The 57,671-nt window shown below is 34.8% G+C and carries 61 protein-coding genes, 2 pseudogenes and 1 riboswitch (2 of these 64 cut by a window edge); of the genes and pseudogenes, 27 read left to right on the top strand and 36 right to left on the bottom strand.

The window, feature by feature from the left end:
- From NiCM35_RS11905 to NiCM35_RS11870, 8 genes are all read left to right on the top strand, one after another.
- On the top strand, positions 1–1,001 hold the 3' portion of the coding sequence (locus NiCM35_RS11905; protein ID WP_163187612.1) for a YheC/YheD family endospore coat-associated protein. The gene continues 388 nt to the left of window position 1, outside the view; only the last 1,001 of its 1,389 coding nucleotides appear in the window; the start codon falls outside the window, past its left edge; its stop codon occupies positions 999–1,001.
- Positions 994–2,094: a YheC/YheD family endospore coat-associated protein gene (locus tag NiCM35_RS11900; RefSeq protein WP_095330120.1), complete on the top strand. Its 1,101-nt coding sequence runs from the start codon at positions 994–996 to the stop codon at positions 2,092–2,094. Before NiCM35_RS11905 ends, NiCM35_RS11900 begins: the two co-directional genes overlap by 8 nt.
- Positions 2,060–3,424: a YheC/YheD family endospore coat-associated protein gene (locus NiCM35_RS11895; protein ID WP_095330121.1), complete on the top strand. Its 1,365-nt coding sequence runs from the start codon at positions 2,060–2,062 to the stop codon at positions 3,422–3,424. The genes NiCM35_RS11900 and NiCM35_RS11895 overlap by 35 nt, the downstream gene beginning before the upstream one ends.
- A 74-nt stretch (positions 3,425–3,498) precedes the next feature.
- Positions 3,499–4,635 carry a YheC/YheD family endospore coat-associated protein gene (locus tag NiCM35_RS11890; protein WP_164463784.1) on the top strand — a complete coding sequence of 379 codons (1,137 nt, stop codon included), beginning with the start codon at positions 3,499–3,501 and terminating at the stop codon, positions 4,633–4,635.
- An 11-nt stretch (positions 4,636–4,646) separates the two neighbouring features.
- Positions 4,647–4,823, top strand: coding sequence for a hypothetical protein (locus NiCM35_RS11885; protein WP_164463914.1), 177 nt, complete (start codon positions 4,647–4,649; stop codon positions 4,821–4,823).
- Between the two features lie 90 nt (positions 4,824–4,913).
- Positions 4,914–5,432, top strand: a complete 519-nt coding sequence (locus NiCM35_RS11880; RefSeq protein ID WP_433779614.1) for a hypothetical protein — start codon at positions 4,914–4,916, stop codon at positions 5,430–5,432.
- 47 nt (positions 5,433–5,479) lie between these two features.
- The gene (locus NiCM35_RS11875; RefSeq protein WP_095330125.1) at positions 5,480–6,382 is read left to right on the top strand and encodes a PucR family transcriptional regulator; all 903 of its coding nucleotides are present in this window, start codon (positions 5,480–5,482) and stop codon (positions 6,380–6,382) included.
- A gap of 174 nt (positions 6,383–6,556) precedes the next feature.
- Positions 6,557–7,654, top strand: coding sequence for an ABC transporter ATP-binding protein (locus NiCM35_RS11870; RefSeq protein ID WP_095330126.1), 1,098 nt, complete (start codon positions 6,557–6,559; stop codon positions 7,652–7,654).
- A gap of 64 nt (positions 7,655–7,718) precedes the next feature.
- Here the strand turns inward: NiCM35_RS11870 and NiCM35_RS11865 are convergent, their stop codons facing one another.
- Complete coding sequence (locus NiCM35_RS11865) at positions 7,719–7,961, bottom strand: hypothetical protein (protein WP_095330127.1); 243 nt, start codon at positions 7,959–7,961, stop codon at positions 7,719–7,721.
- Positions 7,962–8,283: 322 nt separating this feature from the next.
- Between NiCM35_RS11865 and NiCM35_RS11860 the strand changes: the two genes are divergently transcribed.
- The gene (locus NiCM35_RS11860; RefSeq protein ID WP_031535675.1) at positions 8,284–8,487 is read left to right on the top strand and encodes an alpha/beta-type small acid-soluble spore protein; all 204 of its coding nucleotides are present in this window, start codon (positions 8,284–8,286) and stop codon (positions 8,485–8,487) included.
- Between the two features lie 51 nt (positions 8,488–8,538).
- Here the strand turns inward: NiCM35_RS11860 and NiCM35_RS11855 are convergent, their stop codons facing one another.
- The 5 genes from NiCM35_RS11855 to NiCM35_RS11835 form a co-directional block, all read right to left on the bottom strand.
- Positions 8,539–9,300: an alpha/beta hydrolase gene (locus NiCM35_RS11855; protein WP_171509413.1), complete on the bottom strand. Its 762-nt coding sequence runs from the start codon at positions 9,298–9,300 to the stop codon at positions 8,539–8,541.
- 10 nt (positions 9,301–9,310) lie between these two features.
- Complete coding sequence (locus tag NiCM35_RS11850; protein ID WP_123260907.1) at positions 9,311–10,303, bottom strand: FecCD family ABC transporter permease; 993 nt, start codon at positions 10,301–10,303, stop codon at positions 9,311–9,313.
- Between the two features lie 25 nt (positions 10,304–10,328).
- Positions 10,329–11,351, bottom strand: coding sequence for a FecCD family ABC transporter permease (locus NiCM35_RS11845; RefSeq protein ID WP_095330131.1), 1,023 nt, complete (start codon positions 11,349–11,351; stop codon positions 10,329–10,331).
- A 90-nt stretch (positions 11,352–11,441) separates the two neighbouring features.
- Positions 11,442–12,398: an iron-hydroxamate ABC transporter substrate-binding protein gene (locus NiCM35_RS11840; RefSeq protein ID WP_123259078.1), complete on the bottom strand. Its 957-nt coding sequence runs from the start codon at positions 12,396–12,398 to the stop codon at positions 11,442–11,444.
- A gap of 103 nt (positions 12,399–12,501) precedes the next feature.
- Positions 12,502–14,121, bottom strand: coding sequence for an ABC transporter substrate-binding protein (locus NiCM35_RS11835; RefSeq protein ID WP_433779611.1), 1,620 nt, complete (start codon positions 14,119–14,121; stop codon positions 12,502–12,504).
- Between the two features lie 127 nt (positions 14,122–14,248).
- Here NiCM35_RS11835 and NiCM35_RS11830 point away from each other — a divergent pair, with 127 nt between their 5' ends.
- Together NiCM35_RS11830 and NiCM35_RS11825 are read left to right on the top strand one after the other, a co-directional pair.
- Positions 14,249–15,058 carry an alpha/beta hydrolase gene (locus NiCM35_RS11830; RefSeq protein ID WP_433779624.1) on the top strand — a complete coding sequence of 270 codons (810 nt, stop codon included), beginning with the start codon at positions 14,249–14,251 and terminating at the stop codon, positions 15,056–15,058.
- A gap of 82 nt (positions 15,059–15,140) precedes the next feature.
- Complete coding sequence (locus NiCM35_RS11825; protein WP_249879021.1) at positions 15,141–15,332, top strand: hypothetical protein; 192 nt, start codon at positions 15,141–15,143, stop codon at positions 15,330–15,332.
- A 183-nt stretch (positions 15,333–15,515) separates the two neighbouring features.
- Here the strand turns inward: NiCM35_RS11825 and NiCM35_RS11820 are convergent, their stop codons facing one another.
- From NiCM35_RS11820 to NiCM35_RS11795, 6 genes are all read right to left on the bottom strand, one after another.
- The gene (locus NiCM35_RS11820; protein ID WP_163188169.1) at positions 15,516–17,528 is read right to left on the bottom strand and encodes an ABC transporter ATP-binding protein; all 2,013 of its coding nucleotides are present in this window, start codon (positions 17,526–17,528) and stop codon (positions 15,516–15,518) included.
- The gene (locus tag NiCM35_RS11815) at positions 17,525–19,285 is read right to left on the bottom strand and encodes an ABC transporter ATP-binding protein (protein ID WP_095330137.1); all 1,761 of its coding nucleotides are present in this window, start codon (positions 19,283–19,285) and stop codon (positions 17,525–17,527) included. Before NiCM35_RS11815 ends, NiCM35_RS11820 begins: the two co-directional genes overlap by 4 nt.
- 420 nt (positions 19,286–19,705) lie before the next feature.
- Complete coding sequence (locus tag NiCM35_RS11810; protein WP_095330138.1) at positions 19,706–20,995, bottom strand: MFS transporter; 1,290 nt, start codon at positions 20,993–20,995, stop codon at positions 19,706–19,708.
- A gap of 110 nt (positions 20,996–21,105) precedes the next feature.
- Positions 21,106–21,309 carry a hypothetical protein gene (locus tag NiCM35_RS11805; protein ID WP_433779608.1) on the bottom strand — a complete coding sequence of 68 codons (204 nt, stop codon included), beginning with the start codon at positions 21,307–21,309 and terminating at the stop codon, positions 21,106–21,108.
- 109 nt (positions 21,310–21,418) lie between these two features.
- Positions 21,419–21,871, bottom strand: a complete 453-nt coding sequence (locus NiCM35_RS11800; protein WP_095330140.1) for a helix-turn-helix transcriptional regulator — start codon at positions 21,869–21,871, stop codon at positions 21,419–21,421.
- 238 nt (positions 21,872–22,109) lie between these two features.
- Complete coding sequence (locus tag NiCM35_RS11795; RefSeq protein WP_164463781.1) at positions 22,110–23,408, bottom strand: methyl-accepting chemotaxis protein; 1,299 nt, start codon at positions 23,406–23,408, stop codon at positions 22,110–22,112.
- A gap of 311 nt (positions 23,409–23,719) precedes the next feature.
- On the opposite strand from NiCM35_RS11795, the gene NiCM35_RS11790 reads away from it, so the two are divergent.
- The 3 genes from NiCM35_RS11790 (at position 23,720) to NiCM35_RS11780 (ending at position 27,790) form a co-directional block, all read left to right on the top strand.
- Complete coding sequence (locus NiCM35_RS11790) at positions 23,720–24,268, top strand: GNAT family N-acetyltransferase (protein ID WP_249879025.1); 549 nt, start codon at positions 23,720–23,722, stop codon at positions 24,266–24,268.
- A gap of 307 nt (positions 24,269–24,575) precedes the next feature.
- Entirely contained in the window at positions 24,576–25,907 is a 1,332-nt protein-coding gene (locus tag NiCM35_RS11785; RefSeq protein WP_433779606.1) for a hemolysin family protein, read from the top strand.
- A gap of 506 nt (positions 25,908–26,413) precedes the next feature.
- Positions 26,414–27,790 (top strand): hemolysin family protein, encoded by a 1,377-nt coding sequence (locus NiCM35_RS11780; RefSeq protein ID WP_123259072.1) that lies wholly within the window; start codon positions 26,414–26,416, stop codon positions 27,788–27,790.
- A gap of 196 nt (positions 27,791–27,986) precedes the next feature.
- Here NiCM35_RS11780 and NiCM35_RS11775 read toward each other — a convergent pair whose 3' ends face one another.
- On the bottom strand, positions 27,987–28,685 hold the full coding sequence (locus NiCM35_RS11775; protein ID WP_047945011.1) for a response regulator transcription factor: 699 nt from the start codon (positions 28,683–28,685) through the stop codon (positions 27,987–27,989).
- A 219-nt stretch (positions 28,686–28,904) separates the two neighbouring features.
- On the opposite strand from NiCM35_RS11775, the gene corA reads away from it, so the two are divergent.
- From corA to NiCM35_RS11750, 5 genes are all read left to right on the top strand, one after another.
- A complete protein-coding gene (gene corA / locus NiCM35_RS11770; RefSeq protein ID WP_163188163.1) occupies positions 28,905–29,852 on the top strand; it encodes a magnesium/cobalt transporter CorA in 948 nt (315 codons plus the stop codon).
- Between the two features lie 175 nt (positions 29,853–30,027).
- Positions 30,028–30,873 carry a YitT family protein gene (locus NiCM35_RS11765; RefSeq protein WP_371000152.1) on the top strand — a complete coding sequence of 282 codons (846 nt, stop codon included), beginning with the start codon at positions 30,028–30,030 and terminating at the stop codon, positions 30,871–30,873.
- Positions 30,874–31,067: 194 nt separating this feature from the next.
- Positions 31,068–31,862, top strand: a complete 795-nt coding sequence (locus NiCM35_RS11760; protein WP_433779604.1) for a GDSL-type esterase/lipase family protein — start codon at positions 31,068–31,070, stop codon at positions 31,860–31,862.
- Entirely contained in the window at positions 31,855–32,769 is a 915-nt protein-coding gene (locus tag NiCM35_RS11755) for an ABC transporter ATP-binding protein (protein ID WP_433779602.1), read from the top strand. Before NiCM35_RS11760 ends, NiCM35_RS11755 begins: the two co-directional genes overlap by 8 nt.
- Positions 32,762–33,742, top strand: a complete 981-nt coding sequence (locus NiCM35_RS11750; RefSeq protein WP_433779597.1) for an ABC transporter permease — start codon at positions 32,762–32,764, stop codon at positions 33,740–33,742. Before NiCM35_RS11755 ends, NiCM35_RS11750 begins: the two co-directional genes overlap by 8 nt.
- Positions 33,743–33,921: 179 nt before the next feature.
- On the opposite strand, the pseudogene NiCM35_RS11745 reads toward NiCM35_RS11750, so the two are convergent.
- The 3 genes and pseudogenes from NiCM35_RS11745 to NiCM35_RS11735 form a co-directional block, all read right to left on the bottom strand.
- Positions 33,922–34,544: pseudogene (locus NiCM35_RS11745) on the bottom strand (FMN-binding negative transcriptional regulator).
- 22 nt (positions 34,545–34,566) lie between these two features.
- Positions 34,567–35,085, bottom strand: a complete 519-nt coding sequence (gene paiA, locus NiCM35_RS11740) for a spermidine/spermine N(1)-acetyltransferase (RefSeq protein ID WP_371001079.1) — start codon at positions 35,083–35,085, stop codon at positions 34,567–34,569.
- Between the two features lie 25 nt (positions 35,086–35,110).
- On the bottom strand, positions 35,111–35,563 hold the full coding sequence (locus tag NiCM35_RS11735; protein WP_371001080.1) for a MarR family winged helix-turn-helix transcriptional regulator: 453 nt from the start codon (positions 35,561–35,563) through the stop codon (positions 35,111–35,113).
- 111 nt (positions 35,564–35,674) lie between these two features.
- Between NiCM35_RS11735 and NiCM35_RS11730 the strand changes: the two genes are divergently transcribed.
- Positions 35,675–36,319: a YczE/YyaS/YitT family protein gene (locus NiCM35_RS11730; protein ID WP_433779595.1), complete on the top strand. Its 645-nt coding sequence runs from the start codon at positions 35,675–35,677 to the stop codon at positions 36,317–36,319.
- A gap of 218 nt (positions 36,320–36,537) precedes the next feature.
- On the opposite strand, the gene NiCM35_RS11725 is transcribed toward NiCM35_RS11730, so the two are convergent.
- Both NiCM35_RS11725 and NiCM35_RS11720 read right to left on the bottom strand, forming a co-directional pair.
- A complete protein-coding gene (locus NiCM35_RS11725) occupies positions 36,538–36,915 on the bottom strand; it encodes a hypothetical protein (RefSeq protein ID WP_095331226.1) in 378 nt (125 codons plus the stop codon).
- A gap of 742 nt (positions 36,916–37,657) precedes the next feature.
- A complete protein-coding gene (locus NiCM35_RS11720) occupies positions 37,658–37,978 on the bottom strand; it encodes a putative quinol monooxygenase (RefSeq protein ID WP_095258713.1) in 321 nt (106 codons plus the stop codon).
- Between the two features lie 343 nt (positions 37,979–38,321).
- Between NiCM35_RS11720 and NiCM35_RS11715 the strand changes: the two genes are divergently transcribed.
- Both NiCM35_RS11715 and emrC read left to right on the top strand, forming a co-directional pair.
- A complete protein-coding gene (locus NiCM35_RS11715; protein WP_433779592.1) occupies positions 38,322–38,876 on the top strand; it encodes a TetR/AcrR family transcriptional regulator in 555 nt (184 codons plus the stop codon).
- Complete coding sequence (emrC, locus tag NiCM35_RS11710) at positions 38,877–39,260, top strand: multidrug efflux transporter outer membrane subunit EmrC (protein WP_095331230.1); 384 nt, start codon at positions 38,877–38,879, stop codon at positions 39,258–39,260. It abuts the gene before it with no gap.
- 177 nt (positions 39,261–39,437) lie between these two features.
- On the opposite strand, the gene NiCM35_RS11705 is transcribed toward emrC, so the two are convergent.
- The 10 genes and pseudogenes from NiCM35_RS11705 to NiCM35_RS11660 all read right to left on the bottom strand — a co-directional run bounded on the left by NiCM35_RS11705 (position 39,438) and on the right by NiCM35_RS11660 (position 46,804).
- Positions 39,438–39,581, bottom strand: a complete 144-nt coding sequence (locus NiCM35_RS11705; RefSeq protein WP_433779591.1) for an EVE domain-containing protein — start codon at positions 39,579–39,581, stop codon at positions 39,438–39,440.
- A gap of 11 nt (positions 39,582–39,592) precedes the next feature.
- A complete protein-coding gene (locus tag NiCM35_RS11700) occupies positions 39,593–40,132 on the bottom strand; it encodes a DinB family protein (RefSeq protein WP_433779590.1) in 540 nt (179 codons plus the stop codon).
- Between the two features lie 67 nt (positions 40,133–40,199).
- Entirely contained in the window at positions 40,200–41,147 is a 948-nt protein-coding gene (locus NiCM35_RS11695; RefSeq protein WP_249879528.1) for a helix-turn-helix transcriptional regulator, read from the bottom strand.
- 47 nt (positions 41,148–41,194) lie between these two features.
- Entirely contained in the window at positions 41,195–41,320 is a 126-nt protein-coding gene (locus NiCM35_RS11690; protein ID WP_433779588.1) for a hypothetical protein, read from the bottom strand.
- Between the two features lie 216 nt (positions 41,321–41,536).
- Positions 41,537–42,541 carry a DUF3231 family protein gene (locus tag NiCM35_RS11685; RefSeq protein WP_433779586.1) on the bottom strand — a complete coding sequence of 335 codons (1,005 nt, stop codon included), beginning with the start codon at positions 42,539–42,541 and terminating at the stop codon, positions 41,537–41,539.
- A gap of 1,244 nt (positions 42,542–43,785) precedes the next feature.
- A pseudogene (locus NiCM35_RS11680) lies at positions 43,786–43,974 on the bottom strand (IS1595 family transposase); the annotation flags it as partial.
- 11 nt (positions 43,975–43,985) lie between these two features.
- Positions 43,986–44,411 (bottom strand): YvaD family protein, encoded by a 426-nt coding sequence (locus NiCM35_RS11675; RefSeq protein WP_433779620.1) that lies wholly within the window; start codon positions 44,409–44,411, stop codon positions 43,986–43,988.
- A 132-nt stretch (positions 44,412–44,543) separates the two neighbouring features.
- Positions 44,544–44,900, bottom strand: coding sequence for a DMT family transporter (locus NiCM35_RS11670; protein WP_047942879.1), 357 nt, complete (start codon positions 44,898–44,900; stop codon positions 44,544–44,546).
- A 1-nt stretch (position 44,901) separates the two neighbouring features.
- Positions 44,902–45,456: a TetR/AcrR family transcriptional regulator gene (locus NiCM35_RS11665; protein WP_095330163.1), complete on the bottom strand. Its 555-nt coding sequence runs from the start codon at positions 45,454–45,456 to the stop codon at positions 44,902–44,904.
- A gap of 466 nt (positions 45,457–45,922) precedes the next feature.
- Positions 45,923–46,804 (bottom strand): LysR family transcriptional regulator, encoded by an 882-nt coding sequence (locus NiCM35_RS11660; protein WP_433779585.1) that lies wholly within the window; start codon positions 46,802–46,804, stop codon positions 45,923–45,925.
- Between the two features lie 110 nt (positions 46,805–46,914).
- Between NiCM35_RS11660 and NiCM35_RS11655 the strand changes: the two genes are divergently transcribed.
- Positions 46,915–47,664, top strand: a complete 750-nt coding sequence (locus NiCM35_RS11655) for a tautomerase family protein (protein ID WP_338134263.1) — start codon at positions 46,915–46,917, stop codon at positions 47,662–47,664.
- Between the two features lie 294 nt (positions 47,665–47,958).
- On the opposite strand, the gene NiCM35_RS11650 is transcribed toward NiCM35_RS11655, so the two are convergent.
- From NiCM35_RS11650 to NiCM35_RS11635, 4 genes are all read right to left on the bottom strand, one after another.
- Positions 47,959–48,756, bottom strand: coding sequence for an aminoglycoside adenylyltransferase domain-containing protein (locus NiCM35_RS11650; RefSeq protein WP_123259064.1), 798 nt, complete (start codon positions 48,754–48,756; stop codon positions 47,959–47,961).
- 245 nt (positions 48,757–49,001) lie between these two features.
- Positions 49,002–50,297 (bottom strand): NCS2 family permease, encoded by a 1,296-nt coding sequence (locus tag NiCM35_RS11645; RefSeq protein WP_095330166.1) that lies wholly within the window; start codon positions 50,295–50,297, stop codon positions 49,002–49,004.
- A gap of 152 nt (positions 50,298–50,449) precedes the next feature.
- A riboswitch (purine riboswitch) is annotated at positions 50,450–50,551 on the bottom strand.
- A 146-nt stretch (positions 50,552–50,697) separates the two neighbouring features.
- On the bottom strand, positions 50,698–51,030 hold the full coding sequence (locus NiCM35_RS11640) for a DUF3889 domain-containing protein (RefSeq protein ID WP_095330167.1): 333 nt from the start codon (positions 51,028–51,030) through the stop codon (positions 50,698–50,700).
- Positions 51,031–51,054: 24 nt separating this feature from the next.
- Positions 51,055–52,059 (bottom strand): M14 family zinc carboxypeptidase, encoded by a 1,005-nt coding sequence (locus NiCM35_RS11635; protein WP_144546724.1) that lies wholly within the window; start codon positions 52,057–52,059, stop codon positions 51,055–51,057.
- A gap of 205 nt (positions 52,060–52,264) precedes the next feature.
- On the opposite strand from NiCM35_RS11635, the gene NiCM35_RS11630 reads away from it, so the two are divergent.
- Positions 52,265–52,510, top strand: a complete 246-nt coding sequence (locus tag NiCM35_RS11630) for a YhdB family protein (RefSeq protein WP_061797721.1) — start codon at positions 52,265–52,267, stop codon at positions 52,508–52,510.
- Positions 52,511–52,793: 283 nt separating this feature from the next.
- Here the strand turns inward: NiCM35_RS11630 and NiCM35_RS11625 are convergent, their stop codons facing one another.
- The gene (locus NiCM35_RS11625; protein ID WP_095330169.1) at positions 52,794–54,332 is read right to left on the bottom strand and encodes a bifunctional GNAT family N-acetyltransferase/carbon-nitrogen hydrolase family protein; all 1,539 of its coding nucleotides are present in this window, start codon (positions 54,330–54,332) and stop codon (positions 52,794–52,796) included.
- Between the two features lie 210 nt (positions 54,333–54,542).
- Here NiCM35_RS11625 and NiCM35_RS11620 point away from each other — a divergent pair, with 210 nt between their 5' ends.
- Together NiCM35_RS11620 and NiCM35_RS11615 are read left to right on the top strand one after the other, a co-directional pair.
- Complete coding sequence (locus NiCM35_RS11620; protein ID WP_095330170.1) at positions 54,543–54,989, top strand: disulfide oxidoreductase; 447 nt, start codon at positions 54,543–54,545, stop codon at positions 54,987–54,989.
- Positions 54,986–55,459, top strand: coding sequence for a thioredoxin family protein (locus NiCM35_RS11615; RefSeq protein ID WP_095330171.1), 474 nt, complete (start codon positions 54,986–54,988; stop codon positions 55,457–55,459). The genes NiCM35_RS11620 and NiCM35_RS11615 overlap by 4 nt, the downstream gene beginning before the upstream one ends.
- 101 nt (positions 55,460–55,560) lie before the next feature.
- Here NiCM35_RS11615 and NiCM35_RS11610 read toward each other — a convergent pair whose 3' ends face one another.
- Entirely contained in the window at positions 55,561–55,968 is a 408-nt protein-coding gene (locus NiCM35_RS11610; protein ID WP_095330172.1) for a DUF5365 family protein, read from the bottom strand.
- A 174-nt stretch (positions 55,969–56,142) separates the two neighbouring features.
- Here NiCM35_RS11610 and NiCM35_RS11605 point away from each other — a divergent pair, with 174 nt between their 5' ends.
- The gene (locus NiCM35_RS11605; RefSeq protein WP_095330173.1) at positions 56,143–57,066 is read left to right on the top strand and encodes an RluA family pseudouridine synthase; all 924 of its coding nucleotides are present in this window, start codon (positions 56,143–56,145) and stop codon (positions 57,064–57,066) included.
- Positions 57,067–57,133: 67 nt separating this feature from the next.
- Here NiCM35_RS11605 and NiCM35_RS11600 read toward each other — a convergent pair whose 3' ends face one another.
- Both NiCM35_RS11600 and NiCM35_RS11595 read right to left on the bottom strand, forming a co-directional pair.
- Positions 57,134–57,388, bottom strand: a complete 255-nt coding sequence (locus NiCM35_RS11600; protein ID WP_061797736.1) for a GlsB/YeaQ/YmgE family stress response membrane protein — start codon at positions 57,386–57,388, stop codon at positions 57,134–57,136.
- Between the two features lie 259 nt (positions 57,389–57,647).
- Positions 57,648–57,671, bottom strand: the 3' end of a protein-coding gene (locus NiCM35_RS11595; protein ID WP_095330174.1) for an aldo/keto reductase. 807 nt of this gene lie beyond the right edge of the window; 24 of the gene's 831 nt are visible here — the last part of the coding sequence; the start codon falls outside the window, past its right edge; the stop codon is at positions 57,648–57,650.

Genomic DNA, 57,671 nt, shown 5'->3' with positions numbered 1-57,671 from the left:
CGCAAATAGGCGGATTCTTTTATCTGTTCGGATTACAGCATGTTCAAGATGATTTCGTTCACGGTTATTTTTTTGCTAATAACACCTGGTCTAAACAACCATTACCTTATCCTAATGTCGTTTATAATCGACTTCATTCGCGAAAGGCAGAGGCAAGTACTTCTTTTTTGCAGCTCAAAAAAATATTAGAAGACAAAGAAATTCCTATTTTTAATAGTAAATTTTTTTCAAAGGATGAAACATATCAACTTCTCGTAAAAAATGCGGAAGTTACTCTCCATTTACCGGTAACGGAGCCTTTAACTGTGGAAAACTTACACTTTATGCTTAAGAATTTTCCAGTTCTCTATGTGAAACCTGTTCATGGAAGCCAAGGCAGAAATATCATTCATATTGAGTCCTTTAACAATCATTATATTGCTACAATTTCTTCTGGAAAAAGGAAAGGGAAAAGCCAGCTTTTCACGGAAGAAAAAAAACTTTGGAAATGGCTAGAACACTACAGTAAGGGAAGATCTTATATTTGCCAGCAAGGAATAGATTTTCAAAAATGGCAAGGGCGCTCCCTTGACTTTCGTATTCTTTGCCACAAAAACTATCAAGGGAACTGGACAATAACATCTACCGTTGCCAGAATTGCCCAAAAGAATGCAATTGTTGCCAATCTTGCCCAAGGCGCAGAGATGAAGCCTGCAAAAGCGGTGTTAAATGAATTGCTGCATACAGAAAATGCAGAACAAAAATTGGAGGAATTAAAAAGATTAGCAATCGAAATTGCCATTCTCCTCCATAAAAATACAGATGGATACTTAGGTGAACTTGGAATCGACATAGGCATGGATAAACAAGGACACTTATGGATCATAGAGGTAAACTCTAAACCTTCTAAGAAATTAGAGGAACATATTGAAAAAACAAGGCCATCCACAAAAGCTTTACTTGAATATTTTATTGCACTTTCCTTTTCCCCTTGTTTAAAGGAGCTATCAGACGATGAATAATTTCGGGATCATGTCATTATCCCTCGACCATGAAAATCATTACATTCACCAAATCGCAAAATATGGAAGGGATTTCGGATTTACGATCTATCATTTTGTCCCTTCTACTTATCATCCCTTTACACATACCGTAAAAGGAAAACAATATATGCCAGATTCAGATAGTTGGATAGAAGCAGAATTTCCGGTTCCTTCTATTCTATATGATCGCTGCTTTTATCATGATGATTCACATTCCATTCAATGCAAAAATATTATTCAGTGGCTGAAAAAACAACCGACAATTACTTTTCTCGGCAATGGATTACCAAATAAATGGAAGCTATACCAAGTATTACGCGAGTCAAAACTTTCTGCATATATTCCTGAAACTTTTCTCTTACAATCAGCCAATCAAATAAATTTTCAGAACTTAAATCCTGTCATTATTAAACCAATAAATGGTTCTCAAGGAAATGGACTATATTTTATTAAAAAGCAAAATAAAGACATCTTAGTTAGAACAGATAAAAAAGAAAAAACAATAGAAAAAATATTTTCGGATCAAGTGACTTTTAATAAATGGCTTAACCAGCTGTTAAAAAGAAATTCTTATATCATGCAGGCCCATCTTCCACTTACTAACAAAGAAGAGCAGCCATTTGATATTCGCGCTTTTATGCAAAAAAATCCAAAGGAAGAATGGAACGTTATCGAAAAAGGAATCCGCATTGGCGAAAAAGGAAGAATTATTTCTAATTTAAGTGCTGGTGCGTCGATTATCGCTTTTGAAGATTGGTTTCAAACCGCTCCCTTTCCATTAAAAGGCTTTCTTAAACAAGAGATGGAGGAAATTCTTACCCTCCTTCCTTCTATTTTAGAAAATTCCTTCTCTACACTATTTGAGCTTGGCGTAGATATTGGCATTTCACCAAATGGGTCATTATGGATTCTTGATGTAAATTCAAAGCCTGGGAGAAAAGTAATCATGACAGCATATCCACATCTATGTGAAAAGCTCTATCAAGCTCCAATCCTTTATGCTGCTAAACTTGCTGATGATAAAAGGAGGAATCGAGATGAAGAAGCTATATCCTATCGAAATAATCTCTAACAGCGAAAATACTGTTTACTTACCAACAGACTTTGAAGCAAATAAAAATTTGAAAATAATTGCATTTGGAACCGTCAGCAAAGAAGCCACTATAAAAAAACATAAAAAATCAAAAAATATCATAGGCATTAGTTCCGATCTTTTTAAAGAATTACTACTGCCTTCCAACAGTTCAAATGTGCACTTATTTTCAGATGACGAAACCATCTATATCGGCCCACTCGTAGGCATATTCACTTCTGGCTTTTCAACAATTAAAGTTCGCCCAATCGGGGATCGCTCGATTCTATTTTCTAAACTTCTTTCTGTGCAAAAAACAGTGGGAGTCATTGCCTTCCTATTTGGAGAGCAGCATATTAATTGGGAAACAGGAACAATTAATGGACTATTTTATGAAGATGGCTGGAAATCAGTAGAAGTTCCTTTTCCGAATGTCGTTTATGACCGTATCCCAAATCGCCGAATTGAAAATCTCCACAGAATCCAGGCCGTTAAAACGCGATTACAGAAAGAATACTCTATATCCTGGTATAATCCTGGTTTCTTTAACAAACTCGATATTTATGAACGACTTCTTCAGGATGACAGTATTTCCGATTATTTGCCTGAAACCCATGCACTCACTAATTTTTCTGTCATTGAAAGAATGCTGAGCAACTTCGGCAATGTCTATATAAAACCTAAAAATGGAAGTCTTGGTAAGGGAATCTACCAAATACTATTTGATAAAAAGGATGGCTGCTATTATACTCGCTTTAAAGATGAGGAGCAGGGTAATCGCTTAATGAAATTTGATCATTTGGAAGCATTAATGAATCACTTATTCGAAAATCAGAATTTATCTCATTATATCGTTCAACAAGGTATTCACTTAATTCGTTCAGAAAAAAAATCAGTCGATTTCCGTGTGCATACTAATAAAAATAAAGATGGTCAATGGGAAATGACGGCAATGGCCGCAAAAATTGCAGGCACAGGCAGTGTTACCACTCATCTTAATAATGGTGGTACGGTTAAAGCAATCGAAGAATTAACCAATACAGACCTTCATTGCGAAGAAATAAGCAATAAACTATCGAAGGCGTCCTTGCAAATAAGTAAGGCCATGGAAAAACAAATGGAAGGATATATAGGAGAAATCGGCTTTGATTTAGGATTGGACCGAAAAGGACGCGTATGGTTATTCGAAGCCAATGCAAAGCCGGGAAGAAGTATTTTTAAGCATCCTTCTCTTAAAAAATTTGATTTAGAGACTCGCAGAAAATCGCTCGAATACGCAGTCTTCCTAATGGATCAAAGTATTAAAAATCTTGAGGATATCTACCAATGAATATTTATTATGATTCCGAAAAAGAATGTTGGTATACAGCCTCGCGGGATACTTACCTTTTTGGGGCATCTAACATGTGCTTAGCTAATTTAATGCCAGCTGCCAACCATGCAGCTTTCCCAATTGTCCCACATGAAGATAAGGTTGGTCCATTAATCGGAATTATGATTGCAAGAAATAAACATAATAAATTAATTGGAAATGGCGAGCTCTTTAAACAGCTACAGGAAAAACTTCAACAACATGCGGGAGGAATTATCGTTATCTTTCCTCCTGAAAACTTACAGACAGAAAAACTAACGGGATATATATTTTGTTCCAGCAGAAACAGTTGGATAAAAGCGATTACTCCGTTACCAAACATTGTCTATAATCGTGTTCCTTTTCGAAAAACAGAGAAGCAGGAACCCTTTCAGACTGCCGTGTCCTTTTTAAAAGAACAAGGAATCCCCTTTTTTAACGCTTCATTTATTAATAAATGGGAGCTTCATCAATTGTTTCGTGATTCCCCTTTCTTAAAAGAGCATTTGCCTAAAACAACTCTTTTAAAGCAGAAGGAAGACTTTGCTGATTTTCTGCTTACGTATAAAAATATTTACTTAAAACCAGTAGAAGGCTTTAAGGGGAAAAATATTTACCGTATCAGATTAAAACAAAACGATTCTATCCATGTCAGTACAACCGAGGAGACCAAATACTACTCAAGTTTAAATCAAGTCTGGGAACAGTATCAGCAAGATTGGCTCCAAAGAGAGTACTTGCTCCAAGAAGAAATTGACGGAGCCTTATATAATGGAAATCGCTATGATTTTCGCCTATTAGTTACCTTTGAAAATCGCTATGTCCTTACTGGAGTGGGAGTGAGACAATCAACCCAGCAGAATGTCACAACCCATATACCTTCCGGCGGAAAATTGCTTTCTTATCAGGAAGTACAACAAAAAGAGCATGACTTATTTTTCAAAAAAATAGTTGATCACTGTGGAATCTTGTTAACCCAAAAATATGGTTTTACGGGTGAGTTTTCCATCGATGCCTGTGTCGATAAGAATGGCCAGTATTATCTTTTCGAGGTTAATGCCAAACCGATGTTATTTGACGAAAAAGAAATTGAAGAAAAACGATGCCAGCAGCTAATAAAGCTTTTTTATTCATTAACTAATTTCCCCTTTCAGAATAAATCGCAGGAGATGACCCATCCTAAAACTTAGGAGGGATTATCATGAAAAAAGCTAAAAAAGATCTCCCATACGAGGGAAAAGAAAAAGCTTATTTAGATATTGATCGAATCATAAATGAAGGGTTAGCAGGTGGAACAGTAATAAATAGAGAAAATAACACAAATATGGAGGAAGCAAGGGAACTACCGGAAGAAGAACCCCCTCATCTAATCAAATAAACTGTTCAGGCATCCCCTCCTTTCGCTTTTTATTGGCAAAGGGGGTGCTTTTTTGCTTTCATTCGATTGATTTTATGATTTTGTCAGCTAATGTGGAGGATTTTCCAGCCGGATTTTTATTTTATCAGCCAAATCTGTGGTCTTTTCAGCCAAACTTTTGGTTTATCAGCCAAATCTGCACTCTTTTCAGCCAAACTTTTATTTTTTCAGCCAAATCTGCACTCTTTTCAGCCAAACTTCTTGTTTATCAGCCAAAACACCACTCTTTTCAGCCAAACTTTTATTTTTTCAGCCAAATCTGCACTCTTTTCAGCCAAACTTTTATTTTATCAGCCAAAACCTCGGACTTTTCAGCCAAACTCCCTTTTTATCAGCCAAAACACCACTCTTTTCAGCCAAACTTCCTTTTTATCAGCCAAAACACCACTCTTTTCAGCCAAACTTCTTGTTTATCAGCCAAAACACCACTCTTTTCAGCCAAACTTTTATTTTATCAGCCAAAACCTCGGACTTTTCAGCCAAACTCCCTTTTTATCAGCCAAAACGCCACTCTTTTCAGCCAAACTTCCTCACCACAAACCATCTTCATCACTTGCCCCTTTTCTATAAATCGGTATAGAATAAAATTATGAAAACATTTCGGAGGGACCCATCCATTGAAGCATAAATTATTAGCCTATTATAAACATAGCTTGGAGCAAGCAGTGCCCCCATCTCCATCACAGCTTTCCGATTACTATTGGTTTAAGGTTGATTTTCAAGATGATTGGATTGGGATTCAAAAACAGGAGATTGATGACTCTCAGCTAGAATTATTAAAAGCTTGCTATGATTTTTTTCAACCAGATGAAACATTAAAAAAGGAAGAATACAGTTGGAATCAGTACCTATATTTTAACGGAGAACAGCCTTCTTTCAAAAATATGGAGACATTACGTTTCATCCAGTTTCATATTAAAGGTGATACTACTTCCATTGAAAGAAAATTAATTGAATCGGCATTTGATGGTTTTATTCATGAAAATAGCCTTATTATTTGGAATGGCTCCAATGAAGGGGTTGTAATAGAGCAAAATGCACAATATTTAGAGGAGGAAGATTTCACTGCTCTTGCTCAAGCTTTGCAATCTGATTTCTTTTTTTCCATTTGCTTTTACATGGGAAAAGAGCTGAAACTAAATAGTTCTATTCCGGTTATTTTTGGACAAGAACGAAACTTTTTTTCAAAAGGTTTGGCATTTATGCCGAAATCCACCGTTCTTAGCTTAGAAACGATTCTGCCTAACCTGTTAATCAGCAGACTGAAGGAAGACGAACTTGATTTATTTAAAGAATGGTTTTCCATTTTTGAAGAAGACAAGGAACTACTGCTTACTATCAAAACATTTATTGAAAACAATGGACACAGCACTAATACTGCAAAACAATTGTTCATCCATCGCAATACCTTACAATACCGACTTGATAAGTTTACAGAAAAAACAGGTCTGAACCTAAAGAATTATCATTCTTATATCACCACCTATCTTGCCTGCCTATTCTACACTAGCGGGAAGTAGCTTAAAAAGCCAATATTGGCTTTTTTTACTGGGAAGTTTTATAGAAAACTGGCTATACAAGCTCTTAGGCATTTTGCTCAAAACTCTGTAAGCGTTTTTCATGCATTTTGCCGATTTGAAAACGGTATCAAAAATGATAAAGTAGAATTATCAAATTGGTAGGGGGAAAACAAGATGGCAGAGCTAGTGTTAAAAAATATTTATAAAATCTATGATGAAAAAGTTGAAGCGGTTAAAGATTTTAATTTACACATTCAGGATAAAGAATTTATCGTATTTGTTGGTCCTTCTGGTTGCGGTAAGTCTACAACTCTACGGATGATTGCAGGTCTTGAAGATATTTCAAAAGGTGATTTCTATATTGATGAGTTACGTGTAAACGATGTTGCACCTAAAGATCGTGATATCGCAATGGTTTTCCAAAACTATGCTCTATACCCACATATGACGGTTTATGATAATATGGCATTTGGTTTAAAGCTTCGTAAATTCCCTAAAGCGGAAATTGAAGAAAGAGTAAATAACGCTGCAAGAATTTTAGGATTAGAAGAATATTTAAAAAGAAAACCAAAAGCATTATCCGGTGGACAACGTCAAAGGGTTGCACTAGGTCGTGCCATTGTTCGTGATGCGAAAGTATTCTTAATGGATGAGCCATTATCCAACTTAGATGCTAAATTACGTGTGCAGATGCGTGCTGAAATTTCAAAGCTTCACCAAAGACTGCAAACTACTACTATTTATGTAACGCATGACCAAACAGAAGCAATGACAATGGCTTCAAGACTTGTTGTTATGAAAGATGGAGTTATCCAACAAGTTGGTGCTCCAAAAGAAGTATATGAAAAACCTGAAAATGTTTTCGTTGGCGGATTCATTGGTTCACCAGCAATGAACTTCTTTGAAGGAAAAGTAGTAGACAATAAATTAGTACTCGGTAATAATGCTTTCATTATTCCAGAAGGAAAATTAAAAACATTACGGGAACAAAATTATATCGGTAAAGAAGTTATCTTTGGTATCCGACCAGAAGATATTCACGATGAATTAGTATTCTTAAACAGTTCAGAAAATACAAGTTTTGATGCAAAAGTAGAAGTGTTTGAATTAACAGGTGCAGAAAGCCTTGTATATTCTACTCTTTCTGACAAGGAATTTGTTGCTCGCTTAGATTCTAGAGCAGACCTTCAAGCTGGTCAATCTGTGAAATTAGCACTTGATATGAATAAAGGTCATTTCTTTGATAAAGAAACAGAACTTCGTATTCGCTAATAAAAAAGTTAAATTCAAAGCTTACCTTGCTGATGCATGGTAAGCTTTTATTAATGGTTAGCCTCTATTCCTGGATAAACAATACCTCTTCTTGTCCACATTGTGGACAAAGCACAAGATGGGGACATAAATGTGCAGATAAATCCTGATAGCCGTTTTCTAGCTTCATTTGATCAATCGGCATATAGGCACTATAGTCATCATAATAATCCATCACTCTGCCTTTGTCCTCTACACGATCTCCACAATTAGAACAAACGCTTTCTAAATTTCCTAAGCCATTACAGATAGGACAAATGGAGCCCATTTCAAATTCACCTCTCTATATTCTACCCTAAAAAAATCAGCCTTTTTTGCGTTGAATTTATTCTTACGTTTAGTTTCTCTATTGTATTTAGAAACTATCCAGCAGGAATAAAAGGAATTAATTTCCTTGATTTTTTCTAGAATAAGATAATGAAATCCAACCATAATAATAGTACAAGTAGCAACCAAGGCGAGAGCAAACATAAACAACTACTACTTTCCATATTATTGGGTTATACCTAGTGGTAGTAAGATATTTCTTACAGACTGGTGCAATTCCAGTTAACCCAACCAAAAAAACAACTAGAAGGAGCTGGAACACAATGGCAAACAACAATTCTTCAAATCAACTTTTAGTACCAGGAGTATCTCAAGCTCTAGACCAAATGAAATACGAAATTGCATCTGAATTTGGTGTAAACCTTGGTGCAGAAACAACTTCTCGCGCTAACGGATCTGTTGGTGGAGAAATCACAAAACGCTTAGTACAAATGGCTGAAAAGCAACTAGGTGGATTTCAAGGCTAATTGAAAATTTAATATAATGGCTAGAGCCCTCCTAATTTAGGGGGGCTTGCTTTATTTAGGGTATAACCACTTTATCGCATGGAGAAATTGTTTAATAAAGTGCTCTCTATTATGATCCGCATTTTCTCCCAGAATAAATTGATACTGTTCCTTTGGAAGTTTTTTAAAAAACACTTCATTTACCAGCAAAACATTTTCAACCATATACCTTTGAATATTAACCTTGCTTTTCCCCTCTTCCTCCCCAACATACAAAAAAACACTATTTTCCATCTGCATCTCATTTTTTTGCACATAGGAAAGGCTGTTCGGATACCATAGTGATGGGGAAAGGAGCCCAAATTTAGAGAAATAATCAGTAAATTCATACATAGCATATAAAGAAATGAGCCCTCCTAGTGAGGCTCCTATCATACCTGTGTTTTGTCGATCTGCTTTAGTATGAAAGCTTGTATCGATATATGGCTTAATCGTTTGCGTCACAAAGGATAAATAGGCCTTTCCTTCCCCCTTAAATGGTGGAAAAGTGGAACTAAGACTAGGTGAATACCAAGGCGTATACTCATGAAGTCGTTCTTTGGGTTCAATTCCCACAAGAATTACTTCCTCTGCTCTATCTAAAGAGAATAATTCTTCTAATTCATGTAAGATAGGATGAAAAAGATTTCCTCCATCATGAACGTAGATTACTGGAAAACTACTTGATAATTTATTATAAGAAGGTGGCAGGTAGATACTCAAAGTTCGAGTTTGTATCTGAACCTCCCTTACCGTTCCCCTTATATTTCTTTTCCTACTTCTGTAACTATCCATTTCTCAACCTCTACACTTTAGCTTTTACTAATAAATAAACAAAATAGGGTGCACCAATAATACTTAAAATAATTCCCGCTGAAATTTCTGCAGGTGCGACAATTGTTCTGCCGATTAAATCTGCTATTAACATGAAGAAACTGCCAATTAACCCACAAACTATCAAGGAATTTCGATTTTTTAATCCAACTAGCAGTCTTGCCATATGTGGTGACATTAGTCCAATAAAACCAATGCTTCCTGAAACAGACACACATGCTCCAATCATGCCAACAGCACATAATAGCAAGAGCCATTTTTCTTTTTCCACTTTTACTCCTAAACCAATCATTACTGTTTCTTGCAATTGAAATAAATCAAGCGAGTACGCCTTTCGAATAATAAATGGAATGATTAGTAAAAACCATGGTAGCATTGCAAGAATAAATAGCCAATTGGCATTATAAATACTTCCAGTCAGCCATACTGTCGCCATTTCAAAATCCTGTGCTTTCATTTTTAAGGACATATACATGGCCAAAGAACCAAATCCAGAATTTATGGCTATTCCAGTTAAAATAAGTTTTTGCGAGTCCAGTCTTTCTCTATCTTTTGCTAATAAAAAAATAACAAATGCAGCAATAAATCCACCAACTAAGCCAATAAGCGGCATACTTAACACAAACCATAAGCTATCCTTATTAAGATTAAGCACTCCTTGAAAGAAAAACATATAGGCAACAATCGCAGCCCCGGCTCCACTGTTAATTCCTAATATTCCAGGATCCGCAAGACCATTTTTCGTTATACTCTGCAGGATAGAACCTGCAATCCCCAATCCGAAGCCAACAAAAATGGCCAAAATAATTCTGGGCAGACGGAACTCAAATATAACTAGATCCGTATTAGCATCAGGATGATAACGAAAAATACTCCTTCCTATCTCTTGAAAAGAAAGAATATATTCTCCTTTGGATAAACTAATGAACATGACGATGAGACATAAAGCAATTAATACATACATCGATAGATAGGTTCTTTTTCTTTCTTTATCCACGTTGAGTATTCCCTCCTCCCTTTGTCTTTATTAAATACAAGTAGAAAGGGACACCTAAGAAGGCTGTTACTATGCCAATTGGCGATTCAAAAGGGTAATTAATGAATCGACTGAGAGTATCACATATGACGAGAAATATGGCCCCTATAATTCCAGAGCATGGAATTATTTTTCGATAGTCAACCCCAACCATCATTCTTGTAATATGGGGAATAATTAAACCGACGAATCCTATTTTGCCCGCTAGCGAAACAGAGATCCCCGTCATCATCACAACAGATGCCATCGTTAAAAGCTGAATAATGAATGTTTTCTGACCAAGTGATGTAGCAATTTCTTTTCCTAACGATAAAATAGCAATTGATTTGGAAAGCGATAATGCCAAAACAATTCCAATAATGGCTAATGGAAAGCAAATAAGCAATAGATCATTATTAAGCTGGTGCAAGCGGGCATTATACCAGAAGCTCATATTTTGAGATACTTGAAAATAGGAGGCAATGGCAGAAGATAAACTGCTTAAAAAAGATCCAAAAACGGTGCCTATAATGGCAAGTCTTAAAGGAGAAAAACCATTCTTCACAATGGAAGCTAAACCTAAAACTAAGAAAACACCTAAAGCAGATCCGATAAAAGAAAAAGCTACCATTTGAAAGGAATTTAGTCCTGGAACAAATACAAAAGCAAGTGTTATCATAAATGCAGCACCATCCGAAACTCCCATTATGGATGGCGATGCTAAATAATTCCTTGTCATTCCCTGCATCATAGCTCCGGACATTGCCAAAAGGCCGCCTATTAATAAAGTTCCTACTGCTCTAGGAAGTCTGGCTGTCCGGATAATGGTATGCTCCACATTTTCTGCATCAAAATAAAAAAAGGCATCAAAGACTTCCTTTAATGAAATATTCATTGTCCCTAACGAAATAGATAAAAGAATAACTGCAATACATAAAAAAGGCGCACTATATATAATCGCATATGCTCTTACTTTCTCTTTATCCAAATTTGACATCACCTGATCGAATGAACCTCCTTTCAAAAAAAGACCCCCACCAAGATGGAGAAATGAGGTGGGGATAATTCCGTTTCCTTGTTCGCTCTCTTATTTAAATAAATCGGCAAAAGCTTTAAGAAAAGTTGTTTTACTCCATGCAGTTCCCCCAGCTGCCAATGGATCGACTACATTTTCATACACTTGATTATTTTTAACAGCATCGAGGCTTTTCCAAATAGAATTATTCTCTAAATCAGCTAATGCTGTTGGACTATCGGTGTTTTCTGTTTCCTCAAACTGAATAAATAAGTAATCTGGATTCATTTCCGCTAATTTCTCTAATGAAATCATTTCCTGTGCTTTTGCTTTTTTTACTTCTTCAGGAACCTCTAAACCAAGGTCTGCATATAGAACAGGGTTAAAATATACCGTTTCAGGATAAATATATAAGCTGCCCCCTCTTAATCTCAGCATAACAACTTTTTTTCCTGCCAGCTTATCGTGAATGCTTTCTTTTGTCTCTGTAACGTTTTTTTCATAATCCGCAATGATTGTTTCTGCCTTTTTTGTTTCATTTGTCAATTGCCCTAGTAATAATAAATTATCTTTCCAGTTTGTTGAAATGTGAGAAACAGGAATCATTGGTGCGACTTTATTTAAGTTATCCGCCACTTCTGGTTGAAATTTACTTGTGCCCAGAATAACATCTGGTTTTAGCTGCAAGAGCTTTTCTACACTTGGCTGCATTTTTTCGCCAATTTGCTCTGCTTCCGACATCGAGTCGCCTAGATAAGCAGGGAATTTTCCAGCTGTTGCAATGGCACCTGCTGGTTTAATACCCAGCATCGCTGCATCTTCCATCGCTTCTTGGCTTGCTGTTACAATTGTCTCTACTTTAGCTGGAATTTCATATTTTTCCCCTAAATAGGTAACCTCTTGAGTCGTACTTTGTCCGTCCCCTTTACTATCTTTTATCGATGAAGATGTATTTTTTTCTCCCTTTTGACTACAAGCTGTTAATAATAAAAAAGCCGCTAGGAAAATAAAAAATAAATTCTTTTTCATATACTCTCTTTCCTTTCTCTATATAATCCTAATTGAGATTGATAACCTTTATCAATTAGAATTATACTGAAAAAAGCTCCGATTATAACATGGATAATTTCCGCTAATATGCTTGTACTTTTTCCTTCTCTATCATCAGCTCTCGGAGATTATCAAGAACTCGTAAGTGGGAGCTTGCAGAATACTCATTCCATGGATCTGAATGGATAAAAGCAACTTTCTTATTTTTAACTGCTGCTATACGATTCCATTCTGTTGAGCATTTCAGTTTGTCCCAAGCGCTAATTGTCTCCATATCCTGGCGAATATTAACAAATAAATAAGTTGGATTTAAGCTTACCAAGTCAGAAAGTGTAATGGCTTCGCTTAATTGAATATCTTCTTCAGGTTGTGCTGACGTAAATCCTAAATCTTTATACACGAGATCAATAGCTGTTCTAGAACGATTGAGGACTAATGTATTTTTAAATAGGCTAACTACTAAAACAGCTTCGCTCTCTAATGATTCCTTCCATAACTTTCTTGTTTCCTTTACTTTATCTTCATATCTTTTTAAATAGTTTTCTGCGTCTATTTCGCAATTAATATAGGTTGCTATTTCTAGCAATTGGCTTTTCCAACTGCTATTTTTGAATGAATAATAATAGACTGGTGCTATTTTTTCGAGTTCCTGCTTCTCTTCAGCTGATATGTCATCCTTCGCGATTATTTTATCTGGTTTCTCTGCAGACAGTTTTTGTATGTTGTTTTCCCATTCTGAATGAATCTTGTAGGTATTTAAATGAATAGGAATATCATCTCGAAAATGCTGATAATAATAACTGGTCCATTTAGGATGCAGTGGAGCTGCGTAGGGAATTATCTGAAGTGCAAGTAAATGACCTGTTGTTGAAAAATCATAAGAAGCAATCTTCACCTCTCGCTTCTTCCTATAATTCGTTGGGGGAATCCCGACGATTTTTTTGAACACTCTACTTAGATAAAATTCATCAGCATAACCAACACTTGCTGCAATCACTCGTAAACTATTGGATGTTTTGATGAGTAATTCTTTTGCCCTGCGAATACGGATTTCTGTTAAAAAATCTTGTACACCTATTCCATACTCTTTTTTAAAAAGCTGGGAGTAGTATTTAGGGCTTACCCCTGCTCTTTTTGCTAATAAAGCGGTAGAAATGGTATCAGCATAATGCTTCTCCATATATCTTTTGGTTTCTTCTATCGCAATCATTGTATTTTTCGGAATTTTTTGCGGTTGATTGGTCACAAAATAATGGAAAATCAGCGAGCGTTTTGCCTTTTTTAAAAAATGATTATTTATTGATTCGTCTTGTTCTAATTTGAACAGGTCCTCCATCATAGGCTGAATTGTGTCAGCTGACTGAAAAACAAATGATTTCATGATACTGTTCTCATTCTTTAGCGCTACTTTTGTATATGTATCCCTATTTATAGCTTTCGTCTGATACAATTGAAATGGCAGCAAATAATAGTCTACACAGCAAGTATTTTTAAATTGAAGATGATAGGTGCTTTCCGCTGGAATAAATAATAGATCCCCTTTACTGAAAAGAAACTTATCGATATCAATCGATAACATCCCTTCACCACTATTAATATAAATAAATAGATAACTAGTCGATAAAACTCGCTCTATCTTCTTGGCATATAATCGTTCTATACGGCCATAGTTTATTTCGATACTCTCCCAGTTATAAATCATCTCATTTTCCTCTCTTGTTATTTTCGTAATTTATATGTACAATATATTCACCTAATTAATATTGATAATCATTATCACTTATTTTACCAAATTATTGCATAGAAAGAAATAGGTGGCGATATCCTTGATGAAATGGAAAGAAAGCTTTTATATTCCCAATACAGAAATTTGGACATATTCTATTGATGAGACAAAAAAATATAAAATCTTTGTCTATATCCCAAATATCCCCGTTCCTGAAGATGGATTTCCTGTCCTCTATCTTTTGGACGGCAACGCTAATTTTGGTAGTTATGTAGAAGCGGTACGCTTGCAGACTAGAACACGTGAAAAAACTGGATTACATTCTGCTGTTATCATTGGTATAGGCTATGATACTGCTGAGCCTTATAGTGAGGAAAGATATTTCGACTTTACCTTTCATGCAGACCAGACACAGCTTCCTAAAAATCCAACTGGCTCACAATGGCCGCCTCTTGGTGGCGGCAAACAATTTCTTTCCTTTATCGAACAGAAATTAAAGCCATTAGTAGAGCAGAACATTCCGATAAACACAAAAAAGCAAATGATTGCTGGTCATTCACTCGGAGGACTTTTTGTTCTTTTTACACTCTTCACGGCCCCTTCTTCGTTTCAATATTATCTGGCAAGCAGCCCATCCATCCATTGGAACGAAGAGCAGCTGTTAAAAGAACTAGACTTTTTTCCAAAAAGACTAAACCCTCTAGACACAAATAAATTGCTGCTTACCGTTGGAGAAAAAGAAAAATCACATTTTACACAAATGCATCAAAAGGCAATTACTGTCTCTGAGAAATTGCAGAATTATCATTCTCCTTCCTTCCAGCATATTTTTCATGAATTTAAGGAAGAAGACCATCTTACTGTATTACTGCCATTAATCAATAAAACGATACGTTTTATAAATGATAAATGAATTTTACTAAAAACAGGTTTTAAAGCAATCAGGTGGGCTAATCCCTTTTTTGGAGGTTAAATCGGATAGATGAGATGGAGGCATGGTTATTATCAAAATAAAAATGGACTTAAATGTGGAAGAAGTTGAATGCGCAGAAGGGACAGACTTTATGCCTATTAAAACAAACAAAATGTCTATTAATGGAGCAAATAAAATTTATACATTTTGTTTAGACTGTGGGGTATTCGATTCAATCCTTCTTGATAATACAACAATGTTTAAAAAGAAATAGAAACATCAAAAACGTTGAATACTAAGTGAAGGGAGTCTTCCCTTCACTAAAAAACTGGCACTATCATTTGGAAAATAATAGACTAAGTTAAGGTAGACTGCAAAAAAACACCTGAGGCTTGCCATATAAAACTAATTCGGCAAATCTCGGGTGTTCCTATTTCTCCATAAAGATAAACTTTTCCTAGCTTACTAAACTTTCCCCTTGCTGCAACTGATACATCTGATAATATTTGCCCTTTCTTGCCATTAATTCATCATGGTTGCCTTTTTCTACTATCTCTCCATGATCAAGGACAAGTATTTGATCCGCATTGCGAATCGTTGATAAACGATGGGCTATAATAAAAGTCGTTCTGCCTTCTTTTAGGACTTCCATTGCATGTTGAATTATTTGTTCTGTTTCTGTATCAATACTGCTTGTTGCTTCGTCTAGAATTAGGATTGCTGGATCAAAGGCCAGAGCTCTTGCAAAGGAAATCAGCTGTCTTTGTCCACTAGATAAAGTACTTCCCTTTTCTATCACTGGCTCATCATATCCCTTTTCTAAATGCTTTAACACTCTATCTGCGCCAACATCCTTCAATGCTTTCTCCACAGTTTCTCGTGAAATAGAAGGATCATTTAAGGTGACATTGGACGCGATGGTTCCTGTAAATAGAAAAGGATCTTGGAGAACAATTCCCATATATTTACGAAGATCTTGCTTTGAAAAAGACATAATATCTTTTCCATCTATCTTAATCTTTCCTGATTGAATATCATAAAAACGGAATAAAAGGTTCATAATCGAGCTTTTTCCTGATCCCGTATGACCAACTAAAGCGACTGTTTCACCTTGCTTTGCTTCAAAAGAAATATTTTTTAACACATAGTCGTTATCTTTATAGGCAAAGTTAACTTGATCAAAGGTGACATTTCCTTTATATCTTTCTAACGTAACATCTTCCACATCTATTCCATCTTCATCCAATAATTCAAATACTCGTTCCCCTGCAACAAGTGCTTGTTCTAAATTGGCCAATTGATTGACAATTCCTTGTACTGGCTGGAATAGTCGGTTTATATAATCAACAAAGGCATAGAGCATTCCGAGAGAAAGTGCAGCTGTTACTGATAAAGACTGACCAGCAACATACCAGATGAATATAACAAATACGATGTTTCGTAACACGTTCACTAAGTTATGGGAAGTAAGACTGTTTAACCGCAGCATCTTATTTTGATAGCGAAAATGCTCGTTATTTAAATTCTCAAATTCTTTTCTCGTTTGTTTTTCTTTGCTAAATGCCTGAATGATATGCATCCCTTGAATAGATTCATTAACCATTCCATTAATATCACTAATTTTCGCTCGAATAACATGATTGTACCGGGAAGCAAATTTGCGATATCCGATCATCCATATATATAAAATCGGCAGTAAAATTAAACATATTGCCGCAAGCGGAGGATTTAAGATAAATAATGCAATATAAATTCCAATAATATTAATTCCACTAGAGAAGAAGTTAGATAGGACTGTTACATATAGTTCCCTAATTGCTTCTGTATCGTTTGTTACTCTAGCAACTACTTTGCCTGCAGGAAGATTATCGAAATATTTGATAGGCAGCCGCTGAATTTGGGCAAATACATCCTCGCGCATTTTCTGAATAATTCGGTTGGCTGATTTTTGTAATAAATAGTGCTGGCCATATTGGAAAATGGCAGAAATAATGACTAATCCAAAATAAAAAGATAACAGCTTTAAAATAGGTGTAATTTCGGGTTTATAGAAATCAAATACTTCCGCATTTGATAACAGCGTGGCAGGATATGTTTTTGCATCTGTCCCTTTCCTTATAGTCAATGTTCCGTCATGAAACTCGCGACTTCCATCAAATGAAATCTTCCCTTCCACAAAAAGAAATTGTCTTCCCACTTGGAGGATTCTTACTTCTGCAAGCTTTTCTTTATCGGAATCAAGATATTCTGCTTTTTTGTAGAAATTCCCCTTATATTTTACTGCCTCTTTTGTTGGTTCTGTTTGATACCATTGTGATTCAATCCCTGTTATATGATCATCAATTACCTTTTTTGCAACAAATGGACCAGCCAGATCGGCGATAACAGCAATTGTCAGCATGATTAACGCAGCAATAATAATCCCTTTGAATTTTAATGCATATTGAAATAATCGTTTACCAGTAGTCATGCTTTCACCTCCACTTCATCTGCATCCACTTTTGTCTGTTGCGTTATATATTGTTCCTTATACCAGCCATTTTGTTTCATTAACTCCTCATGTGTTCCATGTTCTGCAATATGGCCATCTTCCATCACAATGATATGATCGGCATGCTGAACAGCAGTCATTCGATGAGTCGAAATAATCGTTGTTTTTGCTTGTCGTTCTTGCTTTATATTCGTGATAATTTTTTGTTCTGTTTTTGCATCTACCGCTGATAAAGAATCATCTAAGATGAGAATTTCCGGTTTACGGATAAGTGCTCTCGCAATCGATATCCGTTGCTTTTGTCCCCCTGACAAAGCTACTCCTTTTTCCCCTACAAGTGTTTCTAACCCCTCTGGAAGCATTTCGATATCCTGATCAAAAGAGGCAAGACGAATTGCTTCTTCTAATTCTCCTTCCACAGCACCTTCTTTTCCAAATAAGATATTTTCTCTCACTGTTTTTGAAAAAAGGACATGATCTTGGGGAACATAACCAATCCATCCTCTTAATGTATGCAAATCAATGGAATCAATGCTATTCCCATTAATCACCAGCTTCCCTTCTCCTTTCGGATATTCGCGAAGCAGCTGTTTAATCATTGTCGTCTTTCCACTACCTGTTTTCCCAACAATCCCAACTGTTTCTCCTCTTCTTATGGTCAAATAGATGTCACGGAGATTCTCTTGTTTAGACGATGGATATTGAAATTGCACATCTTGAAATTGAATAATTTCAGGAACTTCTTCTTTCTTTCCATTCTCCGGATTCCTTACATCTGCCTTGTAACTTAATGTTTCCTGGACCCGATCTAAAGAAGCATTGCCTCGCTGCATAATATTCATTAATTCACCAACAGCAAACATTGGCCAAACAATCATTCCTAAATATACATTGAAGGTAACAAGCTGCCCAATTGTCAACTGCTGTTGAAACACTAAGTAAGCACCATACCCGAGTCCAATTAGATAGCTTAAACCAACAAGAATTCGCACAGTTGGATCAAATAAGGAATCTATTTTAGCCACATGTAAATTCTTCTTATAGACATCTTCTGTAAAATGATGAAATTGTTTTTGTTCTTCTTTTTCCAATACATAAGCGCGGATTACTCGAACTCCTGAAATAGACTGAAGAACACTATCATTCATATCACCGAATGCGTCCTGGGCTTCCATAAAGCGTTTATGGATTCTTTCCCCATATATTTGCATGATAATGGCCATAATAGGCAGTGGAAGAATTGCTGCCAATGTTAATTTCCAGCTTACGGTAATCACCATTGTAATTAAAATCGTCAGCATAAAAATCGTAGAATCGACCAATGTCAAAATTCCAAATCCTGCTGTAACGGAAACAGCCTTTAAATCATTGGTCGCTCTGGCCATTAGGTCGCCTGTTTTATTTTTTTCAAAAAAAGTTGGCGTCATCTTAAATAGATGATTCATAAATTTACTTCTTAACTTCAATTCTAAAATATTGGCTCCACCAAATAGCTTATACATCCAAAAATAAGTGATAATATACGTACTTATGGTGATCCCTGCTACCCCAAGTATATAGACCAATGTCTTATTACTCGTTAATGATCCAATTGTTAGTTCATCAATAAACATCCCGAGGATTCTTGGCGGTAACACTTCTATAAACCCTACAAAAATTAAAAGAATAATAGCTATTGTATAACTCTTCCAATGTTCTTTAAAAAACCATTTTAATTTAAAAAATATCGAAAACATTCGCTCATCCCCTGTCTCTCTTCATCTGCAACTAGCCACTTTCTAAGTCCTTTAATGCCTTTCTTGCTTCTTTGATCATAACAATCATTACCTTCTCCTCCTTTATTTTTTGAAAACAAATGTCCATCACCTAATTAAGCATTTTTCCACAAAAAAAGAGACAGACCGCAACCATGCGATCTATCTCTTTTATGACAGAAAACTACACAGGCTACCTATAGTGGCAACCATCTACATCCGCATTAAAATGATCGAAAAGAAAGCAGAAGGTTACCGACATATGAAGTTATAAATACATCATGTCTATTTAGTCTTCTCATCGGTAACTCCTCCTTTCTCTACATTTATTTTCCAATATAATTGAGATTAACATGTAGGTTTTATAATGTCAATTGCCATTATTCCGAAAATTAAAGATTTTTAATAATTTAGTTGAACTTCTTCTTTTCCAGCTATTGCGTCTTTTGCCTCCTTTTCTTTTGCCAATTTAGGTAATACTAGGCTGTAATAAAAACCGACTACAAGGAAGCAAGCACCGACAAACCAGTATATTATTTCAATAGAAAACCATTGAGGATAACCAATAGAGATAAGTCCTAATGTAATAGACTGTGACAGCATCATTAACGGGGTTATCCACCCTTGAACTCTTCCCATCATCTTCGGCTCAATAATCGTCGGCATCCAGCCTCCTATTGCAATATTAATCAGCGGAAGCCCCAGCGCTAAGAAGAAACAGATGGTTAAGAAGACTAAGATATTCGGTGAATAAGATGCCAAAATAGTCATTATGGCAATATAAAATGCGCCCGTGATAATCAACTTATACAATTTAACCTTCTGTGCAAGAAGAGAGGAAAGGAAACTTCCAATCATAACCCCTGCTCCAAAGACAATTCCAAAATAAATCGATACTTGTTCGTAATTATCAGGTGCTAGTTTATATTTCAAAATAAAGACCTGCATGACGCTAAATCCACCATTGACCACTCCAAAGGCAATAAATCCATATATTAATGCCATCAATAACTTATTAGTCAAAATGTATTTTAAGCCAATCATAAAGTCACTCCATATAAAGCGAATATTTAATTCCTTTAAAGTATGACTGCCATTAGGTTTTCGAACAGTTTCATCCAGCTTCATTGATTTAATAAGCAATCCACTAATCGTTAAGGTTGCTACATCCACTAAGATTGCACCATATATGCCTAGTGTCCAATAGACAAATATTCCAATCGCATTACCAAATAACATGAAGATACTATTCACTAATTGATTTAACCCTGCAGCTGTTGTAAAATCATCTTTTTTTAATACGCCTTGAAGAATACCTTGTTCCGCTGGAAAAAAGAATTTTTGAACGGCACTTCTTAAAAACAACATCATAAAAATAAGTGGCATCCAGCCAATAAGAACAGCTCCTAGCACACATAGTGACAATGCAGCTGCGATCATCTCACAATAATAGGCAATCTTTTGGCGGTCCATTCGGTCTGCTACAACTCCGACTAAAAAAAACACAGCTAAAGTTGGCAAAGAAAACATTAATTCAGTCACTGTTGCATAAGCAGGCTGCTCAGAAAACCGATCGAGAATATAAAACATAAAAGCCGTTAAACCAATAACACTGCCCATCTGAGAAGTGACATTGGCAATAAAAAGTCTAGTAAAGCTCGCATTTTTGAATATTTCTGCAAATTTCTTCATCTATTATCCCTCATCCTTTAGTTGATGAGTTCATTTTAGCTTTCTTCCATTGAATTAAGAACATACATCCGATGGTTTCTTCGTCGGTCTGCAGACGGAAAGAAATTCCATTATAAAGGCTGATGCCCCTCCTTTTCACTTGTGTAAGGAACTTTATCTGCAAGGCGGGAGGCTGCGCTTCTCTGTTCCCATTTTTCTTTGTTCTGCTTTCTTTCGGTAACAGAGACCGGTCCTCTTTTCCCTTTTTTTCTTTGCTTCTCTTTCTTTCGGGCATAGAGAATGCTTCTGTACCCCTTCGCAAGCAAAACTGGCACGGAGATATCTCTTTTTCTCCAAAACAAATAGGCTGTCCCTAAATTAGCCTTGAATTGGTAAGGTATTCAAGATTAATTTAAAAACAGCCTATATCTCAATTCACTGTGCTTATTCCCCTAAAAGTTCCTTAAAACGATCTTTTGATTCTTTTTCATCAAAGCTAGAAAAAATCCGGAAATGATCTTCATCAATAATACGAAAATGCTGACTAATGATATTCTGCTGCAGAATAAACCCGTTCTTTTTTTCTACTTCTCTCCACCATACTTTTCCGCCCAATGTTTTCTCTTTTCGGTAATCCATTCCATCACGAGCAACGGTCTCCAACACCTCTAAAGGTTCATTACCAAATAAGAAGCGAACTGTTTCGGTTTCTCTAAAGAGTGCGCAAACTGCTACTACAGTCGACCAGCCAGCATATAGCCTACCTTTCTCAATTTGCACTAACGTCTTTTTTGATAAGCCAATGACCTCTGCCATTTTATCTTGGGTATATCCCGCTTCTGTGCGTATTAATCTCATCTTTTCTGATACACTCTCAATAATTTCTTCTCTAGTCAAAGTTTCTTCATTCCCTTATTAGTTATGTGTAATTTTACACCATATCTATTATATTATAAGCTTCCTTTATACAAATTTCAATTTAAAACTATTTGTTATTTAAAATTAATTTTTATTCCCCTATTTTATTTGACTAAATATTTGCTTTACTTCCTAAAAAAGGAACTAGTGAATAAAAAGGATAAATAACCATAAAAAAAGCCTATGTTCTCCATAGAAAACAAGGCTTTCCTATTTATTATTTTGCTAGATTGTATTTCGTCAGTGAATCCTTTAATTCCTCGTTACTGCTCTTCATTATTTCTGCTGTTTTTGCGACATTTCCAATAGCAGAAGTTTGTTCATCTGTACTAGAAGCAATTTGTTCCACTGCTGCCGCAACTGACTCTGATACTTCTGATACTTTTGCAATAGAGCTAGAAATATGATTATTTTGCTCTACAACTCGGTTTAACTCTACTGTCATTTCTTTCACTGCTTCAATACTATTAATTACAGCTCTAGCAATCGCTGTAAATTCTTTTTCCGTATCCTTTACGGCAACATCTAATTCAGCGGTTTGATTGGTTGTTTCATAAATGGACATAACCGTGCTTTCCATTTCTTTCTCGATATTTTGAATCATATCTTGAATTTGTTTAGTAGCCGAATTGGTCTCTTCAGCTAAATTACGCACTTCATTGGCAACAACCGAGAAACCTTTTCCATGCTCACCTGCTCTAGCAGCTTCAATACTAGCATTTAAAGCAAGCAAGTTTGTTTGTTCTGCTATTCTATTAATAGTTGAAGTAATTTTAGAGATATCTAAGACCTTTTGATATAATCCACTAATTCCAATACTTACCTCATTCGTTGATTTGCTAGCATTTTCATTACAAATTTTTAAAGTATTAATGGTCTTTTGTCCATTATGTGATGCTTCTTGAGCATTTTCAGTTGCTTTCTTAATGATTTGATTTTTCCCTTCCATATTGTCGATGGAATTGGTTAAGCTATCTATTTCTCTTTTCACTTCTTCTAATTCGGAAGCCTGGCTAACAGCGCCCTCAGCAATTTCAGCCATTGCTCTACCAATTTCTTCGGCACTTGCCAATGTTTCTTCAGCAATTACAGATACATCACTTGCTTGACTTATTCCTGTTTCATTTACATTTTTCAAGCTTGAAACAAGAAAGGAAAACTTTTCTTGCAATTGGCTAATAGAACGATTCAGCTGGCCAATTTCATCTTTCGAAGTATCTTTGAATTCAACAGATAAATCACCATGTGCCAACCTATGTACCTTGTCATTAAGACGGGATAAGGCTTTTAATTTCCCCATCATTAACACATTAAAAACAAGTGCGCTTAATATAGTAAGAATAATTACTGCAGCTACTATGATTAAATAATCACTATAAGTGAAGGAAAACAAGCCTTGCAAGTTTTCGTTTTTAGCAATAAAAAATCCGCTAAAAGCACTAATACATGTAGTTATAAGGATAAGCATATTAAATCCAATAAGCGATTTTACTTTAAAACTATCTTTCTTTTTCATTTGAAACATCCTCTCTTCCGCCGTCCATAATAAGGGGCCATTTCCTTAGCAACACTTTTAGATATTCTTAAAACGCTTTCACATATAATAACTTAGTTTTTTCTCTATGTCTTTAATATCGGTAATTTTTACCCATTTTTAAGCCTTTATTTGTAATTTTTTTATAAATATTTTTACAGAAATAAAATTAGTAAAATGCCTAATTTTTAGTGGATTCATGTAAGAATCGGAAAGTTTGCGAGCCAAATTCTTTTCTACGCATAAAATACAACGATATCTCCTTCTTAGAAAATTAGAAAGGATGACCAATGTTGTTTAATATATTTGTAGATCAACAGATTAGATTACGTTTATTAGAGCGGACGGATTCTCATGAACTATTTCAATTAGTGAATAAAAATAGAAATTATTTAAGAAAATGGCTTCCATGGGTGGATCAAATAACTTCTCCTTATCAATATCAAACCATCATTCCCATTTGGCAACAACTTTTCACAGAGCAAACAGAACTAAATGCAGGTATTTTTTTTAATGGTAAATTAGTAGGTATGGTCACATTACAACAAATTGATTGGGCAAGTCGCAAAGCTAGCATCGGCTATTTTTTAGCTGAAGATGCACAAGGGCATGGCATTATGACAAAATGTGTTGTCGCTATCTTAAATTATGCGTTTTATTATTTAAAGCTAAACAGAATCGAAATACAATGCGGGGTAAAAAATGGCAAAAGCCAAGCAATTCCTGAGAAGCTTTCCTTTAAAAAAGAAGGAATAATCAGAGATGGCGAATTTCTTTATGACCATTTCCATGATCTTTATTCCTATAGCATGCTAGCCAGAGAATGGGCAGCCAAATATTAGATTTCTATTCCACATATACATGTGGATAAAGAAATTTTTATCTGCAGGACGTATTTCTCCTCTTACTGGAAGTTTATTGCACTTAACTATCTTTACGGGCAAGTTTTACTAACACACATTTTCTATTTTAAGCCGTTTTATTGCCCGTTAAGAGTGGAATACTAACAAAGAATCGCTTGAATCCTCTTCCTCTCTTTATCTTCCAAGATTTTATTTTATAAAAGAAAAGGTATAATATAAGAAAATAGAAGCTTTAGGATATAAAAAAATTGTAAACTAATACTTCTTTGACAACAAAAGAATGGTGATGAACGAAATTATGATTGGAATGCAACTACTATTAATTGTCATACTAACTGCTTTTTCAGCTTTTTTTGTAGCAACAGAATTCTCTATTGTTCGTGTGCGACCTGCAAGGATTGAACAGCTTGTAGAAGAAGGACATAAAAATGCGCGTACTGTAAAAAAAATCATTGAGAATATTGATGCCTATCTTTCGGCTTGCCAATTAGGAATTACTATTACTTCTTTAGGATTAGGCTGGTTGGGACAACCTACTATTTTAAAATTGATTCAACCTTTAATGAATGAGTTGGCTATACCAGCTGCTTTATCACAAGGTTTAGCCTTTGTTTTATCTTTTTCTATTATTACATATATTAATGTAGTGATTGGAGAGCTCTTTCCGAAGTCTGTTGCTATTATCCTTACAGAGAAGGTCTCTTTATTAGTGAGTAAACCATTAATCTGGTTTTATAACATTATGTATCCTTTTATATGGATTCTTAATAAATCATCAAGACAAGTGGCGAAGTTATGGGGAATTACCAATCCTACAACCAATAGTGACGCCTTGTCAGAAGAAGAACTGCAGATTGTACTAAAGGAAAGTTACAATAATGGGGAAATTAGTTTATCTGAATACAACTATGTTAATCGTATTTTTGCTTTTGATAACCGGCTAGCAAATGAAATTATGATTCCAAGAACAGAAATGGTTACTTTATCAGACCATTTATCCATTGATGAAGCAATAAATATCATTCAAAAAGAACGCTATACGAGGTATCCACTTACCAAAAATGATGATAAAGATAGCATTATTGGCTTTATCCATATTAAACAATTACTAACGGACTGGTTAAAAAATGAAGGTTATGAAAATAAATCATTATTGGACTATGCACAGCCGATTATTCATATAATCGAAACAACTCCAATTCAAGCTGTTTTCTTGAAGATGCAGAAGGAAAGAACATCTATTGCTATTCTTCATGATGAGTTTGGTGGAACAGCTGGTCTAATTTCCGCAGAAGATATCTTAGAAGAAATTGTTGGTGAGATTAGAGATGAATTTGATGAAGAGGAAACGCCTCTTATTCAAAAAATTAATGATCATCACTATATTCTTGATTCCAAGCTTCCCTTAACAGAGGTAAATAAGGTATTATCACTATCAATCGATCGAGAAGATATTCATACACTTGGTGGATGGATTTTATATCAAAATCCGAATTTAAAAAAAGGGGAAACAATCGAATACAATGGCTGCTTATTCAAGATTGATAAAATGATTCGACAGCATATTTTCACCTTTGATGTTCAAAAAATACCTGCTCACTTAACAGAAAAAAAATAAGCTTCTTGCCGTACGATGAGTCGTTTCTTGTGAAAGAGCGATTCATCGTACCACTTTTATTCCCTCCTCTTTTATACCTTAGGAAATAAATAGACAATTAACATGAAATTCCGCTTTTCTTATCTATTTATATTATAGACAGAAAATTTAAAAAAGTAATCGTTATCAAGTTTGACTTGATAGTTTGGCTTACCGTATAATAATTAGTAAAATTAAACAATTGCGAGGTGGTATAATGGGATTGTTTATCTAATTAAAGAACTTCATATTAATTCTTTCATGCAAACGATTATTATACTAGCTTCCGCATCGGACCTACTTTATGAACCTAAATCTTTTGATAAAATATAATCACTTGAGCATTCTCGCATCTGGAAAAATTGTGATTATCTGCGGAAATTAAAGAACTTTATTACGAGATTGTACTCGATAGAGATTTCACTCATTTCAATCTGAAATAATCAGGAGGTGACTCCTTACTCGGTAAACGAGATAAGGAAATTTATTTGGACATATTTAACTTGGTTATAATAGCCATTTTAATTGCTTTGACTGCTTTTTTTGTAGCATCAGAGTTTGCTATTATTAGAGTTCGTAGTTCAAGGATTAATCAGCTTATAGAGGAAGGTCGTAAAAATGCCCTTTCCGCCAAAAAGGTTACTAGCAATCTCGATGAATACTTATCTGCCTGCCAATTAGGTATAACTGTTACAGCGCTCGGTATTGGTTGGATTGGCGAAGAAACAGTCCAGCACGTTTTAGCACCATTACTACAAATTATCCATGTTCCTGCTACAGTAATAACCGTCTTATCCTTCTCTTTAGCATTCGCCTTCATTACTTTTTTACATGTAGTAGTCGGTGAACTTGCTCCCAAAACATTCGCGATTCATAAGGCAGAACAAATTACTTTATGGGTAGCAAAACCATTAATCCTATTTTATAAACTGCTTTATCCCTTTATATGGACCTTGAATGGCTCCTCTAGAATTATTACAAGAATGTTTGGATTAAAGGCTGTTTCAGAGCATGAGTTAGCGCATACAGAAGAAGAACTTCGGATTATTGTCTCTGAAAGTTATAAAAACGGTGAAATCAACCAATCGGAGTTTAAATATGTAAATAATATTTTTGATTTTGATGATCGAATAGCTAAAGAAATTATGGTTCCACGAACAGAAATTGCTTCTCTTGAACAATCAAGTACATTAGAGGAGTTGCTTAACCTTATCCAAAAAGAACAATTTACTCGATATCCAATCACAGATGGGGATAAAGATCATATTATCGGCATGATTAATGTAAAAGAAATCATGACAGAATTGCTTAAATCAAGAAATCTAACGACTAAAACATTAAAGCCATATATAAGGCCTGTCATCCGTGTAATTGAAACCTATCCTATTCAAGATCTATTGTTAAAAATGCAAAAAGATCGTATTCATATGGCCATCTTAATGGATGAGTATGGTGGAACATCTGGATTAGTTACGGTGGAAGATATTATTGAGGAAATTGTCGGCGATATATGGGATGAATTTGATCAGGAAGAAGTCCCTACTGTGCGCACCATAAAGGAAAATCATTATATCTTGGATGCTAAGGTGCTAATAAATGAAGTAAATGCTTTACTGCAAATAGATATAAACGATGAAGTCATCGATACATTAGGCGGCTGGATTCTCACTTCTAATTACGAAGCGTCAGAAGGGGATACGGTTATGTTCGAATCTTACGCCTTTAAAATTTTAGAAATGGAGGACCATCATATCAAATACGTCGAAGTAAAAAAAATATCCGATTTCCCGGCACAGCAAACAAAGCATATTTCAGTGCAACAATCTATCCCCTCTCCTTCGTCTGAGGCTGAGATTGTGTCCTAAAACATTTAATACCAGCTTAAACAAACCCAAACAATGTACAGAGATGTTTGGGTTTGTATTTATTTTAATCTTGAAGCTTCCCCAGCCTAAAACATTTCGCTTTCCATAAGGTTCTCGTTAACGCTATGTTCTCCTTCTAGCTGTTCATTCAAATAGCCTTAACAGATTTAAGCAGAGTGGAAATAAATTTTCTTCTTTAGTCATTCACCATTGACTCATCAAACTTATAACCTACACCCCAAATAGTATGGATAAAAGGTTGTTCCTTTGTGCCAATCTTATTTCTTAACCGTTTGATATGGACATCTACCGTTCTCTCATCCCCATAGAACTGATAGCCCCACACTCGATCTAATAGCTGTTCCCTTGTGAAAACTTGTTTTGGATTACTGATTAAATAATAAAGTAGATCAAATTCTTTCGGTGTTAGATTAGTCATTACTTTATTATTGTAGATGACTTCTCTTGTTTCCTTACTTATTTTAAAATGCTCTGTTGTAAGAAACTTATCATCACCCTGGTTCATTGTTTCTTTTTGATATCTTCTCGTTACCGCTTTAATTCTAGCCATCAACGTCAACGGACTAAATGGTTTTGTTACATAATCATCTGCTCCCATCTCCAGGCCGAGCACTTGATCTGATTCGCTGTCTTTTGCGGTAAGCATAATAATCGGAACGGAACTAACTTCTCTAATCTTACGGCAAATCGTAACGCCTTCCATTCCTGGCAGCATCCAATCAATAATGATAATATCCCAGTCTTGATTTTCTAGGAAAAAGTCTAATGCTTCTTTTCCATTGTGAATAAATTTTCCTTCATAGCCTTCTTTTAAGAAAAACATTTCTAGCATGGAGCAAACACTCTCATTATCTTCGATTACAAGTATTTTCATCCTAACACTTCCTATTTTCTAGCATTCCTTCTTTGCTACTTATTATAGCAGATGTGATGAGCAAGTTTCATTTCCTGCTAGCTTAAAGGAAGAAATATTTGAAATGACCAACCCCAAACGATTCAACCGATATTTCTGCATAAAAAGGTTTTTAATTGTAGTAAACTAACAAAATGAACTATCCTAGTTAATAACACCACCTATAAAGGAGTTATTGATATGATTCATTCTCTCGCTATAAATAAAAAGAAGCAGCTACTCACTGATCATTCCGTTGAAGATCTAGTTGCAGGTGATTATGAATGGTTTTGGGTTGACTTTGATCAGCCAATCGATGAGGAAATTGAAAAATTACATCATCCTTTTAATTTTCACCCCTTATCTATTGAAGATTGTCTTCATAATTTACAAAGGCCTAAAATTGATTATTTTGAAACCTATACCTTTTTTGTCACTCATTGTTTAAACCCTAAAACAGTGAAGAAGGACGAGCTTAATATTTTTTTGGGCAAAAACTTTATTGTTACTTTCCATCATCATGCCTCTGTGGAAGTCAATGCCGTAAAAGAAATGTTACTAAAAGAGGAAACTGCAGCATGGACACAATACACGGTTCTTTATCAGCTACTCGATCACCTCGTAGATAATTATTTTCCTATTGTCTATCAAATTGAGGATTCTCTCGCAGAAATCGATGAAAATCCTACTAATAAAACGATGGAAGCATTGCTGGATGAATTATTTTCTACTAGGCATCAGCTGCTTTCCTTGCGACATACAGTCGTCCCAATGAAAGATTTATTACATCAAATGATTAATACGGAAAAACTGGCTGCTCTCTTAATGAAAAGAGAATATTATTCTGATATCTATGACCATTTATTAAAAATCAGTGAACTAATTGAATCCAATCGTGAATTAACAACAGACATAAGGGATAGTTATCTATCCTATAATTCTCATCATTCCAATCGAATTATGCAAATCCTTACGGTTATTACAACTATTTTTATGCCACTAAGTTTCTTAGCAGGCTTATACGGAATGAATTTTTTAAATATGCCGGAGCTGCACTGGAAATATGGCTACTTCCTTCTATTATTTGTTATGGTGAGCATAGGAGTGGGCATGTTTATATTGTTCAAAAGAAAAGGATGGTTTAAATAAAAATATGTTATTAAATGCAGAGCATTGATTAGCTATATTTCAAAACTATTATGATAAAATAGAATTATCACTATTTTCACCATACAGGATTATTACATAGAATTTGGGGGGATTAACGATGGAGTCATCAAATTTTCAAACAGAGGCTATCTTAGAAAAACCACAGCATAGGATTATGCCGAAAAGAGTTTTAGCAAAGAGGATATTTTTCATTATTATCGGCAGTATTTTAATGGGAATAGGAATCGAGGAATTTCTTGTTCCTAATAAAATATTAGATGGAGGAATTGTCGGAATTTCTATCATTCTCTCCCATTTATCTGGCGCGAAATTAGGCTATTTTATCTTTTTACTCAATATTCCCTTCTTCTACATCGGCTACAAGCAAATCGGCAAGACTTTTACTCTTTCCACTATGCTAGGCATCACAGTCCTTTCTCTTACTACGATATTATTACATGATGTACCTGTATTTACATCGGATTTACTTCTCGCAACGGTATTTGGCGGTATTATCCTCGGCATTGGTGTGGGAATTGTCCTCCGTTTCGGCGGCTCCCTTGATGGAACAGAGGTATTAGCTCTCCTTTTCAGTAAAAAAAGCCCCTTTTCTGTTGGCGAAATCATTATGTTTTTTAACGTCTTCATCTTTATTAGTGCTGGATTTGTTTTCTCATGGAATCGGGCCATGTATTCATTAATTGCCTATTTTATCGCTTTTAAAGTCATTGATATTGTTATAGCTGGTCTAGATGAATCAAAATCGGTCTGGATTATTAGCGATCATTCAGAAATCATCGGAGAAACGATATTGGCAAGGCTTGGGCGTGGCGTTACATATCTAAAGGGCGAAGGTGCCTATACTGGTGACACGAAAAAAGTAATTTTTTGTGTCATTAACCGTCTCGAAGAAGCAAAACTTAAAACAATTATCGAAGAGTTGGACCCTGCTGCCTTTCTTGCCGTTGCCAACATCTCGGAAGTTCGCGGAGGCAGGTTCAAGAAAAAAGATATTCATTAATATTACTCTTTGTTATTGCCTAAAAAGCTAAGCATTTTTTAGGCACCCTCTTTCTACGCAATCTTCCTTCGATGGGAACTTTGGAACCTTCCAAATAACTCCATACTTAGTCAGGAAAATAGAAAATCAAAACCATTCCTAGGTTTATTTCTCTTCTTTTTTGTGAAAAATTTCATTTGATAGGAGGTTATGATTTGCGGAAAAACATAACATTATCGATTTTAATCGGATCAAGCATTGTTTGTTTACTTTGGCTAATTGGCTTAGGCTGGGTATTAATCGACTATAACAATCAGCCTGAAAGCAGCGCTAAAATAGCTAGTGAAGAGAAAATAAAAGAAATGGAGAAAGATGGCACACGTCTTTTAGCTCTAGGTGATTCCCTTACCCGTGGAACCGGTGATGATACGGGTAAGGGTTATGTTGGTTATCTTTCTGATGCCTTAGAAGAAAAAACAGAGGAAGAAATCACCATTACCAACTATGGGATCAAAGGATTAACGACTGATAAATTGGCCGAACAAGTAAAAGAAGACGAAGTACAAAGACAAATAACTCATGCTGACCTTCTCTTTATAACCATTGGCGGGAACGATCTTTTTCAAGGGGGAGAATCTTTATCTGAACTCAATGAAGATTCTATAAGTAAATTAATGAAAGCTTATTCCGAGCAATTGCAGGCGGTACTTTCATCGATTCGATCCATTAATAAAGACGCCCCCATCTATTTAATGGGCTTATATAATCCTTTTAATGATTTAGACAATAGTGCTTTAACTTCCCAAGTAGTCCGCACTTGGAATAATGCGACCGCTGAAATATGTGCTAAATATAAGCAAACTATTTTTGTTCCAACCTATGATATTTTCCAACAGAATGTTCAGCAATATTTATATTCTGACCATTTCCATCCAAATAAAAAGGGCTATCAGCTTATGGCTGAACGGGTAGCATCCCTCATTTCCTGGGAGGTAAATGACAATGAGTGACATTACGTTATCAGTTTCGCATTTAACGAAAAAAATCGGAAAGCGGGCTATTATTAAAGACATTAGCTTTGAATTGAAAAGCGGAGAAGTATTCGGTTTTCTCGGACCAAATGGTGCTGGGAAAACAACAACCATCCGGATGCTTGTTGGATTAATCAAACCTACCTCTGGTCAAATATCCATTTGCGGCTATGATGTCAAAAAGGATTTTTCCAAAGCAATGGAGCGTTTAGGCTGTATTGTAGAAAATCCAGAGCTTTATCCTTATTTGACCGGATGGGAAAACTTAAAATACTTCGCACGAATGCTGACAAATGCAGATGATAAGCGAATAACAGAAGTTGTAGAGTTAGTAGGATTAACGGAGCGTATTCATGACAAAGTAAAAACTTATTCCCTAGGAATGCGCCAGCGTCTTGGAATTGGACAGGCATTATTAAGCAGGCCGAAAGTTTTGATACTAGATGAACCAACCAATGGATTAGACCCTTCTGGGATAAGAGAAATGAGGCGGTTCATTCGTTTTCTGGCAAAAGAAGAAGGTCTAAGTGTTTTAGTCTCCAGCCATTTATTAAGTGAGATTCAGCTCTTATGTGATCGTGTATCCATTATTTTAGACGGTAAAATCATCCATACTGAATCAGTACATACTTTACTGACGCAAAAGGAAAAATTAATTTGGCGATTTACCCCGTTAGAAAAGGGAATAGAAATCTTGAATAAACTTGCTCCATCTGTCACAGTCCAGGAAGAAATGGTGATTACCCCCTATATAGAAGAAGAAGTTTCTAAGTGGAGTCGTTCATTGATGGAAGCCAATGTCGCTATAAAAGAAATGAATCGGCAAATCCCTTCGCTTGAGCATCTATTCTTAGAGCTGACAGGAGGTGATTCTGTCGGTGAATAAACTCATCTATAATGAAATGCTAAAGCTCGTGAAAAGTAAACGCTTATTGGTTGTGACGATTATCATCGGAATAATGATCATGATGTTTACCTATGCACAGCATCGTGAAATGGAAAATGTCAAAAAAAGAATTGGCGATACAGACTGGCGCGTCACCCTGCAGCAATCAATTGTCGATATGCAAAACAGAATCGGTTCAAGCGGGATTTCCGAAGAATTCCGCTCCCAGTTAAAAGTTCGCATCGACCAAAGTCAGTATTATCTCGACCATAACATCAACCCGCAAGATCCAGGTGCTCCTACCTTTTTGCGCGTGTTTCTCGATAATTCCATCCAGCTGCTGCTTCCGTTAATGGTAATGATTATTTCAGCTGATATGGTTTCTTCGGAAAAAAGTTTAGGGACCATTAAGCTGCTGCTGACAAGACCGGTACGGCGTTGGAAAATCCTTTTAAGCAAATATATTACGCTTATTCTATCGGTTTCCTTTATCTTACTTATGTTCGGGCTATTTTCTTATCTTATTTCCGGATTATTCTTTGGATATACGGGGTGGACCGCACCAGTGCTAACTGGATTTACCGTGAAGGCTGGTGAATTAAATACTGCCAATGTTCATTTAGTCCCGCAATGGCAATACATTCTCATGATTTTTGGACTCGGCTGGTTTGTGTCTGTTGTCGTAGGGACACTTTCCTTTATGTTCTCTGTCCTTATTAAAAGTACAGCTGCAGGAATGGGCGCTATGCTCGCATTCTTGATTTCTGGTACTATCATTAGTTCGATCGCTTCTTCATGGGAATCAGCCAAATACTTTTTTATGGTAAACTTGCGTCTAACAGATTATCTCCAAGGGAATATACCGCCAATAGAAGGCATGTCCCTTCCATTTTCCCTAATGGTACTATCTATTTGGGGACTTGCCGGGATTATTATCTCCTTCCTTGTCTTTACGAGAAGGGATGTTTACTAAAGTTTAATGTTGTTATACGCATAAAAACGGAACTTCCCATTTTGGGAGACGTTCCGTTTTTGCTTATATACTTTCAGCTTATTTGACTAACGCCCCCGTTAGCATAAGTACATTCCTTCACAAACCTGAAAAGAAGCTGCCAATATGACGGCTCCGTTCAGTCCTTTGTTTCTTTGGGTTTATATTTGATTTTTTAATCTATTTCCCATTAGTTCTGACATTTGTTTCGAATGTGGATTTTCTTCATTTTGTAGATTATTAATAATGTTAATATAATCAGTTTCATTACGATTCTGGCTTAATTTATAAGCAGCTTGGACTTCTGCAACTTTAATCTTAAAACCAACGATCCCTTTTAGTTGATTTTCTAAGAGCTCAGGAGAAAGTTTATCCCATAATACTGGATTTTCACGATCTTGTTCATATTTTTTTAACATACCTGTTAATTCTTCTATTAGTTCATCTTTTTCTAAAATACTTGCTTTTCCATACATATGGATAGCCTGATAATTCCAAGTTGGAACATTTTCGTGCGAATACCAGGAAGAAGAAATATAAGCATGCGGTCCCTGAAACATAACAAGTACATCTTCACAGGTTACAAATGTTCTCCACTGAGAATTCCATAAGCCATATGTCCAGTAAGATAGTAATCGTCGCCTTTTTTCTTTAAAACCAAAGGCAAATGGGTGGCAATTGGTTTCACTTGTTCTGTTGTAATAATCGTGGCAAAAGAGTTTTTTTGAACAAAATCCCAAATTTCATCGACATTTGTGATCCTAAAATATTTTGGTATATACACCATAATCCGCCTTTCAAAAATGTTATAGAAGTGATTTGTTCATTATAAAGTCAATTTGCTCTTCATCACCCATATTAAAAGAGTGGGCTCCAGTTTGAACAAACCCCATTTTCTTATAAAAAGCAATGGCATTTTCATTTTTTTCCCATACACCTAGCCATATTTTCTTTTTATTACGTTCCATCGCAATTTCCATAGATTTATTTAGCAGGTATTTACCCAGACCATGTTTTTGAAATTTGTTCTTTATATAGATCCTCTCGATTTCAAGTGATTCATCACCCATTTCTTCAGACTGAGCATCATTAATGTTAACCTTTAAATAGCCAGCGATGTCATTGTTAAAATAAACGAAATAGAATTCTGAAGAACTATTGTCCAATTCTTTTTCTAATTGTGGCAAGTTAAATGCCCTTTCCAAATAGGCATTCATATTTTCAGGTGAATTCTGATCCTTAAATGTCTCATTAAATGTTTCATAACTGACTTCCTGAAGTTCGCGTAAATCTTCAAGGGTACACTTTTTTATATTTATAGTCATGTAAATATGTCGCTCCTTTATCTAATCAATAAATTCTTTTGTTTCCCTTTTTTACAAATTCCCAGTCTTTTTCAACATTTTCTCTTACCCTTTGAAGGAGATTAAAAATGGTTTCCACTTCCACTTCAGAAAATCCCTCTAATGCAACCTTATTCGAATGATCATTTTCTCTTTTTATGAAAGGAAAAACATTTTTCCCTTTCTCTGTTGGAAAAAGTTTTTTTATTTTTTGGTTATGCTCATCATCTTTCTTATCAATAAATCCATTTAATTCAAGTTTTTTTATAGCACGAGCTGCTGTTGTTCTATCTACTTTTATCATCTCGGCTAACTTTTCTTGGATGATTCCTGGGTTTTCACATATTCGCACAAGGTACAAATACTGCCCTTTTGTAAGGTTGTATGCTTTAAATTCTATGTTACTTATTGAATCTAATGCCCTTGCAATCATTCCAATTTCACGAAGAATTTCATTCATAATTAACCTCCTTAATAGATATTTTTGTTGCATATACAACAAAAAACTATATATTAAATTTAACTTAATTTTATTGCATTTGCAACAAAAAATAATTAAGGGGTGAGTAAAGTGAAATATGTTTTTTATGTAATAGGAATTTTAATATTAACCTTTGGTATTTCTTTTACAATACAATCAGACCTTGGAACTTCACCTTTTGATGCACTTTTGGTAGGACTGTCCAAAAATGTGGGGCTAACGGTAGGGAGTTGGGAAATCATTCTAGCTTTTATATTGATCGGTTGTAATTCATTGTTAAACAGGCAAAAATCTGAAGTTTTTGGGGTGTTAACAGCCTTTATAACTGGTATTGGTATTGATATGTGGTTGTTCTTTTTGAACAATTTGATAACACCTGAACTATGGTACAGCAAATTTGTTTGTTTTGGAATCGGCTTAGTTGTTATAGGATTAGGAACGGCAACCTATCTACAAACAAACTTTGCACCGATTCCAATTGACAGCTTAACGTTAATCATACAAGAATTAACTAGAACCAATATATTTTTTTCAAGAACATTGATTTACCTTGTATTCTTGATAATGGCATTGATTTTAAATGGACCAATTGGCGTTGGAACTTTATTAACCGTTTGTTTAGGGGGGCTAATATTGAATTACTTTATGCCAGTTACTGAAAAAATATTAGATGGGGTATTAACACATTCAAGTACATTACTACATTATGATAAAGATAAACACCATTCATTGTAGGATGTTTTTTGTTGTTCTTATTCCACTAACCTGCACCTATAGCGACACAATAAAAGGGCTTCCCTTTTATTTAAGGAAACCCCTTTTACTTAAAGTACATTTTTTTACAATATACTCCATCACTTTTATCAAACTATGTTGCTGCATAATTTACTCCCAATATAGAATAAAGGTCCAATTTATATACTTGAATCGCACCCGTTTGTGGTTTAAAAAAATCAAATATTGATTTCTCTTTTTGATTTAGTTATTAAGGTTACAGCAACACTACCTATACTAACTAAAGCTCCTAAAATTGCAATAACACTTACCACAATATTATTAGAGGTAAAAAATCCGATTGGTATAATTACTAAAAATGAAATAAATACAAATGCTTGATACACAGCCGATATCACTCTCGCAACAAGATTACTAAATAGCGATAATATCAAAGGTGGTAAAAAAAGTATTATGATGATTCCAATAGATATCCACAAAACTATTGGTTCATCATATGAAATAGTATTAGGACCTGTTGGATGTTTTGCAACTAGTAAAACTGTCCCAACGGCTATTATTAAAGTTAAAACAACCATAAAAAATCTTTTAAACATAAATAATTCTCCTTAAAAATATTTGAAATACTCGATTTAGTAATTCTAAGTTCATTGAAGGTTTCTTGGTGTATTTCCTTATTTAATCTGAATAAATATTCACTCCCATGGACATCAACTGTAAATTTAATTTATAGGTAAATATTAACAATGTCTATTTGTTTTTTCTACACCCCTGAGGTCTTAAATTGACCTCAGTCTTCGGTCCTACATAAAGAATATCCCCTATTAAATATTCCTCATTTTTCAAGGAATTGTGTTTTTAATGAAATAACTAAAAATAACATCCACTACTTAATTCTTTTTCAACTAACCTCCCTCTATAAACAAACACTAATAGAAGGAGATTTCTCTAAAAAGCTAATAATTTTTTTAATAATACCGAATATATTTTTAAAAAAGTTAAAAATAATATTAAGAGCTAGGAGCAAAGAATACAAAGGAGTCCTTCAAAACACTTATAAATCTTTACTCCGAATTACAAAAAGGGTGTGCCGTTTGGCACACCCTTTTTGTAATTATTACCTTGGACAGGTTACGATATGAAAATTTATAAAGGTTAACAGATAAATCGGAAGCAGACGGTAATATCTTTACTATAAATAGTAAAACAGACAGAGTATTTGCTCCTTATCAGAAATCTTTTATTAATATTATTCTTCTTTCGCTTATTAAACAAACCTGCCCCTATAGCATCATAAGAAAAAGGCTTCCCTTTTATTTAAGGAAAGCCCCCGTTTGTTTAATAAGAAATCGATGAAATGCCCTTTCCACCTTTTGTTTTTAGGGTACTGATTCTATCCATCCCAGTAATGATTGGTTTTGCTTGCCTTATTAATGTTTGAGTGGCTTCAAGAGTTAGAGAGGCTTGATGGGCATTTTCATTACTCCAAACCTCATAAACATAAACAGAGTTTGGTTCACTCTCAGATATATTTACAAGATATATCTCACAATCATCAAGATTTTTCATTGATTCTGCTGCTTCCAGCAAAATATTTACCATTGTGTCTCGTTCGCCTTCTCGTACCATAAATTTACCAAACAAACTGAATTTGTCCATTTTGTACCTCCTTAATTTTTGACCATTTATTTATTTCTGCATTACACCATTGTTATCCTATTATTTCCATAAATAAATATTTATAAAGCTTCTTTATCTATCCTGTCCCGTTTGTCTAATATGAACTTAAACAAAAAAGCTGCCAAAATGACAGGCTTGATATTCGTTAAAGCACCCGATTGTTGAAGATTATTATTTTCTTCTTGAACGAAGGCGCCCTATACTTTATTGAATTCTTTCACAAACTGCTTCTTATTACGCAAAATATAATAATTTAATCTATTGAATACTGTACCGTCTGGACGGTATAATTGTCATAACGAGTAATCAAGGAGGATTTTATATGTCCATTTCAAATTCTGAAGATAAAAAAAAAATTATACTAAATGCTGCTGCTGATATTGTTAAAGAAGAAGGTGTCGCAAAATTAACATTAGAAGCTGTTGCAAAAAAAGCTGGGCTTAGCAAAGGTGGCTTACTTTATCACTATTCAAGTAAGGAAGCATTAATTATAGGGATGGTACAAGACTGGACCTACCGTTACTTTAAAAGCATAGAAACAATAGTTGAAAATAATACTAAAAGTGGAGTTGGTAATTGGACTAGTGCTTACATCAAAGCCTCATTTTCTGACTTAAATCTTGATAAACGTCTTTCTTCTGCTCTTCTAGCTGCAATGTTTACTAATCCAAGTTTACTAGAAGAGTACAAAAAGGAATATGACATCTTACTTGGTAAACTGATGAATGATGGTGTAGACCCTATTAATGTTACAATAATCCGTTTAGCAATAGATGGAATGTGGTTTTCGGAAATATTTGGGTTAGGCTCACTAGACACGAATCTTAAAAATAATTTTATTAATAAATTAAATAATATGATAAAGGAGGAAGAGTAAATGTCTTACTTATACTTAATGCTTGCTATAGTAGGAGAACTTATTGGAACCTCTATGCTCAAAGCGTCTGAAGGATTTTCGAAACTCTACCCTACAATTGGTGTAATAATTGCTTTTATAGGCTCATTTTTCTTTTTATCAATGGCAATGAAGACTATTCCACTTAATACTACCTATGCTCTTTGGTCTGGAATAGGTATAGTTGCTACTACGCTTATTTCGGTTATAATTTGGAAAGAGAAAATTAATGTTGCCAGTGTTGCTGGAATTACATTAATTCTTATAGGAGTTGTAGTCTTGAATCTATTTGGACCAGGACATGGTGAAGCAAGTAATCATGAGGCAAATGAATCCTCAATTGTTCTAAGTAATAAAACTGAATAAATAAAAGTCTAAGTAAAAGAGTGCTTTCTTATTTGGAAAAGCACTCTTTCCTTATTAAGCTAACCTGACCCTATAGTTACATAAAAAATATTCATTTGCAGTTAGTGTACACTTGTAGATTCCTTCTTTTGCTCTGCTTCTTACATTAGATATCAATAAATGTAATATAGCAGCCAATCACCTGCAGACATTTGACGCAAAAGTGATTGCTGCCATACCGTGACACAGCTTTGCAAACCCACCTTCTATGGCTAAATTTTTATGAAAAGCGGATTCAACACCAATCCAATATCTGCTATTCTGAGTTGTTAGATCCGCCATGCCCCAGCCCCCTACTCCTCAAATGCTAAACTCGTTTTCAACCGATCTAGTTGTAAGAAATGATGTCTGTAATGCATTACAATCAACAAAAACCACTCCTGTGCGTTTAATGCACCAAATGCCGGATGAAGCATCTTATTACTTACGACCGATTGATGTAAAATTGACTCCATATTCCTCATCCGTTCTACAACCCTATGAAGCCCATCTACCAGATACTCCATGCTCTCGGGTGGTTGCGGAGTATAATTCGGCGAAGCAGGGACCTTAATACGAACGGCAGGAAATTGTTCTATTTTAAACACTGCCTTCCCCTGCTCCGTTTTTTCCATCGCTGGATTCAATGTCGATTCGCTGCCATCTAAACATTGCTCGGCATTATGCAGATGAATAAAAGCTGATTGAATTAAATGTACATACATCTGTCCAATGGACCAATCTTCCTCGTTCAACTTTCTATTTAATTTCTCCATATTGAGTTTTTTTAGTTCTTCCAAATATTTTTCGACTGTAAATTCAAATGACTTCAAAACTTCCTTTGTACTACTCATCCTTCTAGCAACTCCTCATCATTTTGATATATTCATAGTATAAAAAAACACTACTGACAGGTGTATGTCAGTAGTGTTTTAAAATTTTTCTCGCTACTTCTCGAATCTTGTGACGCAAAGACTTCGGTTCAATCACCTCGATATCTCCGCCAAAGCCCAGTAAAAAATGCAATATTTCCTCCGGATATCGAACACGAAATTGAAAGATAACCTCCTTCTCATACTCTTCAATGGAATCAATATAAAAATTAACTGCCTCGATAATCTTGTCGGCGATTTCTGGGGTTGCCCTAATTAAGATTTTTTCATCTCGATTGTCAGGTGGCCGATAGCTGCTTAGGTCAAAATTATTTGGCAAAAGATATCGTTCCTCCAACACAGAAAGTTCGGTCATCCGTGACAAGCGAAAATGACGTATATCTTGTCTCAAATCACAGTGTGCGATTAATATCCAATTTCCATGGACTAGTGTTAATCCATATGGAGAAACCTTACGCTTATTTTTCCGCTTCCCATCCGTTCCTGGCATATTTTTGATATACACAAAACTGATTTTGCATTGTTTCAATATTGCGTCACGAACTTGATTAAGATAAGTTCTTACCCTATCTTCAGTTGATGCTTCACCTACATGAAGCAGTCGCATGGTTTCCCGAACAAGTGTTGATTGGTTGCGGACTGATTCCGATAAAGTAGCCTCGATTTTTCTTTTAGCAGCCTTAGCATAAACACCGTAATCAGTATCCAACCTTTGTTCAATAAAATCAGCTCCCATGAGCAGAGATACTGCCTCTTCTGCTGTAAAACTAACCGGGGGCAGAAAATATCCTTCCATTAAGGAATAACCCAGACCAGGAGCGCCTAAAATCGGAACCCCAGCCTCACTTAGTGCTTGAATGTCCCTATATATCGTACGCACACTTGTCTCAAATTGAGAAGCTAAATCTTCTGCCCTCAGCGTTTTGCTTCGCTGTAATTCAAGCGTGATTGCAAGCTGCCGCTCAGTTTTATTCATTTTTTCTGTCCTCCACAATTTATCTTTCAAAATATATTAATGATCCGTCATAGTTGAATAGCAGTATGCAGATCTCTAAAAGAGGATCCGCTTCGCAATGTATACGCGCTAAATGCTTCGATTTGTTGCCTCGTAACGATTCTAAATTTCGCTATCCAACTAAAATTCCCCATGTCAACCCTCTGGTTTCCATCCATGTTCACCAATTCTTAATCTAACAAATATTCTTCAGCAGAATTAATCATCTCTTACCTCAATTTGCAGATTTATTTCTTATAATATCATAAAAAATTTTGTACTAAATGCCCCGTTATTCCAATAAAGAAAAATGATACAGCTTACATTAACACAAAAGCGTTGTTGAACTGAGATCAACAACGCTCCTGGTTTTAATATCCCCCTAATTCTTTTCTATTTGGGGCATGTGGTGGTTCCTCCATCCATCCCTTGTCCATTAAAATATCAGCCCCATCCTTTCCAAACTTCAAAATTTCAGGAATTAATTTCAAATATTCAGTAGACAGGTCAATTCGTGATGTGATAGATAATGCATGCCCAATATAGGTCAACCCTTGCGTATTAAGCGTGGTTACAAGGTTCATAATTAACTTTTCCGAAAATGGAGATATAGTAGAAGTTGAAACTTCGGTATTAATCATGATAGTGCCAAGTAAATCATCTTTAATTAAGGCATCATTCAGAAAGCGTATTTGTTTTTTAGCTAACTCTTTTCCTTTAATTAAATAATTTTTTATCTCTTTATCTTTTACAACTTGAATAAAACCTGTGAGTAAGATTAAACCAAAATAGTTCCTTTCAATGTTAAAAAACATTTCAGAAATTTCAAGTACATTTAGTGGCCGTTTTGGTTCAATAAATTTAGACAGTAGGCCTTCTTTAGTAACAAACTCGACTGAATCAGGATATGGAATCATTGTTGGTCTATCATATATTCCTTTAGATAGCATCAGATCAACTGATTTATTATAAAGGTCTAATGAAGAAGTCAAACAATTAGAGAAAAAAGTTCTAATATCTTCTCTTGCAACATTAGAAAGCTGAATACTATAGTTCATTAAACCTATCCGACTCATACCATAGATGTAGCTTACTGAAAATAAATCAAAAAACAAAGGTTGTGCTGTGAGGTCAAGATCATCATCTGAAAATCCCTTTGGAATAGGGAAGCCTTCACTTTTAAATATGCTTTCTATTTCTTCTATATGTTTATTAGATATATCTAAAGTTAGTTGAATTAGAGGGTTAACATCTGTGTAGTTCGAATGATGTAAGAAATGCTTTGTAAGACAGATAGACAAGCTATCAGATATATAAGTTCCCCATAAACCTGCAATTTCAGTTGATGATAAGCCTACTGAATGTTTTGGCTCCATTGAAAATCTCCTTTTCAATAAAATTTTTTCTAATTTAAGTATGCTCAGTTCAAAGCTATATATACCGTGAGATCGAGTTGCCATAACATCATTCCTGTTCCGCCAACTATGCACTTCTTTCAAATAGTAAGCATTAATCATGTAAATGAGCTGAATAATAACAGTATAACTACTGATTTAAAGATCGTTTCTTTCTGCCGCATGTAAAAGACAACAACCCTCACAGTTAACAAAAGTTTATGGAAATCCATCCCTTTAAAAAGAATGGTTTCGGCCCTCTGCCTAACTGTCTATGCTTAAAGATAACTTTACTCCTCCAAGCCCCTCTATATGGATACCACGAACAATTGCATAATTTGTTCAACATTTTCTTGAGTACTCCGTCTTTATATAGTGAACTGACTTTCAGAATTAATAAACTGGAATAAAGAGACTCTAAAATAAGCGATGGAAACTAGGTGCCTAGAATGGAAAGAACCAACTCAATCTCGAGTTGGATTATATAATAATGCAGATAGCGCAAAAACTGTTCAAATGATAATCGATACAATAAAAAAAGAGATAAAATGGTCGGGAAACCAACTTTATCCTACATGTGAAAAGAGGTTTTTTATTACCTCGCTAGAAGCTCTGGAATCCCGGCATAGCCACGGGCTTTCAAAACCATAAAAAGATGCTTTCCTTCTTTCAGGAAAGCATCTTTTAGCACAATAATAAAAGTGCTTTTAATCAAAGATTTATAATTAAGGCTCTGTTAAAGCTTAATGTTGATATTAATAGAAATAACGGAAGTTCCATAAAAATGGAATTTCTATTTGATTCTATTGTCTTATTGAACTAACGCACCCAATCGTTGAATAACCTAACTACCATCTTTCTCTAATCTCTTTTATGACAACTTCTGGATTATCCCAATGTAACATATGAGAAACATTAGGTACTAAATTTACAGTTGCTCCTGTTTTTTGTGCAAAGATGCCTGAAGTTATATCCCTATACGTATCTTGTGACTTAGGAAGGGTTGCACGGAGTAATAAGATATTTAAGTTATTAGGGAGTTTTTCATAGTACATACCTTTAATAATGTTACCAGCACTTTCTTAGGATAATTAAGTATATAGAATAAAGAAACAAAACTTCCCCAAGAATGAGATAAAAACTGACCCATAGTTGAATAAAAGAAAAGCCCTTTATACAGTAAGCTTAAATAATCTAAGTTTATCATATGTTTCTGCATTTGGAATTTAATTCCCTTTTACTATCATATCGTTCATAGTGACTTCATTTTGCTGATGATGATTGCTCTCTAACACTTGAAACCACACAAGATAGTTGTTCAGATACGTGGTCGCCACGCCGTTAAAAAGCTGTATCCAACCTTTCAGTCTTCGGTGGTAGTTGTTGACGTTCTTGATGTGATATAGACCCTTGGTGTAGGTATTAATTACACTGTATCTACTTTACAAGGCAACTCTTTAGAAGTTGATTTGTCTCTATTAATAAAAAAGGGAATAAAAAACAGTGGGTAAATCATTAAATACAAATTTACTGCCCACCAGCTTATATCAAACTCTAAACTAAATCCCCAAAATGCAATAGCCTGCAAACCCGAACAAAAGGTCAGCACTAATGAAATTAAGGCATACGGCTTCCATTTTGCACTTGTTTTCTTATATAAGTATAAGCTATAGAGCCCTGTTGCTGAGATGAAAATATCTAAAGGAAAAAACGACCAGTTCCAAGCAATAATAATGGGATTATCATAATCCTTAAAGGCCCATTCTATAGGAATAAGACTGAAATATGTAATAATCCAATATATGATAAAGCCTATATCGGTGACGAGAAAAAAAGGCTTTAAATATTTCATTAACCAAAATCCTTTCTTATTTAAATATTTCTTTACTGCTGAAATAAGACCAAATGTAGTCACAGTTACAATAAACAATTATAAGAGTTCATTCCTACAGGTAATAGCATAAAATTTGAATAACTAGTATAACTACTCGCTCATCTGAGACTTGTGATCAGATGCTTCACTATGATCGACAGTAAAGTTAAGAGTTACAACGCCGATTATAATAAGAAAAATCGCAGTAATTTTCACAAGACTTAAACTCTCATTAAAATAATATACTCCAATAATTGAAATAATTAGGATTCCTATACCTGACCAGATTGCATAAGCCACAGAGATTTCGATCGTCTTTAATGCCAACGTTAAAAATACTAAACTGTTTAGATAGAAGAATATTAATAAAATACTTGGTAATAACTTTGTTAAGCCTTCAGATAATTTCATACTTGTTGTACCAGCAACCTCAAATACTATTGCCAAACATAAATATAGCCAAGAAATATTAATCACCTTCCTTATATTTCGAAATGCCATTCAACAATATATCCATAACTGCTTCTAATTTTTCTTTAATTGTTAATGAGCTTTGCGAAGCATAAATTTGATTTATAGCACCTAGATACAACTCAATAAAGATATCTAGATTAATATCTCGAAGGTTTCCTTGTTTTATCCCTTGCTTCATCAAAGTAAGAACAGTTGACCATTCTTCTCTTAGGAAAATATCTAATTTCTCCCATTGTTGAAAATGGTGCTTTTTTAAATCGGACAATAAGCGAATATCCATAATCCCGAACTCTTCAGGAGTACTACAAAGGATAAGTTTAATCTTATCTAACACATTTGTATTCTCATCCATAACAATCTCTTGTTCATTTTGCTTTATACTATGAATAAGTTTTTCGATAATCTCGTCAACAATCTGATCTTTTGAAGAAAAGTATTGATAAATTGTTCGTTTGCTTGTTCCTAAATTAGCAGCTAACTCACTCACTGTAAAACTAAATCCTTTTACTTGAATCAATCTAATTGTTTCATCAATAATTCTATTATGCAAAAACAGACCTCCTACCAATACGAATGAAACTCATTCGGTTTTATTGGTACCAGTATAGTATAATATCTAAAATTGCACAATAGTTTTTGTTATAAAATGTAATAATGACAGATACTCGAACTCTATTTCCGGAATGAGGGGCGCTGCATTATTTAGTCAAATAAATAAACAAGAACTTCTACTTATGAATGATTCTGAGCCAGCGTCTTCATAGAACAATTTCAATCGTACAATCCACCTTCAGTTAAAACCTATCTTAATAGCTAATCAAATTTGATCATTAAAAGAAACCATCAAATATTAGATGGTCCCTTGTTCATATTTGCAATTATTATCCCTTGAATATATAAAGAACAGTTATTTATCATGTACGGATTTCTTTATTTGTTAATAAAGAAATCCCTGAAAAAATACTAATTATCTCATCATATTAAGTGCATGATTATCTTTAAACGTGTCTCTTCCTTTATTTAACTCTTGATAGGCTTTCTTTTAAGTAGTTTAAAAGTAATTGTTTGGAAGACGTCATGTTATCATACCTCAAATTTCTCATAATACCTAGCTTAATATCTGAATTGTTAATCTCTACATCTAATTTTTTACAGTTGTCGGGAATAGGCATGGAAGAGACAATTACGCCTATTGCTCCATCTATTGATATAATAAACTGTGGGATTATCGATAATTGGCTAATTGTATAGCAAAAGGGCTTTTTAGAAATAGTTAGTAATTCTTTTTCTAACTTTAACTGATAAATGCAGTTCTTTCCTCCTGTAACAATTGGATAATCGCACAGCTCTTCTAAGCTGTACATTCTACTTTTATTAGCGAAAGGGTGTATATTGGAGACTATAAATGCTAGCTTCTCTTCGTATAAAGATTCAAATGTGTATGGAAACTGTCCAGCAATTTCTGCACATATGGCAAAGTCTATTTCATTTTTCTCCAGAGCTGCTGCTAAAGAATTTGTATTTCCTACCACAAAGTTGCAAACGATTTTAGGCTTTTCCCTACTAAATCGAGCTAGAATACTAGGTAATATATTCGTTATTGAGTCAATAATCCCTATATTAATAGTTCCAACTTCTTCTTTTTGTATTGCCTTTGCCTGCTCCGTAACAAACTTCCAATGGTTGATAAGATCATCAACTTCTTCCGCAAATATTTTCCCAGCAGGTGTTAACTCAGCCTCCCATCCTCTATAAAAAAGGCTAATTCCCAATTCCTTTTCTAATCTTTGAATTTGATTCGTAATTGTTGATTGTGCATAATGCAGTGATTCTGCAGCTTTTGAAAATGTCCCTTGTCTTAGTATCGTTTGAAAAGTAATTAGTTCTTTTAAATCCATTATCTTCCCTCTTCATCGAAATTATCGAATTATGTTATTCAATTAATTCAATTATATAGATCAAGAGTTATAAACTACAATGATATTAATAAGATAGAGGAGGATATAATATGCCATTTATTAAAATTAGTTATCTTGAAGAGCAATATAATAAGAAGGAATTAAAATTTATTAGTACACAAATAATGAATTCTCTAATCAAAGAATTTAATGTCCCATATGATGATTTTTTTCAAGTATTTGATTCACACAAAAAAGAACAGTTCCATTTCAATTCCCACTATTTAATCAATGCCAAAAGAACTAAAAAACTTTTGTATATTCAAATTACATGCGGAATAGGCAGAACTATTGAACAAAAGAGGAATCTATACCATACACTAACTGATAATCTTAGTGAAAAAAATATTGTCACTAAAGAAAATGTTTTTATCATTCTTAATGAGACTCCATTGGAAAATTGGTCATTTGGTATGGGAGAAGCACAGATGGTTACTAATTGGAACGCTGCTACTACCATAATAAAAGAAAATCATTTATCTAAGAAAGAAATAAAATCAAATATTAGAAGTACGCTAGGAGATTTAGCTCCTGCATTTGTAGACTATACTGAAAGTGTGCTTTTCGGTGATTTATGGAAGAGAAAAAACTTATCGATGCGAGATAGAAGTCTAATTACGCTTTCTTCCTTAATTACAGCAGGTAACATAGAACAATTACCATTTCATATCAATTTAGCGATGGAAAATAAAATCAAAGAAGATGAAATAATCGAGTTAATTACGCACCTTGCCTTCTATACTGGTTGGCCTAAGGCAGCTTCTGCACTGGATGCAGCCAAAAAAGTATTTTCATCATAATCTGTATTGGCTAAAAGTGTGTTGAGCATAGTTCAACACACTTTTACTGTAAACATTCTATTTTATAAAAAAGCCATACTTATTTTATCTATTTTGCTAGATTGATTATTTGTAAGATTCTCCATTGGAAATTATAATCCTGCTACCAATTAGCTCTTATCAATAACGTAACTTAATAGTTTTTTTTATAGCTAAAGTTCCCCATTCTTTTCCTATGTATCCAAAGATATTTTCATTTTGTATAACATAATCGAAGATGCTTGATTAGCAGTTAATTTCCCATATAAACATCCGTTAGCTTAATAGTTTTTGAACCTTATCGGCAATATAATCTCTTAATGAGATAAGTTCGTCTTTCTCAAAAGTCTTAGTACCATTTCCATTTTTATAAGAATCGACGACTTTACGAATGATGGTCCTTACATTCTTCGGAAATGTTTTAAGCCCCCAATTACCAGCTTCTTGCTTGGAGGAAACGACTCCTTCTTTAAGAAACCAAAATACTCTTATTAAATTTAACGAACAATAAATGGGGTCTTTTTCGATATTTTCCAAACAATCGTAATAGTCACCTAGTATGGACGATATATAATCTGCGCTTGGAACTAAAGGAAATACTTCCTTTATAGGTTTACCTTCTACACAAATGCCTCTTTGATAAGTAATCGTTAAATGAGCTGCTAAATCGGCATCTGAATGAATGTCACTATTTAGATACTGATAGGTACCATTTAACAAATCTCTTTCGAAGCGTTCTCTCCAAAACTCACTATAATGGAAGTCAAATGCAGATGGATGCTGCCAATGCCGTAATTGATCCGTATTTAGAAAACTTATTTCAATGGGATATGGAGAATTGGAATAACCTAATAAGAACCGCGCTAATTTTCTTTTATCTTCTACTTCTAATGACTGATGCGTAATAACCAAAGCATCCACATCGCTGCTTTTAGGATTAAATCCTCCCATAGCCAAAGAACCATGTATATAAAAACCAAGGTAATTGTCTTTTATAATTTCCTTCATACTTTTATTTAGATGAAAGACAAAATCCTTCACTTCTGAAGAACATGTTTTCCAAACATCCCCCATCTTTCTCCCCCCTGTTCTTACTCCGTTACCAATATGCTTATTTGTTAAAAATAGTAATTTTAGTTAATATTAATACTAACTATCGCCAATGTAAACATTTACAACTATCATATTGCTGTTCTGTGGGGAAATAAGAATATCGTACAAAAAAAGGATAGATAGAGCGAATTCCTTCCACTCTTCTATCCTTTTTCTTTCAATGCATATACTGTATGATATTTTATCATCCTTCCCTACTTAAAGCTTCACACGATAAAAGCAAAGTATAAAATAAATAACAAGCAAAGTACATACATAATTGGATGAACTTCTTTATAACGCTTTTGTGATACTAAACATATTGGATAAAAAACAAATCCTAATCCAATCCCGATTGCCACACTAGAAGTAAGAGGCATCATAATAATTGTTAAAAAGGATGGAATGACAATTTCTAACTTCGTCCAGTCTATTCTCCTAATTTCCATGGCCATTAATGCCCCTACCACAATTAATGCAGCAGCTGTAACTTCCACTGAAATAACGGCAACAAGTGGTGAAAAGAACAATGCGATTACAAAACAAGCTGCAATGACGACAGACGTAAAGCCTGTTCTTCCTCCGACAGCAATACCTGCCGAAGATTCAACACTCGTTGCAGGTGTCGATGTGCCTAAAATAGCCCCAATGGCACCGGCAGCAGAATCGGCAAGCAGCCCTTTACCGATATTAGGAATCTTATTATCCTTCATCATTCCAGCTTGACTAGTTAAGGCAATTAATGCACCTGCAGTATCAAAGAAGGCAACAATTAAAAAGGTAAAGATAACTGTCAGTATTTCTGGCGTAAAAATCTCATCTAAATGAGAAAATACAACACCAAATGTTGGTTTAAGGCTTGGTATATCTCCAACAACCGAAGAAGGAACTTCTATTAATCCAAAAATCATTCCCACAATCGTAGTAATGACCATGCCATAAAAAATCCCGCCGTTAATGCCGCGTACTAACATAACAATTGTAATGACAAGACCTATAATTGCCAGCAGGGTCATAGGAGAAGTAAAATCACCAATCGAGACAAATGTATCTGGATTACCAATAATAATTCCACCATTTTTCAACCCAATAAACGTAATGAAAAATCCAATTCCAGCAGCGATTGCATGTTTTAAACTCGCTGGAATGATATTAATAATCTTCTCGCGGATTTTCATTAAGCTTAATAGCATAAAAATGATGCCTGCAACAAAAACACCCGTTAAAGCGACCTGCCATTCTATTCCCATTCCAATACATACAGAAAAAGTGAAGAACGAATTCAGGCCCATACTAGGTGCGATTGCGATTGGAAAGTTAGCAAGTAAACCTATAAGTAATGTTCCGATGATCGCAGTGAGCGCAGTTGCTGTGAATACAGCCCCGCTATCCATTCCGGATTGGCTTAAGATAATTGGATTTACAACTAATATATATGCTATCGATAGGAAAGTTGTTATTCCTGCAAGTGTTTCCTGTGCATAAGAAGTGTTCCGTTCTGCAAATTTAAAAAAGTCTTTCATGTTGTAGTCTCCTATTTGCTAAATTATAGATCGATAGGGAGTGATTCTAAGATTAGTTTTACCACTAATTCATTTTATTTTCCCATTAGATAATAAAAAAAACTTTGACCCTTATTAGGTCAAAGCTTTTCTACAAAACGGAATAAAAATGTTATAAAATTCCCATTCCTTGTAGACAAGCTATTTATTGGTAGCTGGTAGAAACTTTCAAGCCATATTCTTGAATTTATACAAGGTCTATCTATTCTTTTTAAAAACAATAGGAGAATGATAACAAGATTAATTTATTATGTCAATAGTATAAATTGGAATAGAATTGTCTTGTAACAAATGCAAAATACTGAGAATTGAAAGCAAACCAACTCGGAAAAAGCCATAAAAAGTACCATTTCGGTCTTTTTTATGGCTTTGCTTCTTCTACTACTAAGGAGATGAATTTATCATTTTTGATACTATGATTCACTGTAACGATAACTGTTTTTTCCTTTCCACCCTCTTTTACAAGAAATTGAAAGGAATCTTGTTCTTCTTGCGGAGATATTTTTTTGCGTCCTAAATATTTATAATCAGTTACAGACTCTTCTGGATAATCTGCCTTTACTACAGCCATTGCAACAGACCCAAATTTCTTATAATCTAACTCTTGGACAGCTAAATGATGGGATGGAAACATAAATGCCATAACTAATACTGATATGGTAACAATAAGAACGGATAAAGATTTAGTCTTCATATTTACCTCCAATGTTTTTTCTTATTATGAATCTCCCAGCATTTTTTTATGTATCGCATCTATTTTTTTGGCTTCCTCAATCAGCGTTCTGGGAATGGTTTTATTTCTGGCCCATTCTTTAGAAAAGTTTGTCAAGGAAGGGTGGCGCTCATCTACCAATGGACATATTTCAATTGTATATGCGGGTAAATGATAGGTCGTAATAAACCAATCTGTAAATCCACCCCCTACGGCGTCTTTAGGTGGAACCCCAAGCTTGTACCCAGTTTCTTTTGCGAGAACTTCTGCAATCATCCGATCTCTGTCCTCATTCACTCCATTATTATATTGCCAAAAAATCTCCTGACCAGAAGAATGGTAAGCAACCGCAATCGTTGGTTTTATTTTTTCTGTTAACTCGACAATGGCTTGTACCTCTTTTGCTTCAAATGGAGCTTTCCCTTTATAATTTTTATAAAAAGGTTCTTTTTTGGAATCCTTTATATACTCCCATCCAGCAGGATATTGTCGATTTAGATCCACTCCTAGCCCATTACTTTTCCAACGCGTAAAATCATTTAGACCGCCATTCATCTTCTTTATTTTTCTTTTCGAGAAAAACGGAAATTTGTTGATTTTCCCCTGTTGAATGGTGACTCCATCTGGATTGATCATTGGTACAATCCAAATCGAATAGGAACCAAGAAAATTGTCTCCATTCTTTATTGTCCCTGCAATATCCTCTGCCATTTTCATCGTTAATAAAGAAGTAATCCATTCCCTTCCATGATGTGCACCTGACAAAAGGATACTTTTCTTTCCTGTCCCTATTTGAATCGCATAAATTTTTCGACCAAATTCTGATTTTCCAATCGCATGGACTTGGAGCTGTTTCTTATATTTACTTTTTAAAATCCAAACATCATCTTGAAAGTTTTCGTATGTATACACTTCACTCGTATCAACAACTGATTTCGCATAGGACTCCTTTGTATTTACACAAAGAAAGACTGAGATTGCAGTTAGAATAATAATAAGTCGCCTTTTCATAATAACCCCTTTTTTCTTTATATTGTGGATATATAGGAGTCCTTATTCATATTACGTTGAATTAATTCTCACATGAAACCACAAGAATTATACAGGTAAAAACAGAAAACCCTTTTAAATCAATATAGCCAACTTTTAGTGGGTAACATTCTTACCTTTATCCATATAATATAATCATCTCCTTCCCACATAAGGAGGCATAAAGATGAACAAAACAGATTATGATCGAGCCCTATACTATACTCATCGATCAGAGTGGGATAATCTTCTCATATTGATGGTAAGAACCCATGATAACTTTCTCTCAAAAAAAATTGAACAATTTCTGCATGCCTACAACTTTGAACATGATTATTCTGTCATAGAAAAACATTTATATTCCTTATTACGCTACATCGATCACGCCAACGATTTAGCCGAAGAAGAATGGATTCACACAACTACCATGTAATAGATAGAATCCCACCAAAAAACCACGACACTTCAGTCGTGGTTTGAGTTTGTCGACAAAAAGATATTGGCGAAGTAAGAATTACATTTTTATGTGTTGATTGGAGTGGAGGGGGTGAGACTCCTGTGGGATTAGCGAGACAGTCTGAGACCCTGCAGGCTGTAAGCAGACCGCGGCTCAGCGCGAGCCCCACGGAAAGCGAACCCCCGAAGCGGAAAGCAACATCCTAATAATTCAAAGAGATTAGTTTTACCTGTTCATTTCATATTACATCTATAATTGATTACTTCTTATATTCAATTCGGTATACGTCAAAGCGTCTATCTTTTAATTGGCGGACTGTTCCTCTTTGTCGTTGTCTTCTTAGTATTTCTAAATCTACATCTCCGATCATAACCATTTCTATATTTGGGTTTGTTTCCCCAACAATCCCATCTCGTGCAAATTCAAAATCAGATGGCGCGAAGATAGCCGATTGGGCATATTGAATATCCATATTTTCTGTTTGTGGTAAATTACCGACAGTCCCAGCAATCACCGTATAAACTTGGTTTTCTACAGCTCGAGCTTGCGCACAATACCGGACACGTAAATAACCTTGGCGATCTTCTGTACAAAACGGGGTAAAAATAATTTTCGCCCCCATATCGGTTGCAATCCGGGCTAGTTCTGGAAATTCAATATCATAGCAAATTTGAATCGCAATTTTCCCACAATCTGTATCAAAAACCCTGACGGCATCTCCTCGTCTTATCCCCCACCATTTCCGCTCATTAGGCGTTATATGTAATTTATATTGTTTCTCAATCGTGCCATCACGTCTAAAAAGATAGGCAATATTATAAATTTCTTCATCATCTTCTTTCACAAAATGAGAACCACCGATAATATTAATGTTATAGCGAATTGCTAAATTAGTGAAAAGCTCAATATACTGCTCTGTATATTCTGTTACCTTTCTAATAGCCGTACTTGGAACACGTTCATCCATAAACGACATTAATTGCGATGTAAGCAATTCAGGAAATACAACAAAATCTGATTCCCCATTGGATGCTACATCTGTATAATACTCTACCTGATTGGCAAAATCCTCAAAACTCTTTATCTGTCTCATCTTATATTGAACAACGCAAATCCGCACAGGATAACTGCTTTTGAAAAAACGTTTAGATTTTGGCATGTATTCTACATTGTTCCATTCCATAATCGTTGCATAGCTTTTCGATTGGGCATCATCTGGTAAGTAATTTGGATTAATCCGCATTAACGTAAAACCATTTAATAATTGAAAGGACAGTACTGGATCATATATTTTATGATGAAGTACTTCTTGAACATATTCTCTTGCTGTCATTTGGTCTTCATATTTATAATAATTCGGTATTCTACCGCCAATGATAATACTTTGTAAATTCAGCTGACGCACTAACTCTTTTCTCGCTTCATAAAGACGGTGTCCTATTTTCATTCTTCGGTATTCTGGATCTACCATTACCTCAATTCCATAAAGATTATAGCCATGGGGATTATGATTTGTGATATATCCGCCATCTGTCACTTCATCCCATGTATGGCGGGCATCATATTCGTCAAAATTTATAATCAAGCTAGAGCATGATCCAATAATTTCCCCATCATATTCTGCAACAAATTGTCCTTCTTGAAAAATCTCAATATGGCTTCTTAATTGATCCTTTGTCCACGGATCCATGCCTGGAAAGCACTCCGCTTGAAGCTTCATGATTTTATCAATATCCTGAAATTCTGTGTTTCGGATAATGAGTTTTTTCTCAAATTTCGATAAATCCAATTTTGGCATACTATTTTACTCCCTTATGTATGATCTTCTTAATCCATACTCTACATTTTATTTACTATTTTTACATTTCCCCATTTTTTTCAGATATAATCTCTCTCCTTTTGGAATTCTAGTTTGTTTACATCAATTCCGATTACCTTTATACTTTTTTTATAGTGAAAATATTTCTATCAATTTTAGGAATCAATAAACACAATAAAGGAGAATCTTATGGAGGAAAAAACAAAGCAAAAGGATTCACGGGAGAACATTTTATATTTGGCATGGATTGCAGCTGTCCTCAGCATGTTTGGCAGTCTCTACTTTTCCGAAATTAGAGAATTTGTTCCATGTACTTTGTGTTGGTATCAGCGTATTTTAATGTACCCGTTTGTGATTATTTTAGGAATTGCGGTAATTCGAAAAGATTACAAAATCAGCTTTTATACCATGATTCTTTCTGGGATTGGCGCATGTGTTTCCATTTATCACTATTCCATCCAAAAGTTAGCTAGCATCTTTGAATCGTCATCAGCCTGCGGACCAGTTTCTTGCACAGGTGAGTACATAAATTGGTTAGGTTTTATCACGATCCCCTTTATGGCGCTAATTGGATTTATCATTATCTTTACTTGCAGCCTTATTATTTGGAAAAAAACAAAGGAGATGAATGAATGAAAAAAGTCCTGTTTTTCCTTGTCTTTATTATTATTTTATTTGCTGGGGTAGCTTTTTTATCTCATATGAAAAAAGAAAAAGCTGTGGAAGGCAATATCTATAAGAAAGCAGATCTGGAGCCAGCTACAGTTGAATTATTAGAGAATCCTAATTACCAAAATATCATCCTTCCTGATGAACTCGAGGAAAAATTAAAAAACGAGGAAGATGTGACCGTCTATTTCTTTAGTTCAGAATGTCAATATTGTTTAAAAACTACTCCTGAATTAATGCCACTTGCAAAAGAATTAAATGTATCGATTGATCAATATAATTTATTGGAATTTGAGGAAGGCTGGGATAAATACAATATCGAGTCAACTCCTACTATTGTCCAATACAAAAATGGAAAAGAAGTAAGCAGAATTAATGGCTACAAAGAACCTGCAGTCTTTAAACAGTGGCTCGAAGAATACAGTGTGAAAAAATAAGGGTGCTAAAAAATTTTGTATAAAAAAGGCCATCGTCTTTCTATTGACTGCGATGGCCTTTTTCCTTTCCTAAAGAATAAGCAAAAGGAAGTTAGAAAAAATTAAAGTAAGTATGAATTATTTGCCTCTGCATACATACTAAAATTCACTTGATTGCAGGAATCCCCGTTACTGCTTGATCTAAAATTATCTAAATGGAAGGGAAAGAATATATCCAATTCCTCGAGAATGTGGACATTTTTTGCAAAAACTTGTTTATATTTGTGCTTATTCTCTGGATCCTCCAATATGTTCACAAGGGTTTGAAGACTGGCAATTACTTGATAAGATGTTTTTAATGTGCTTAATAACTGCGCTTTTTCTGGAGTAATAGCTAAAACCTTTAATCGTTCGAATTGATTAATTTCCTCATCTGAAAAGTAAAAAGGAAATACCTTCGAATAAAAGGTCTGAATCAACTCATTAATTCTTTCCTCTTGTGTTGGTGTTGATGCAAATACGACTTTCATGAAATGAAACACCCTCTTTATTTCTTATAAATTTACTCAACCTAACTGTTACCCATAGTCTAACATATCCCCAAAAACCATTTCTGTGGTAATTAAAACCATGATATGATAACTAAGTTATATTTAAGACACTTTTATCATTCATTCGTATAAAAAACAAAGGAGATTTTATGTATGATATATGAAAGAAAAGGAGACTGGCTACTGCTTAAAATCCCTGTGCAATGGGAAGGATTATCAATCGAGGAGTTCTTTTCACAGGTTTTACTTGCTTCAAAAAAGCAAATTCATCTATTTAAAATGGAGAAAAAAGTTCAATTAAATAACCAAAATGTTCCATGGAATTCCATGCTTAAGCAGGAAGATATTTTAAAAATTAATCTCTTTCAGCAGCAGCCTAACAACATTATCCCAATTTATATGGATCTTTCTATTCTTTATGAAGATGATTTCCTTTTAGTCGTAAACAAACCTGATTCCATCGATACCCATCCTCATTCTCCCGAAGATACTTCTTCCTTATTAAATGGTGTGGCCTATCATCTATTATTAAGTGGAGAAGAAAGACAATTAAAGCATATCCACAGATTGGATCGGGATACTACCGGGTGTATTCTTTTTGCCAAACACGATTTAGTCGCTAACATGCTTGATTATCTATTAAGAGAAAGAAAAATTAAAAGAACGTATATCGCTCTTATTGAGGGTTTTTTAGCACAGAAAAAAGGAACGATTAATAAGCCAATTGGGAAAGATCGACATCATAGCAGCCGTCGAAGAATTTCAGAAACAGGCCAACAGGCAATCACCCATTTTAAACGAATCAAGCGGCTGCCGTCTGAAGATTTAACCCTTATCTCTTGCACTTTAGACACGGGCAGAACACATCAGATTAGAGTCCATTTAAGCTCCATTAAGCATCCCCTTGCCGGAGACAAACTTTATGGCGGGAAACCAATGTTCCATCGACAAGCACTTCACGCGGCGAAAATTCAATTCACCCACCCTATCTCGCAGGAACAAATTACAGTCTTTGCTCCGCCATTAGACAATCCGCCGATATTCCCTAATGAAGATTGGGAAGAATTGCTAAGTTAAAGGGCATGTTTTCAACAAAAAAAAAGGAAATGGCTTAAGAAAGCTCATTTCCTTTTTTCTCTATACTTTATGTTGTTTTACGCATACCACGCATAATCAGGCTTAGAATAAATACTAAAACGACTGCACCGATAATGCTCGGAATAATGGCGAAATCAGCAATGGATGGACCCCAATCTCCTAAAATTAATGATCCTAACCAAGCTCCAACAAAACCGGCAATAATATTACCAATAACTCCACCAGGAATATCTTTACCAGTAATTAATCCTGCTAACCATCCTATAATACCACCTATTATTAATGACCATAAAAATCCCATATTTAACACTCCTTTTTCTTATAGTGTTGATATTTTTCAATGAGATAGTGAAAAACATGCTGCAGCAATGATTTTTCCGTACGGTTTATTTTCACTATCTGCTTGTACTTATATTTACCACCCTTTGAGTCTTTTAAACATAACTATTACATTCATTGTTTTAAGAAGATTCATTTAAGTGCTTCCTAACAAAAAATCTACGCCTAATTAATTAGGCGCAGACCTTTTGTTTGTTCCGTTTTATAGTCTTTAAATTTAATTAAAATAATAATTCATCTGGATT

It is taken from the genome of Niallia sp. M35 (assembly GCF_050971705.1).
Classification (GTDB): domain Bacteria; phylum Bacillota; class Bacilli; order Bacillales; family Cytobacillaceae; genus Niallia; species Niallia circulans_A.
Note: the sequence above shows the minus strand (reverse complement) of the source record. Positions and strands in the feature narration are given on the sequence as shown.

Coding starts and splice junctions, on each gene's coding strand:
- NiCM35_RS11900 (WP_095330120.1), top strand. CDS start 994: ATGAATAATTTCGGGATCATGTCATTATCCCTCGACCATGAAAATCAT.
- NiCM35_RS11895 (WP_095330121.1), top strand. CDS start 2,060: ATGAAGAAGCTATATCCTATCGAAATAATCTCTAACAGCGAAAATACT.
- NiCM35_RS11890 (WP_164463784.1), top strand. CDS start 3,499: ATGTGCTTAGCTAATTTAATGCCAGCTGCCAACCATGCAGCTTTCCCA.
- NiCM35_RS11885 (WP_164463914.1), top strand. CDS start 4,647: ATGAAAAAAGCTAAAAAAGATCTCCCATACGAGGGAAAAGAAAAAGCT.
- NiCM35_RS11880 (WP_433779614.1), top strand. CDS start 4,914: ATGTGGAGGATTTTCCAGCCGGATTTTTATTTTATCAGCCAAATCTGT.
- NiCM35_RS11870 (WP_095330126.1), top strand. CDS start 6,557: ATGGCAGAGCTAGTGTTAAAAAATATTTATAAAATCTATGATGAAAAA.
- NiCM35_RS11865 (WP_095330127.1), bottom strand. CDS start 7,961: ATGGGCTCCATTTGTCCTATCTGTAATGGCTTAGGAAATTTAGAAAGC.
- NiCM35_RS11860 (WP_031535675.1), top strand. CDS start 8,284: ATGGCAAACAACAATTCTTCAAATCAACTTTTAGTACCAGGAGTATCT.
- NiCM35_RS11855 (WP_171509413.1), bottom strand. CDS start 9,300: ATGGATAGTTACAGAAGTAGGAAAAGAAATATAAGGGGAACGGTAAGG.
- NiCM35_RS11850 (WP_123260907.1), bottom strand. CDS start 10,303: ATGTATGTATTAATTGCTTTATGTCTCATCGTCATGTTCATTAGTTTA.
- NiCM35_RS11845 (WP_095330131.1), bottom strand. CDS start 11,351: ATGTCAAATTTGGATAAAGAGAAAGTAAGAGCATATGCGATTATATAT.
- NiCM35_RS11840 (WP_123259078.1), bottom strand. CDS start 12,398: ATGAAAAAGAATTTATTTTTTATTTTCCTAGCGGCTTTTTTATTATTA.
- NiCM35_RS11835 (WP_433779611.1), bottom strand. CDS start 14,121: ATGATTTATAACTGGGAGAGTATCGAAATAAACTATGGCCGTATAGAA.
- NiCM35_RS11830 (WP_433779624.1), top strand. CDS start 14,249: ATGAAATGGAAAGAAAGCTTTTATATTCCCAATACAGAAATTTGGACA.
- NiCM35_RS11825 (WP_249879021.1), top strand. CDS start 15,141: ATGGTTATTATCAAAATAAAAATGGACTTAAATGTGGAAGAAGTTGAA.
- NiCM35_RS11820 (WP_163188169.1), bottom strand. CDS start 17,528: ATGACTACTGGTAAACGATTATTTCAATATGCATTAAAATTCAAAGGG.
- NiCM35_RS11815 (WP_095330137.1), bottom strand. CDS start 19,285: ATGTTTTCGATATTTTTTAAATTAAAATGGTTTTTTAAAGAACATTGG.
- NiCM35_RS11810 (WP_095330138.1), bottom strand. CDS start 20,995: ATGAAGAAATTTGCAGAAATATTCAAAAATGCGAGCTTTACTAGACTT.
- NiCM35_RS11795 (WP_164463781.1), bottom strand. CDS start 23,408: ATGAAAAAGAAAGATAGTTTTAAAGTAAAATCGCTTATTGGATTTAAT.
- NiCM35_RS11785 (WP_433779606.1), top strand. CDS start 24,576: ATGAACGAAATTATGATTGGAATGCAACTACTATTAATTGTCATACTA.
- NiCM35_RS11775 (WP_047945011.1), bottom strand. CDS start 28,685: ATGAAAATACTTGTAATCGAAGATAATGAGAGTGTTTGCTCCATGCTA.
- corA (WP_163188163.1), top strand. CDS start 28,905: ATGATTCATTCTCTCGCTATAAATAAAAAGAAGCAGCTACTCACTGAT.
- NiCM35_RS11765 (WP_371000152.1), top strand. CDS start 30,028: ATGCCGAAAAGAGTTTTAGCAAAGAGGATATTTTTCATTATTATCGGC.
- NiCM35_RS11755 (WP_433779602.1), top strand. CDS start 31,855: ATGAGTGACATTACGTTATCAGTTTCGCATTTAACGAAAAAAATCGGA.
- paiA (WP_371001079.1), bottom strand. CDS start 35,085: ATGACTATAAATATAAAAAAGTGTACCCTTGAAGATTTACGCGAACTT.
- NiCM35_RS11735 (WP_371001080.1), bottom strand. CDS start 35,563: ATGAATGAAATTCTTCGTGAAATTGGAATGATTGCAAGGGCATTAGAT.
- NiCM35_RS11725 (WP_095331226.1), bottom strand. CDS start 36,915: ATGTTTAAAAGATTTTTTATGGTTGTTTTAACTTTAATAATAGCCGTT.
- NiCM35_RS11720 (WP_095258713.1), bottom strand. CDS start 37,978: ATGGACAAATTCAGTTTGTTTGGTAAATTTATGGTACGAGAAGGCGAA.
- NiCM35_RS11715 (WP_433779592.1), top strand. CDS start 38,322: ATGTCCATTTCAAATTCTGAAGATAAAAAAAAAATTATACTAAATGCT.
- emrC (WP_095331230.1), top strand. CDS start 38,877: ATGTCTTACTTATACTTAATGCTTGCTATAGTAGGAGAACTTATTGGA.
- NiCM35_RS11705 (WP_433779591.1), bottom strand. CDS start 39,581: ATGGCGGATCTAACAACTCAGAATAGCAGATATTGGATTGGTGTTGAA.
- NiCM35_RS11700 (WP_433779590.1), bottom strand. CDS start 40,132: ATGAGTAGTACAAAGGAAGTTTTGAAGTCATTTGAATTTACAGTCGAA.
- NiCM35_RS11695 (WP_249879528.1), bottom strand. CDS start 41,147: ATGAATAAAACTGAGCGGCAGCTTGCAATCACGCTTGAATTACAGCGA.
- NiCM35_RS11690 (WP_433779588.1), bottom strand. CDS start 41,320: ATGGGGAATTTTAGTTGGATAGCGAAATTTAGAATCGTTACGAGGCAA.
- NiCM35_RS11685 (WP_433779586.1), bottom strand. CDS start 42,541: ATGGAGCCAAAACATTCAGTAGGCTTATCATCAACTGAAATTGCAGGT.
- NiCM35_RS11675 (WP_433779620.1), bottom strand. CDS start 44,411: ATGAAATATTTAAAGCCTTTTTTTCTCGTCACCGATATAGGCTTTATC.
- NiCM35_RS11660 (WP_433779585.1), bottom strand. CDS start 46,804: ATGGATTTAAAAGAACTAATTACTTTTCAAACGATACTAAGACAAGGG.
- NiCM35_RS11655 (WP_338134263.1), top strand. CDS start 46,915: ATGCCATTTATTAAAATTAGTTATCTTGAAGAGCAATATAATAAGAAG.
- NiCM35_RS11650 (WP_123259064.1), bottom strand. CDS start 48,756: ATGGGGGATGTTTGGAAAACATGTTCTTCAGAAGTGAAGGATTTTGTC.
- NiCM35_RS11645 (WP_095330166.1), bottom strand. CDS start 50,297: ATGAAAGACTTTTTTAAATTTGCAGAACGGAACACTTCTTATGCACAG.
- NiCM35_RS11640 (WP_095330167.1), bottom strand. CDS start 51,030: ATGAAGACTAAATCTTTATCCGTTCTTATTGTTACCATATCAGTATTA.
- NiCM35_RS11635 (WP_144546724.1), bottom strand. CDS start 52,059: ATGAAAAGGCGACTTATTATTATTCTAACTGCAATCTCAGTCTTTCTT.
- NiCM35_RS11630 (WP_061797721.1), top strand. CDS start 52,265: ATGAACAAAACAGATTATGATCGAGCCCTATACTATACTCATCGATCA.
- NiCM35_RS11625 (WP_095330169.1), bottom strand. CDS start 54,332: ATGCCAAAATTGGATTTATCGAAATTTGAGAAAAAACTCATTATCCGA.
- NiCM35_RS11620 (WP_095330170.1), top strand. CDS start 54,543: ATGGAGGAAAAAACAAAGCAAAAGGATTCACGGGAGAACATTTTATAT.
- NiCM35_RS11615 (WP_095330171.1), top strand. CDS start 54,986: ATGAAAAAAGTCCTGTTTTTCCTTGTCTTTATTATTATTTTATTTGCT.
- NiCM35_RS11610 (WP_095330172.1), bottom strand. CDS start 55,968: ATGAAAGTCGTATTTGCATCAACACCAACACAAGAGGAAAGAATTAAT.
- NiCM35_RS11605 (WP_095330173.1), top strand. CDS start 56,143: ATGATATATGAAAGAAAAGGAGACTGGCTACTGCTTAAAATCCCTGTG.
- NiCM35_RS11600 (WP_061797736.1), bottom strand. CDS start 57,388: ATGGGATTTTTATGGTCATTAATAATAGGTGGTATTATAGGATGGTTA.